53 protein-coding genes and 1 pseudogene (1 of these 54 running past the window's edge) are annotated in these 56,388 nt (G+C 58.0%); 33 read left to right on the plus strand and 21 right to left on the minus strand.

Features of this window, described 5'->3' with window-relative positions; genetic code table 11:
• Window positions 1-36: 36 nt before the first annotated feature.
• The 3 genes from AC3WK5_RS13255 (at window position 37) to AC3WK5_RS13265 (ending at window position 3,828) form a co-directional block, all read left to right on the plus strand.
• Window positions 37-477: a c-type cytochrome gene (locus tag AC3WK5_RS13255; RefSeq protein WP_054596854.1), complete on the plus strand. Its 441-nt coding sequence runs from the start codon at window positions 37-39 to the stop codon at window positions 475-477.
• Between the two features lie 3 nt (window positions 478-480).
• Window positions 481-1,908 (plus strand): cbb3-type cytochrome c oxidase subunit I, encoded by a 1,428-nt coding sequence (locus tag AC3WK5_RS13260; RefSeq protein ID WP_054596855.1) that lies wholly within the window; start codon window positions 481-483, stop codon window positions 1,906-1,908.
• A 78-nt stretch (window positions 1,909-1,986) separates the two neighbouring features.
• Window positions 1,987-3,828: a nitric oxide reductase activation protein NorD gene (locus AC3WK5_RS13265; RefSeq protein WP_103315266.1), complete on the plus strand. Its 1,842-nt coding sequence runs from the start codon at window positions 1,987-1,989 to the stop codon at window positions 3,826-3,828.
• Window positions 3,829-3,851: 23 nt separating this feature from the next.
• On the opposite strand, the gene AC3WK5_RS13270 is transcribed toward AC3WK5_RS13265, so the two are convergent.
• Both AC3WK5_RS13270 and AC3WK5_RS13275 read right to left on the minus strand, forming a co-directional pair.
• A complete protein-coding gene (locus AC3WK5_RS13270; RefSeq protein ID WP_081013795.1) occupies window positions 3,852-4,052 on the minus strand; it encodes a protein DnrP in 201 nt (66 codons plus the stop codon).
• Window positions 4,049-4,732, minus strand: coding sequence for a Crp/Fnr family transcriptional regulator (locus AC3WK5_RS13275; protein ID WP_054596857.1), 684 nt, complete (start codon window positions 4,730-4,732; stop codon window positions 4,049-4,051). Before AC3WK5_RS13275 ends, AC3WK5_RS13270 begins: the two co-directional genes overlap by 4 nt.
• A 622-nt stretch (window positions 4,733-5,354) precedes the next feature.
• On the opposite strand from AC3WK5_RS13275, the gene AC3WK5_RS13280 reads away from it, so the two are divergent.
• Together AC3WK5_RS13280 and AC3WK5_RS13285 are read left to right on the plus strand one after the other, a co-directional pair.
• Window positions 5,355-6,545: an NnrS family protein gene (locus tag AC3WK5_RS13280; RefSeq protein WP_103315268.1), complete on the plus strand. Its 1,191-nt coding sequence runs from the start codon at window positions 5,355-5,357 to the stop codon at window positions 6,543-6,545.
• Window positions 6,546-6,573: 28 nt separating this feature from the next.
• Window positions 6,574-7,011: a hypothetical protein gene (locus AC3WK5_RS13285; RefSeq protein ID WP_103315269.1), complete on the plus strand. Its 438-nt coding sequence runs from the start codon at window positions 6,574-6,576 to the stop codon at window positions 7,009-7,011.
• A 75-nt stretch (window positions 7,012-7,086) separates the two neighbouring features.
• Here AC3WK5_RS13285 and ytfE read toward each other — a convergent pair whose 3' ends face one another.
• A complete protein-coding gene (gene ytfE, locus AC3WK5_RS13290; protein ID WP_103315270.1) occupies window positions 7,087-7,761 on the minus strand; it encodes an iron-sulfur cluster repair protein YtfE in 675 nt (224 codons plus the stop codon).
• 154 nt (window positions 7,762-7,915) lie between these two features.
• On the opposite strand from ytfE, the gene norR reads away from it, so the two are divergent.
• The 7 genes from norR to ubiT all read left to right on the plus strand — a co-directional run bounded on the left by norR (window position 7,916) and on the right by ubiT (window position 14,640).
• Complete coding sequence (norR, locus tag AC3WK5_RS13295; RefSeq protein ID WP_103315271.1) at window positions 7,916-9,445, plus strand: nitric oxide reductase transcriptional regulator NorR; 1,530 nt, start codon at window positions 7,916-7,918, stop codon at window positions 9,443-9,445.
• An 88-nt stretch (window positions 9,446-9,533) separates the two neighbouring features.
• Window positions 9,534-10,181, plus strand: coding sequence for a pyridoxamine 5'-phosphate oxidase (gene pdxH / locus AC3WK5_RS13300; protein WP_103315301.1), 648 nt, complete (start codon window positions 9,534-9,536; stop codon window positions 10,179-10,181).
• 100 nt (window positions 10,182-10,281) lie between these two features.
• Complete coding sequence (gene moaB / locus AC3WK5_RS13305) at window positions 10,282-10,836, plus strand: molybdenum cofactor biosynthesis protein B (RefSeq protein WP_103315272.1); 555 nt, start codon at window positions 10,282-10,284, stop codon at window positions 10,834-10,836.
• Window positions 10,833-12,068, plus strand: coding sequence for a molybdopterin molybdotransferase MoeA (locus AC3WK5_RS13310; protein WP_103315273.1), 1,236 nt, complete (start codon window positions 10,833-10,835; stop codon window positions 12,066-12,068). Before moaB ends, AC3WK5_RS13310 begins: the two co-directional genes overlap by 4 nt.
• Before the next feature lie 214 nt (window positions 12,069-12,282).
• Window positions 12,283-13,278 carry a ubiquinone anaerobic biosynthesis protein UbiU gene (ubiU, locus tag AC3WK5_RS13315; RefSeq protein WP_054596865.1) on the plus strand — a complete coding sequence of 332 codons (996 nt, stop codon included), beginning with the start codon at window positions 12,283-12,285 and terminating at the stop codon, window positions 13,276-13,278.
• A 10-nt stretch (window positions 13,279-13,288) separates the two neighbouring features.
• Entirely contained in the window at window positions 13,289-14,179 is an 891-nt protein-coding gene (locus AC3WK5_RS13320; RefSeq protein WP_103315274.1) for a U32 family peptidase, read from the plus strand.
• Entirely contained in the window at window positions 14,173-14,640 is a 468-nt protein-coding gene (ubiT, locus tag AC3WK5_RS13325; protein ID WP_103315275.1) for a ubiquinone anaerobic biosynthesis accessory factor UbiT, read from the plus strand. The genes AC3WK5_RS13320 and ubiT overlap by 7 nt, the downstream gene beginning before the upstream one ends.
• A 737-nt stretch (window positions 14,641-15,377) precedes the next feature.
• On the opposite strand, the gene AC3WK5_RS13330 is transcribed toward ubiT, so the two are convergent.
• From AC3WK5_RS13330 to AC3WK5_RS13345, 4 genes are all read right to left on the minus strand, one after another.
• The gene (locus AC3WK5_RS13330) at window positions 15,378-15,782 is read right to left on the minus strand and encodes a putative zinc-binding protein (protein ID WP_103315276.1); all 405 of its coding nucleotides are present in this window, start codon (window positions 15,780-15,782) and stop codon (window positions 15,378-15,380) included.
• A gap of 75 nt (window positions 15,783-15,857) precedes the next feature.
• Window positions 15,858-16,535, minus strand: coding sequence for a Crp/Fnr family transcriptional regulator (locus tag AC3WK5_RS13335; RefSeq protein ID WP_103315277.1), 678 nt, complete (start codon window positions 16,533-16,535; stop codon window positions 15,858-15,860).
• An 86-nt stretch (window positions 16,536-16,621) separates the two neighbouring features.
• Window positions 16,622-17,269: a two-component system response regulator NarL gene (gene narL / locus AC3WK5_RS13340; protein ID WP_103315278.1), complete on the minus strand. Its 648-nt coding sequence runs from the start codon at window positions 17,267-17,269 to the stop codon at window positions 16,622-16,624.
• Window positions 17,266-19,068 (minus strand): HAMP domain-containing protein, encoded by a 1,803-nt coding sequence (locus tag AC3WK5_RS13345; protein ID WP_103315279.1) that lies wholly within the window; start codon window positions 19,066-19,068, stop codon window positions 17,266-17,268. Before AC3WK5_RS13345 ends, narL begins: the two co-directional genes overlap by 4 nt.
• Window positions 19,069-19,372: 304 nt before the next feature.
• Between AC3WK5_RS13345 and AC3WK5_RS13350 the strand changes: the two genes are divergently transcribed.
• The 11 genes from AC3WK5_RS13350 (at window position 19,373) to AC3WK5_RS13400 (ending at window position 34,046) form a co-directional block, all read left to right on the plus strand.
• A complete protein-coding gene (locus AC3WK5_RS13350) occupies window positions 19,373-20,677 on the plus strand; it encodes an MFS transporter (protein WP_103315280.1) in 1,305 nt (434 codons plus the stop codon).
• Entirely contained in the window at window positions 20,655-22,052 is a 1,398-nt protein-coding gene (locus AC3WK5_RS13355; RefSeq protein ID WP_103315281.1) for a NarK family nitrate/nitrite MFS transporter, read from the plus strand. Before AC3WK5_RS13350 ends, AC3WK5_RS13355 begins: the two co-directional genes overlap by 23 nt.
• 66 nt (window positions 22,053-22,118) lie before the next feature.
• Window positions 22,119-25,892, plus strand: a complete 3,774-nt coding sequence (locus AC3WK5_RS13360; RefSeq protein ID WP_103315282.1) for a nitrate reductase subunit alpha — start codon at window positions 22,119-22,121, stop codon at window positions 25,890-25,892.
• Window position 25,893: 1 nt separating this feature from the next.
• Entirely contained in the window at window positions 25,894-27,432 is a 1,539-nt protein-coding gene (narH, locus tag AC3WK5_RS13365; protein ID WP_103315283.1) for a nitrate reductase subunit beta, read from the plus strand.
• A gap of 2 nt (window positions 27,433-27,434) precedes the next feature.
• Window positions 27,435-28,190, plus strand: a complete 756-nt coding sequence (gene narJ / locus AC3WK5_RS13370; RefSeq protein WP_054596876.1) for a nitrate reductase molybdenum cofactor assembly chaperone — start codon at window positions 27,435-27,437, stop codon at window positions 28,188-28,190.
• Window positions 28,183-28,863: a respiratory nitrate reductase subunit gamma gene (narI, locus tag AC3WK5_RS13375; protein WP_103315284.1), complete on the plus strand. Its 681-nt coding sequence runs from the start codon at window positions 28,183-28,185 to the stop codon at window positions 28,861-28,863. The genes narJ and narI overlap by 8 nt, the downstream gene beginning before the upstream one ends.
• A gap of 10 nt (window positions 28,864-28,873) precedes the next feature.
• Window positions 28,874-29,833, plus strand: coding sequence for a peptidylprolyl isomerase (locus AC3WK5_RS13380; protein WP_103315285.1), 960 nt, complete (start codon window positions 28,874-28,876; stop codon window positions 29,831-29,833).
• 25 nt (window positions 29,834-29,858) lie between these two features.
• The gene (gene moaA, locus AC3WK5_RS13385; protein ID WP_103315286.1) at window positions 29,859-30,851 is read left to right on the plus strand and encodes a GTP 3',8-cyclase MoaA; all 993 of its coding nucleotides are present in this window, start codon (window positions 29,859-29,861) and stop codon (window positions 30,849-30,851) included.
• Window positions 30,852-31,138: 287 nt separating this feature from the next.
• Window positions 31,139-33,154, plus strand: coding sequence for a ribonucleoside triphosphate reductase (locus tag AC3WK5_RS13390; RefSeq protein ID WP_054596880.1), 2,016 nt, complete (start codon window positions 31,139-31,141; stop codon window positions 33,152-33,154).
• A gap of 32 nt (window positions 33,155-33,186) precedes the next feature.
• On the plus strand, window positions 33,187-33,354 hold the full coding sequence (gene nrdD, locus AC3WK5_RS13395) for an anaerobic ribonucleoside-triphosphate reductase (protein WP_054596881.1): 168 nt from the start codon (window positions 33,187-33,189) through the stop codon (window positions 33,352-33,354).
• Entirely contained in the window at window positions 33,351-34,046 is a 696-nt protein-coding gene (locus AC3WK5_RS13400) for an anaerobic ribonucleoside-triphosphate reductase activating protein (protein ID WP_103315287.1), read from the plus strand. The genes nrdD and AC3WK5_RS13400 overlap by 4 nt, the downstream gene beginning before the upstream one ends.
• 16 nt (window positions 34,047-34,062) lie before the next feature.
• On the opposite strand, the gene AC3WK5_RS13405 is transcribed toward AC3WK5_RS13400, so the two are convergent.
• The 4 genes from AC3WK5_RS13405 to AC3WK5_RS13420 are packed head-to-tail and all read right to left on the minus strand — an operon-like array spanning window position 34,063 to window position 37,164.
• A complete protein-coding gene (locus AC3WK5_RS13405; RefSeq protein ID WP_103315288.1) occupies window positions 34,063-35,442 on the minus strand; it encodes a 4Fe-4S binding protein in 1,380 nt (459 codons plus the stop codon).
• Complete coding sequence (locus AC3WK5_RS13410; RefSeq protein WP_103315289.1) at window positions 35,430-36,284, minus strand: FTR1 family iron permease; 855 nt, start codon at window positions 36,282-36,284, stop codon at window positions 35,430-35,432. Before AC3WK5_RS13410 ends, AC3WK5_RS13405 begins: the two co-directional genes overlap by 13 nt.
• Window positions 36,285-36,306: 22 nt before the next feature.
• Window positions 36,307-36,639, minus strand: coding sequence for a cupredoxin domain-containing protein (locus AC3WK5_RS13415; protein ID WP_103315290.1), 333 nt, complete (start codon window positions 36,637-36,639; stop codon window positions 36,307-36,309).
• Window positions 36,640-37,164, minus strand: a complete 525-nt coding sequence (locus tag AC3WK5_RS13420) for an iron transporter (protein WP_103315291.1) — start codon at window positions 37,162-37,164, stop codon at window positions 36,640-36,642.
• Between the two features lie 262 nt (window positions 37,165-37,426).
• Between AC3WK5_RS13420 and AC3WK5_RS13425 the strand changes: the two genes are divergently transcribed.
• On the plus strand, window positions 37,427-37,639 hold the full coding sequence (locus AC3WK5_RS13425) for a DUF3079 domain-containing protein (RefSeq protein ID WP_054596887.1): 213 nt from the start codon (window positions 37,427-37,429) through the stop codon (window positions 37,637-37,639).
• 156 nt (window positions 37,640-37,795) lie between these two features.
• Here AC3WK5_RS13425 and AC3WK5_RS13430 read toward each other — a convergent pair whose 3' ends face one another.
• Both AC3WK5_RS13430 and glyA read right to left on the minus strand, forming a co-directional pair.
• Complete coding sequence (locus AC3WK5_RS13430) at window positions 37,796-38,077, minus strand: hypothetical protein (protein ID WP_103315292.1); 282 nt, start codon at window positions 38,075-38,077, stop codon at window positions 37,796-37,798.
• 44 nt (window positions 38,078-38,121) lie between these two features.
• Entirely contained in the window at window positions 38,122-39,477 is a 1,356-nt protein-coding gene (gene glyA / locus AC3WK5_RS13435) for a serine hydroxymethyltransferase (protein WP_103315293.1), read from the minus strand.
• 1,565 nt (window positions 39,478-41,042) lie between these two features.
• Between glyA and AC3WK5_RS13440 the strand changes: the two genes are divergently transcribed.
• Complete coding sequence (locus AC3WK5_RS13440) at window positions 41,043-41,642, plus strand: helix-turn-helix transcriptional regulator (RefSeq protein WP_103315295.1); 600 nt, start codon at window positions 41,043-41,045, stop codon at window positions 41,640-41,642.
• Window positions 41,632-42,510 (plus strand): queuosine precursor transporter, encoded by an 879-nt coding sequence (locus tag AC3WK5_RS13445; protein ID WP_103322126.1) that lies wholly within the window; start codon window positions 41,632-41,634, stop codon window positions 42,508-42,510. Before AC3WK5_RS13440 ends, AC3WK5_RS13445 begins: the two co-directional genes overlap by 11 nt.
• A 210-nt stretch (window positions 42,511-42,720) precedes the next feature.
• On the opposite strand, the gene queC is transcribed toward AC3WK5_RS13445, so the two are convergent.
• The 3 genes and pseudogenes from queC to AC3WK5_RS13460 all read right to left on the minus strand — a co-directional run.
• Window positions 42,721-43,419 carry a 7-cyano-7-deazaguanine synthase QueC gene (queC, locus tag AC3WK5_RS13450; RefSeq protein ID WP_054596888.1) on the minus strand — a complete coding sequence of 233 codons (699 nt, stop codon included), beginning with the start codon at window positions 43,417-43,419 and terminating at the stop codon, window positions 42,721-42,723.
• A gap of 429 nt (window positions 43,420-43,848) precedes the next feature.
• Entirely contained in the window at window positions 43,849-45,231 is a 1,383-nt protein-coding gene (locus AC3WK5_RS13455) for an LLM class flavin-dependent oxidoreductase (RefSeq protein ID WP_103320128.1), read from the minus strand.
• Window positions 45,232-45,271: 40 nt separating this feature from the next.
• Window positions 45,272-45,421, minus strand: a pseudogene (locus tag AC3WK5_RS13460) (amino acid ABC transporter permease); the annotation flags it as partial.
• Between the two features lie 226 nt (window positions 45,422-45,647).
• On the opposite strand from AC3WK5_RS13460, the gene AC3WK5_RS13465 reads away from it, so the two are divergent.
• From AC3WK5_RS13465 to AC3WK5_RS13480, 4 genes are read left to right on the plus strand one after another with little or no spacing between them, the layout of a single operon-like run.
• Entirely contained in the window at window positions 45,648-46,685 is a 1,038-nt protein-coding gene (locus tag AC3WK5_RS13465) for an isopenicillin N synthase family dioxygenase (protein ID WP_103320130.1), read from the plus strand.
• A gap of 28 nt (window positions 46,686-46,713) precedes the next feature.
• Complete coding sequence (locus AC3WK5_RS13470) at window positions 46,714-47,529, plus strand: MetQ/NlpA family ABC transporter substrate-binding protein (RefSeq protein ID WP_103320132.1); 816 nt, start codon at window positions 46,714-46,716, stop codon at window positions 47,527-47,529.
• Entirely contained in the window at window positions 47,526-48,506 is a 981-nt protein-coding gene (locus AC3WK5_RS13475) for a methionine ABC transporter ATP-binding protein (RefSeq protein WP_103320133.1), read from the plus strand. Before AC3WK5_RS13470 ends, AC3WK5_RS13475 begins: the two co-directional genes overlap by 4 nt.
• Window positions 48,503-49,174 (plus strand): methionine ABC transporter permease, encoded by a 672-nt coding sequence (locus AC3WK5_RS13480; RefSeq protein ID WP_103320135.1) that lies wholly within the window; start codon window positions 48,503-48,505, stop codon window positions 49,172-49,174. The genes AC3WK5_RS13475 and AC3WK5_RS13480 overlap by 4 nt, the downstream gene beginning before the upstream one ends.
• 37 nt (window positions 49,175-49,211) lie before the next feature.
• Here AC3WK5_RS13480 and AC3WK5_RS13485 read toward each other — a convergent pair whose 3' ends face one another.
• The 4 genes from AC3WK5_RS13485 to AC3WK5_RS13500 form a co-directional block, all read right to left on the minus strand.
• Window positions 49,212-49,673: a DUF411 domain-containing protein gene (locus tag AC3WK5_RS13485; RefSeq protein ID WP_103320136.1), complete on the minus strand. Its 462-nt coding sequence runs from the start codon at window positions 49,671-49,673 to the stop codon at window positions 49,212-49,214.
• Window positions 49,674-49,775: 102 nt separating this feature from the next.
• A complete protein-coding gene (locus tag AC3WK5_RS13490) occupies window positions 49,776-50,711 on the minus strand; it encodes a copper resistance protein B (protein WP_103320138.1) in 936 nt (311 codons plus the stop codon).
• A gap of 12 nt (window positions 50,712-50,723) precedes the next feature.
• A complete protein-coding gene (locus AC3WK5_RS13495) occupies window positions 50,724-52,574 on the minus strand; it encodes a copper resistance system multicopper oxidase (RefSeq protein WP_103320139.1) in 1,851 nt (616 codons plus the stop codon).
• Window positions 52,575-52,793: 219 nt separating this feature from the next.
• The gene (locus tag AC3WK5_RS13500; protein WP_054596897.1) at window positions 52,794-53,000 is read right to left on the minus strand and encodes a co-regulatory protein PtrA N-terminal domain-containing protein; all 207 of its coding nucleotides are present in this window, start codon (window positions 52,998-53,000) and stop codon (window positions 52,794-52,796) included.
• 466 nt (window positions 53,001-53,466) lie between these two features.
• On the opposite strand from AC3WK5_RS13500, the gene copC reads away from it, so the two are divergent.
• Together copC and copD are read left to right on the plus strand one after the other, a co-directional pair.
• Entirely contained in the window at window positions 53,467-53,850 is a 384-nt protein-coding gene (gene copC, locus AC3WK5_RS13505; protein ID WP_054596898.1) for a copper homeostasis periplasmic binding protein CopC, read from the plus strand.
• 3 nt (window positions 53,851-53,853) lie between these two features.
• Window positions 53,854-54,795 carry a copper homeostasis membrane protein CopD gene (gene copD / locus AC3WK5_RS13510; protein WP_103320141.1) on the plus strand — a complete coding sequence of 314 codons (942 nt, stop codon included), beginning with the start codon at window positions 53,854-53,856 and terminating at the stop codon, window positions 54,793-54,795.
• A gap of 357 nt (window positions 54,796-55,152) precedes the next feature.
• On the opposite strand, the gene AC3WK5_RS13515 is transcribed toward copD, so the two are convergent.
• A complete protein-coding gene (locus tag AC3WK5_RS13515; RefSeq protein WP_103320143.1) occupies window positions 55,153-55,875 on the minus strand; it encodes a pirin family protein in 723 nt (240 codons plus the stop codon).
• Window positions 55,876-56,090: 215 nt separating this feature from the next.
• Here AC3WK5_RS13515 and AC3WK5_RS13520 point away from each other — a divergent pair, with 215 nt between their 5' ends.
• A protein-coding gene (locus AC3WK5_RS13520) for a GlxA family transcriptional regulator (RefSeq protein WP_103320145.1) crosses the window boundary here: on the plus strand, window positions 56,091-56,388 show its start. It continues 653 nt past the right edge of the window; 298 of the gene's 951 nt are visible here — the first part of the coding sequence; the start codon lies at window positions 56,091-56,093; its stop codon lies off the right edge, out of view.

The raw sequence follows: 56,388 nt of genomic DNA on the forward strand, positions 1-56,388 counted from the left end.
CCTATCATGGACGGGCCAAGCAACGAGGAAGCGACCATGTCAGAGACCTTCACAAAAGGCATGGCCAGGAACATCTATTTCGGGGGAAGCATCTTTTTCTTCCTGATATTCCTGGCTTTGACCTATCACACGGAACAAACCTTTCCAAAGCGCAGCAATGAAGCGCAATTAACTGAATCAGTGATACGCGGCAAAACGGTCTGGGAGCAAAACAACTGCATCGGCTGCCACACATTACTGGGCGAAGGCGCCTACTTTGCGCCTGAGTTGGGCAATGTGTTCCAGCGTCGGGGCGGGGAGGACGGCTTCAAACCCTTCCTGCATGCCTGGATGAAAATGCAGCCGTTGGGCATACCGGGCCGGCGAGCGATGCCTCAGTTCAAGTTGAGTGAGCAGGAGGTGGACGACATCGCCGAGTTCCTCAAATGGAGCTCGAAAATCAATACCAATGGCTGGCCGCCAAACAAGGAGGGCTGAGAGATGAGCATGGCTAATCCGCATCTGAAATTTGCCTCGCAAGCTGTGGCCAAACCCTACTTCGTGTTCGCCTTGATGCTGTTTCTTGGTCAGGTGCTGTTCGGTTTGATCATGGGCCTGCAATACGTGATCGGGGATTTTCTGTTCCCGATCATTCCCTTCAACGTGGCGCGAATGGTCCACACAAACCTGCTGATCGTCTGGTTGCTGTTCGGCTTTATGGGCGCTGCCTACTACTTGATTCCGGAAGAGGCCGATCGCGAACTGCACAGTCCAAGGCTGGCGCTCATTCTGTTCTGGGTATTCGCCGCTGCTGGTGTGCTGACTATCCTCGGTTACTTGCTGGTGCCTTATGCCGGCCTGGCCAGGTTGACCCACAACGAGTTGCTGCCGACGATGGGGCGCGAGTTTCTGGAGCAACCAACCATCACCAAGATGGGCATTGTGCTGGTGTGCCTGGGCTTTCTCTACAACATCGGCATGACCCTGCTCAAAGGTCGCAAGACCACCGTCAGCATGGTCATGATGACCGGGCTGATCGGGCTGGCGGTGTTCTTCCTGTTTTCCTTCTATAACCCCGGCAACCTGGCCCGCGACAAGTTCTATTGGTGGTGGGTGGTGCATCTTTGGGTGGAAGGCGTGTGGGAACTGATCATGGGGGCGATGCTGGCCTTCGTGCTGATCAAGATCACTGGTGTAGACCGGGAAGTCGTGGAGAAATGGCTGTATGTGATTATCGCCATGGCGCTGATTACCGGGATCATCGGCACGGGTCACCACTTCTTCTGGATTGGCGCACCTGAGGTCTGGTTGTGGGTCGGTTCAATCTTCTCCGCGATGGAGCCGCTACCCTTCCTGGCGATGGTGATATTCGCCTTCAGCACAGTGAAGAACCGGCGTCGGCAACACCCGAACCGCGCCGCGACGCTGTGGGCCAAGGGCACCACGGTGACGGCCTTCTTCGGTGCGGGCGTCTGGGGCTTTCTACACACCCTGGCCCCGGTCAACTTCTACACCCACGGTTCGCAACTGACGGCAGCTCATGCTCACCTGGCCTTCTACGGGGCTTACGCGATGATCGTCATGACCTTGATCAGCTACGCCATGCCACGCTTGCGCGGGTTGGGTGAGGCCGGCGACGAGCGCTCGCAGACTCTGGAGATCTGGGGCTTCTGGATGATGACCCTGTCGATGGTGATGATCACGTTGTTGCTCACCGCTGCCGGTGTTGTACAGATCTACCTGCAACGCTGGCAGGCTGACGGAATTGCCTTGCCGTTCATGGCCACGGTCGAACATTTGCAGGTGCTGTTCTGGACGCGTCTGGGGGCCGGGGTTGGTTTCCTCGCCGGGCTGCTCTGCTATTTGTTCAGTTTCAAGCAGCGGGGGCGTGCCGCCTTGCGCGCTCCGGCGGCCGTGGTGCCTTCATGAGCCGGGTTAACGGCTAGAAAAGGTCGGCCCGGCTGATACAGCGGGCCGTTTTTTTGGTGTCCAACAAGGGCAAACAGCATGGCCTTTACCGTCGAACTGGAAGAGTGGGTAGGCAGTGCCTGGCACCGCTTCATCACCCGGCGCGCCAGCCCGGATTTCCCCGAAGCACGGGTTGAACTGATCAACCAGCAACGCCCACTGGCGCTGTTGTTCCGCGCCATGGGCGGTGCCAATGGCATCGGGCTTGAAGCGGCCAGCGACCGCGATCTGCTGCTGCGGCGTAACGTGCTGCAGCAAATCGCCGGCACCTGCAAACAAGTGCCCTTGGCGTGGTGTGACGAAAATACCCTGCGGCTGCCGTCGAGCCTCGCGGTGTTCCCTGAAGTCGCCCTGAATGAGGAGCTCTATCGTTGGCTCGCGTTGCTGGCAGCGCAGGCTGGTCGGATGCGGCATTGGGGGCGGGACAACCAGCGCTGGACGCAATTGCTGTTGCGGCGCTATCCAGCACTACGCGCGCGCTACCAGCGATTGGTCGAGGCCCACCTGCAATTGCGCCCGGACCCGGCCTCATTGAGCCGTAGTGAAGCGGCACTGGAGCGCGTCTTATGCCAGGCGTTGCGCGAGCCGGGCAGTGTCGAGGATTTTCCGCGTAGCGAACGGGCCGCATGGCCGCTGCCGTTGTGGTTGTACCCGCCGCAACATCTCGCCAGCCCGCTGGCGGCCGATCTGGGTGATGAATCCGAAGAATCGTTGACGACTCCACCCGGCGAGCAGAAAGGTGGGCGCAAACGCGCCAAACGCATTGATGACAGCCCCCGTGACGGTGGATTGTTGGTGGTGCGTCTGGAGAACCTGTTCAGTTGGACCGAACACGTGGACCTGGATCGCTGGTCGGATGACAGCGAAGACCAGGACGCCGCCAGGGTCGCTGATGATCTGGACGAATTGACCCTGTCGCGCACCCGGCTGCGCAAGGGCGGCGGGCTGAAGCTGCACCTGGATTTGCCACCGGCCGATGTCGACGATATTCCCTTGGGCGAGGGCATCAAGTTGCCAGAGTGGGACTATCGAAAACAGCAGATGCAGGGCGACTTCGTCAATCTGCAAATGATGGTGCCCCGTGACTGTGATGCGCAGCCGCTGCCGCCTCGGTTGAAGGTTTCGGCGCAGCGCCTGCGACGCCAGTTCGAGCACTTGCGCAATGACCGTCAGTGGTTACGCCAGCAACTTCAGGGCTCGGAACTGGACATGCAGGCCTGGCTGGATTTTCACGTTGAACGCGAGCATGGCCAGTGTGCCGAGCGCGGTCTGTTCATGGAGCAACGCCAGACGCGCCGCGACCTGGCGTGCCTGTTACTGGCCGATATGTCGATGTCCACCGACGCACACCTGAACGATGAGCATCGTGTGATTGATGTCATCCGCGACACGCTGTTGCTGTTTGGCGAAACCCTGTCGGGGCTGGGGGATGATTTCGCCCTGTACGGGTTTTCCTCACTGCGTCGTCAGCAAGTGCGCATGCAGGAACTCAAGTCCTTCACCCAGCGCTATGACGACAACACCCGCGGTCGTATTCAAGGGCTCAAGCCTGGGTATTACACGCGCATGGGGGCTGCGATTCGCCAGGCCACGCGCCTGCTGGGCAGCAGCAAACGGCGCAGTAAACTGTTGCTGCTGCTGACAGATGGCAAACCGAATGATCTGGATTTGTACGAGGGCCGCTACGGTGTTGAAGACACCCGCGAGGCGGTGCTGGAGGCACGGCGTCAAGGACTGACGCCGTTCTGTATCACCATTGATCGTGAGGCCGGGGATTACCTGCCGTACATGTTTGGCGCCAATGGCTACACCGTGATCCGTCAGCCTGAGCAATTGCCGCTGCGTTTGCCGCAGTTGTATCGCCAACTGACTCAGCCTTGAGCCCGGGTCTGACTCAAGCGGCATCAACTGATGCCGCGCGGCAACCCGAAAAACATTGCTATGCAAAAGATTGTCAGGCCGATACAGAACCACCTGAACCGGCGCAGTCGACGTTCCTGAGCACGTTCGGCCATCGCCGGCAGGGGCATGCCGCACTGGAGGCATTCGGATTGTTTTGGCGGGTTAGGGTGTTGGCAATACAGGCAGACGGGCAAGGTGCTCACTCAAACTGCTCCAGGCGCAGACGATCAAGAATGGCGATCTGGCGGCCGTCCTGAGTGATGATGTTTTCATCGATCAGGCGCCGGATGATCCGCGAAAAGGTTTCCGGCTGGATCGACAGATGCCCGGCAATCAGTTGCTTGGCCATCGGCAGCTCGAAATGGCTGTTTACGGTTTGCTGGCGCACCAGTTGCGTCAGCAGGTAACGCACGACCCGGTGGGTGGCGTTTTTCAGGGACAAGGTTTCGATTTCATTGACCCGTTGATGCAAGCGAACGCAGAGCTTGCCGAGCAACGCAAAGGTCAACCGACTGTTGCTCTGGAGCAGGCGCATGTAGGTGCTGTTGGATAACCGGTAGAGCTGGGTGGGGCAGACCGCCTCGGCCGAGGCTACATAATTGGGTGTGTCCATCAACATCATCGCCTCGGCGAAGGTTTGTCGATCCCCGATGACTTCAAACACTTTCTCCTGCCCATCGGGTGTCAACCGGTAGATTTTCACCGCCCCGGCAATTATGAAATAGAACGAATCTGCCGGCTCACCCTGACGGAACAACGGCTCGCCTTTGTCGATGCTCAGCAAGTGGCTGGTACTCATCAACTCATCCAGCTGTTCTTCATTCAACGGCTCGAACAGGTGATGACTGCGCAGAATCTGGTGATGGACACGATGAAGCACCATGGAAATTCATCCTGAAGATTGAGGAAGGAGCGGTTATCCCGTCAAACGAGGCCCAGGGAGAGACTGCTGGCCAGGGCCAGGACTGAGGTCAACACCACAAACCAGGCCAGTGGCTGGATGATTTTTTTCATGACGACTCCGGGCAATCGAGAGGGATCGAAGGTTTCTTTGATTTCTAGACGCATGAGCAAGACGCGGGCCATGCCCGGAGGCCCTTGTTTACCTGGGTTCTCAGGTGTGAGGGTAAAAAAGACTATGCCATCTAGGGTTTAAATAACCCTTAAATGGTCATTTGTACCCTGGAGCCGATCACCTTTGTGGCGAGGGGGCTTGCCCCCGTTCGGCTGCGCAGCAGTCGTAAAACCGGCTGATGCGTTCTATCTGACGCGCCGCAGATGCCGGTTCTGGGAGCGCTTCGCACTCCAACGGGGGCAAGCCCCCTCGCCACAGGAGCCACCATTCTCCCGGTCCAAACAGGTTCGAATGAGTATCGGGGCACGCCCCTTGCACACTTGATCTGCGACAAAGGCAATGGATCGGTAATACCCGATGATGGCCCCGGGATTTACCTCGGCGCCTGCGGGTTGGTGCCAGGTCCGCAACAAGGCAGAGGAGTGGCTTTATGCAAGTGCTTGAGCGCCGTAAAGCGTTGGCGATCCCACCGCTGTTACGGCTGGCCTTTCGGCCATTTTTCCTCGCGGGCTGCCTGTTGGCGGTGCTGGTCATACCGCTTTGGCTGGCCGCCTTCAGTGGTGGGATTTCCGGCTGGCAGCCGGCAGGCGGTTGGCTGGGCTGGCATCGGCATGAACTGTTGTTCGGGTTTGCGCTGGCGATTATCGCGGGCTTTCTGCTGACGGCCGTGCAGACCTGGACCGGTCGCCCCGGCCTCAGCGGCAAACCGTTGGCTGCGCTGGCGCTGCTGTGGTTACTGGCGCGCGTGGCCTGGCTGGCCAACGCACCGTGGCCGTTGCTCGCGGTGCTGGAGCTGGCGTTCCCGTTGGCGGTGGCGGTCCTCATGGGCTTCACCTTGTGGAAGGTGCGGCAGAAACGTAACTACCCGATTGTGCTGGTTTTGCTGTTGTTGGCCGTGGCCGATGGGTTGTCCCTGTATGGCTTGGTCGAGGGGCATGAAGGCTGGCAGCGCCAGGGCGTGCTGACCGGCATCTGGCTGGTGGCGGCGATGATGGGGTTGATCGGCGGGCGGGTGATTCCGTTCTTCACCCAGCGTGGCCTTGGTCGGGTGGAAGGTGTTGCCGCCTGGCCCTGGCTGGATCGACTGCTGTTGGTCGGTTCGCCGTTGGTGGCGTTGTTGTATGCCGCAGGACCCGCGCTCGTTCCCAATGTCTGGGTGGGTCTGCTGTTCGCGGTGCTGGCGGCAGGGCATCTGGTGCGTCTGGTGCGCTGGCATGACCGGGCACTCTGGCGCGTGCCGTTGCTGTGGTCGTTGCACCTGGCCTATGGCTGGCTGGCGGTGGCGTGTCTCGGGATGGCGTTCTGGCATTTTGGCGTGCCGGTTAACCCGAGCCTGGCGGTGCATTGCCTGACTATTGGGGCCATGGGCGGCCTGGTGCTGGCGATGATCGCGCGGGTCAGCCTCGGGCACACCGGCCGTGCACTGGTGCCGCCGTCGGGCATGACCCTGGCGTTCATCTTGCTCAACCTGGCATGTCTGAGCCGAGTGGTGTTGATCCTGTTTTTCCCATTGCCGGCGTTGTGGCTGGCCGGTCTGTGCTGGACGCTGGCGTTTGCGTTGTTCGCCTGGCGTTATGGGCCGATGTTGCTGCGCACCCGAGTTGACGGTCACCCGGGATGAGCCAACGAACTGAAGGAGGCGGACGCTGATGTATCCCTATCTGCTGGTCACACACCTGTTGGCGGCGATTGCCTTTATCGGCACGCTGTTTTTCGAGGTGGTGATCTGGCATCACGCCCGCCAGCATTTGATGGAGGCCGCGCAATTGACCGCGGACCAGACGATTGCAGTGCGCTCGCGCAAGGTGCTGCACGGCGTGGTGTTGCTGTTATATGGCGCCGGCATCGGTCTGGCATGGCAGTACCGGGGGGCATTGAGTCAGCCGCTGGCCAGCAGTTTTGGTACGTTGCTGAGCCTGAAAATCCTGTTGGCCCTGAGCATCATTGGTCATTACTTGCTGCTGGCCTATTGGCTGACCCATGCGCGCCTGACCGCGACCCGCGCAAGCTGGATTCGCCGCAGCATCCTCGGGCACATGCTGTTGATCGTGATCCTGGCCAAGGCCATGTTCTATTGGCATGGCTGATCGCAAGACGTCCTTCATAAACAAAACCCGCGTCAACCGGTGGGATGGCGCGGGTTGGGTGTGGCCGGCAAGCGATCAATGGCGGGGGTTCAGGGCGTTAATGAACAACACGTTGTTTTCCAGGTGGATGTGCTGCATCAAGTCGTCTTTGAACTCCAGCAGTCCGCGATAGAGCGCACGCCAGGTGTTGCAGGCATCGGCGGGCGGGCTTATGTGATTGGTCAGGGCGAGCATCTTTTCCAGCGCTTCGCCATGTTGATCATGTTCGAAGCGCAGCACCTGGATCGGCGGAGCCGCTTGAGCACCGATGCCCTTTTGCAGCATCGGGAAGAGCACTTGTTCTTCCTTGAGCATGTGGCCTTCGAGTTCTTGTTGCATGTCGGTCAGGAGATCGGCCAAGCCATTGGGGCAGCTGCTGCGCGCGCCGTGGACGTGCTCGACCCGGCGGGCCAGACGGATCAGTTCCGGCAGTTGCTCGCGGTGGCGGGCGTGATAGCGCGTGAGGAGGTGGGCGATCAACAGTTCCGACGGCTCGTTGCGCCAGTCGTGCTGGGTTTCACCGGCGTCTTGCAGAGTGTGCAGGGCATCGGCAATCAGCATCGGGTCGAGGTTTTTGCCCTGGGCTGCTTCACGCAGGCTTTTATGGCCGCCACAGCAGAAGTCCAGTTTGAAGGTATGAAATATCCGGGTGGCACCGGGTATATCGCAGGCCAGTTGGCCGAGGCTTTGTTCCAGTAGGGTCTGGCTCATCGGGGTTCCTTATTTGGGTTTCAACGGTTCCCCAGGCTCATTGCATCCGGCATGCCATATTTAAACGACTGATTCATATGGATTAATTTTTAGTTGTGGTGATAGATACCCTGACGCTTCAGGGTGAATCCAACCATAGAGGGTAATTACTACCATGCTGCGAGAAAGCCTGGCAGCCGACCTGATTGTCGAGTTGCCCAATGCCGTACGCTTGCAACGACTGGTGCAGACCCTGCGCGAATACTTCAACAGTGGCGCGGTGGGATTACTGCGTCTGGACGACGACAGTCTCAGGCCTGTCGCGACGGTGGGGCTGGTGCATGAGGCGTTGGGGCGCCGGTTTGTCATTGCTCAGCATCCTCGACTGGCAGCGATCATGGCGTCGCGCGAACCGACCTGGTTCGAGCCGGACAGTCGACTGCCGGACCCCTATGACGGCCTGCTCGACAACCATGTCGGCGAGCCGTTGCCGGTGCATGACTGCATGGGTGTGAGCCTGTATGTGGAGGGTCGCATCTGGGGCGCGATCACCCTCGATGCGCTGCATGCCGGAACCTTCGACTGCCGTGCGCGGGAGGAGCTCAAGCGTTGCACGTTGCAGATCGAAGCCGCCGTGCGCGTCACCCGGCTTGAACAGGAAAACCGCAGCTTGCGCTTGTCCCGCAGCGATCTTCAAGACCTGCGGATGCCTGCGGATGAAGGTGAAATCCTCGGGCAGAGTGAGGTGTTGCACCAGTTGCTCAATGAGCTGGATGTACTGGCCGATTCCGATTTGCCGGTGTTGCTGTTGGGCGAAACGGGTGTCGGCAAGGAGCTGTTCGCCCGGCGGCTGCACCGTCTTTCGCGTCGCAGCCACAAGCCGCTGGTACAGGTCAACTGTGCCGCCTTGCCGGAGTCTTTGGCAGAGAGTGAGTTGTTCGGCCATGTCAAAGGCGCATTTTCCGGCGCCACCAGCGACCGCGCGGGTCGTTTCGATGCGGCCAATGGCGGCACGCTGTTTCTCGATGAAGTGGGTGAATTGCCGCTAAGCGTTCAAGCGAAGTTGCTGCGAACGTTGCAAAACGGCGAGATCCAGCGACTGGGGGCGGACAAGCCGTTGCATGTCGATGTGCGAATCATCGCCGCGACCAACCGGCATCTGCCAGACAGTATCCGCGATGGCCTGTTTCGCGCGGACCTGTATCACCGGCTCTCGGTGTACCCGGTGCCGATTCCGTCACTGCGCGAACGCGGTCACGATGTGTTGATGCTGGCCGGGCACTTCCTGGAACTCAATCGGGCGCGGCTCGGCCTGCGTGGTTTGCGCTTGTCGCCTGCGGCCGAGCGGGCCTTGCTGGCGTATACCTGGCCGGGCAATGTGCGCGAGCTGGAGCATGTGATCAGTCGCGCCGCGTTGAAGCAGCTCAGCCGTGGCACCAGTCGCGCGCTGATCATGACGCTGGAGCCGCAAGTCCTCGATCTCGACAGTACGATGGTCGCAGCAGGGGCGAGCGTCGAACCGCCGCGGGAAGTGACGTCTGATGTGCCATTCCAGGCCCTGAGCGACGCCGTCGACGATTGTCAGCGGCAAAAAATTCTCCATGCCCTGAGCCTTTCCGGGGAAAACTGGGCCAGCGCCGCGCGGTTGCTGGAAGTCGATCCCAGCAATCTGCACAAACTGGCCCGGCGTCTTCGCCTTAAGTAAGTCTGGGCGGCGCAGCATGTTGATGACGGTCAAGGTGGCTTGGCGCAGTGGCTCGCACACTGCGAAAAACCATCCGGAGATCACCGTCATGCCCCTTTCCCTGGCTCAGATGCGCCGTAACTACACCCTTAATGGCCTGCAGGATGAGGCTGCGCTGGACGATCCCCTGGCCATGTTTCGACAGTGGTTGCAACAGGCACGCGACACCGAGTGCGCGCCTGTCGAGGCCAACAGCATGATGTTGGCGACGGTCGACAGTGACGGGCGACCACATTGCCGGGTTCTGCTGCTCAAAGGCTTGAGCGACGACGGCTTTACGTTTTTTGGCAATTACCAGAGCGACAAAGGCCTGCAACTGGCCGCTAACCCGAATGCCGCCATGACGTTTTTCTGGCCGGGGCTGGAGCGTCAGGTTCGTATTGAAGGCCGAGTGTCCAGGCTCGATCCGCAACTCTCGGACGCGTACTTCGATTCCCGCTCCATGGCCAGTCGGCTGGGTGCCTGGGCTTCACCGCAGAGCCGGCCGCTGGTCAGTCGGGCAGCGCTGGAATCGCTGTTGGCCGACACCATCAAACGTTTCGTTGGCCAGACCGTGCCGCGACCCGAGCATTGGGGCGGCTACTGCCTGCACCCGGAACGCCTGGAGTTCTGGCAGGGGCGTGCCGACCGCTTGCATGACCGTCTCGATTACCGCCTGCAGGACAGGGTGTGGTATCGCAGCCGCCTGGCGCCTTGAGCCTCTATTTGCCCGGTCGAGGTACCTCCTTGGAGGAATAGGCCAGGCCGCGATTGCGGTTCAGGCTTGGCCAAACCCTCATCTACGGGAAGGCTTGGATATGGCCCATCTGGCGCAACGCACGTTTGAACCCCTGAACATTGCCGTGTTGACCATCAGCGATACGCGCACCTTCGAGACCGACACCTCGGGACAGACCCTGACTGATTTGCTGCAAACGGCCGGGCATGTGCTGGTCGATCGTGATCTGGTCAAGGATGATATTTATCAGATCCGCGCAAAGGTATCCCTCTGGATCGCCGACCCCAAGGTGCAGGTTGTACTGATGACCGGCGGCACCGGCTTCACCGCTCGCGACAATACGCCGCAAGCCGTCTTGCCCTTGCTGGACAAACATGTGGAAGGCTTTGGCGAACTGTTTCGTCAGGTCTCCCTGGCGGAAATCGGCATGTCCAGTTTGCAGTCACGGGCATTGGCCGGGATGAGCAACGGTGTGCTGGTGTGTTGCGTTCCGGGTTCGCCGGGGGCCTGCCGAACAGCCTGGAACATGATCCTGTTGGAACAACTGGACAGTCGTACCGGCCCGTGCAACTTCGCCCCGCATTTGAAGCCGCAAACACAGCGGGTCATCGACGCCTGCGAGACACGCTCATGACCGGTCGGGTGTGCGATCTCGGCAACCTGATACCCGTCGACGAGGCCATCGATCGTCTGTTGGATCAGGCACCGCCACCACCCCAGGCGCAAATGATCGGTCTGGATCAAGCCTTGGGGCGAGTTCTGGCAACCGACCTTCACTCCCTGGTGAACCTGCCGGCCTGGGACAACAGTGCCATGGACGGTTATGCCCTCAGGGCGGCCGACCTGCCATCGGAAGGTGGTTATCTGCCGATTGGCGGGCGAATTGCGGCGGGGGATCAGGCCTGCTTGCCCTTGATCGCACAGCAGGCGGTGCAGATCTTTACCGGTGCGCCATTGCCTGCGGGGGCCGATACGGTGGTGCCACAGGAGCGCTGCCGTATCGAGGGCGAGCGTGTCTGGTTCCCGCCCGTGATTGCGGGGGATCACGTGCGTAAGAAAGGCGAAGAGGTTCGTCGAGGCGAGCTGTTACTCAAGGCCGGCAAGCGCCTGCGCGCACAAGAACTGGGGTTGCTGGCCGGCGCAGGCATAGCGCGGGTCGAGGTCTATCGACCATTGCAAGTGTGCTTGCTCAGCAGCGGAAATGAACTGCGTGAGCCAGGCGATGCATTGGTGCGGGGGCAGATTTACAACAGCAATCGCTATTGCCTGGCTGCGCTGTTGCGCGGTTGGGGCGTTGAGGTTCACGACTATGGCGTCATGGCCGATGAGTTGGCGGCCAGTCGGCATGCCTTGAGCCTGGCTTCTTCGGAATGCGACATGCTGCTGAGTTCCGGCGGCGTGTCGGTAGGCGAGGAGGACCACCTCAAACAGGCAATCGAGGAACTGGGCAGCGTGGATTTCTGGCGGCTGGCCATTCAGCCGGGTAAACCACTGGCTTATGGCGAAGTCGCCGGCAAACCCTGGATCGGCATGCCGGGCAATCCTTCGGCGGCGCTGATTACCGCGTTGGTGGTGGTGCGTCCGTTCCTGCTCAGGGCCCAGGGCGTGACTGACGTGCTGCCGGTGCCATTAGCCGTCCCGGCCGGATTCGACTGGTTGCAACGCAACAAGCGCCGGCAGTACCTGCGGGCAAGGCTGACGCCTGGTGCTGACGGCCAGTTGAGCGTGGAGCTGCACCCTCAGCAAAGCTCGGCGATGTTGACTGCTGCCTGCTGGGCCGACGGGCTGGCGGTGATCGAGTGCGAGCAGCAAGTGCTCAAGCACGACAACGTGATGTTCCTGTCCTTCGCCGACCTGATGCATTGATGGCAATTGATTGCCGTCAAGGCCGTGCCTGCCGGTCTGGCTAGACTGTGTGGCGAGGGAGCTTGCTCCCGCTGGGTCGCGAAGCGGCCCTGTTATTCAGGCCTGCTGTGCAGTCCAGCGTCGGAACGCCGTCCCGAACAAGCTCGCTCGCCACAAGCGCATTCCAACCATGACTGATCAGGCCCCGGACTGCGTTTTTTCATGAGGATTACCCATGCAACTGGTCTGCCCGGCAGGGAACCTGCCTGCGCTAAAAGCGGCGGTGCGCCAAGGCGCCGATGCCGTCTATGTCGGCTTTCGCGATGACACCAACGCCCGGCATTTCGCGGGCCTCAACATGGACGACAAGCAGTTCGACGCTGCGGTCGCCCACATCCGTCAGCATCAACGCAAACTCTACGTCGCGGTCAACACTTACCCGCAACCCAAGGGCTGGGAGCGCTGGCAGCGGGCAGTCGATCGAGCCGCCGATTTCGGCGTGGATGCGCTGATCGCCGCTGACCCCGGGGTGCTCGACTATGCCAGCCAGCGACATCCACAACTGGCGTTGCACCTGTCGGTCCAGGGCTCGGCAACCCATGCCGCGGCGCTGGAGTTTTATGCCCAGCGCTACGGCATTCGACGCGCCGTGTTGCCGCGGGTGTTGTCGTTGGCGCAAGTACGCCAGGTTGCCGCCAGCAGCCCGGTACCCATCGAGGTGTTTGGCTTCGGCAGCTTGTGCATCATGGCCGAAGGGCGTTGCCACCTGTCCTCCTACATTACCGGCGAGTCGCCGAACCTGTGCGGTGTCTGTTCGCCGGCCAAGGCGGTGCGCTGGAGCGAGGACGCTCAAGGCTTGAGCGCACGACTCAGCGAAGTGCTGATTGACCGCTATACCCCTGACGAACCGGCCGGTTACCCGACCTTGTGCAAGGGTCGCTTCCTGGTCGACGGCAAACGCTTTCATGCGCTGGAGGAACCCACCAGCCTCGACACCCTCGACTTGCTCCCGGAGCTGACGGCCATCGGTGTCGAAGCGGTAAAAATCGAGGGCCGACAACGCAGTCCGGCCTATGTCGAACAAGTCACTCGCGTCTGGCGGGCGGCACTGGATGCCCATCGTGGTTCACCGGGCAGTTTTCGGGTCAAGGAGGAATGGCGTCAGGTACTGGCCGGCTTGTCCGAAGGCAGCCAGACCACCCTGGGTGCTTATCATCGATCATGGCAATGAGGGACGGAACATGAAGCTCAGTCTTGGGCCAGTCCTGTTCTATTGGGACAAAGCGCAACTCAGCAACTTTTACGCCGAGATGTCGGCCTTGCCTCTGGATGTGATTTATCTGGGGGAAACCGTGTGTTCGAAACGTCGGGCTTTTTCACTGGATCAATGGCTCGGGTTGGGGCGCGAGTTACAGGCTTGCAGCCAGGCGCAGTTGGTGATCTCCAGCCTGACACTGATCGAAGCCGCGTCCGAACTCTCCAGCCTGCGCCGACTCTGCGACAACGGCCAATTGCTGGTGGAGGCCAACGACATGGGCGCGGTGCAGTTCCTGGCCGAGCGCAAATTGCCGTTCGTGGGCGGTCCGGCGCTCAATTTGTACAACGGGCACGCGCTGACGCAATTGCTGGACTGCGGAATGACCCGTTGGGTGCCGCCAGTAGAATGTTCGGCAGCGTTGATTGGCGATGTGATCGAGCAGGTCCGCGGACTTGGCCGCACAGTACCGGAAGTGGAAATCTTCGCCTATGGGCATTTGCCGTTGGCCTATTCCGCACGGTGTTTTACGGCCCGTGCGGAAAACCGGCCCAAGGACGACTGCCAGTTTTGCTGTATCAACTACCCCGATGGTCTCGCGCTGACCAGCCAGGAAGGGCAGCCGTTGTTCACCCTCAATGGCATTCAAACGATGTCGGCGCAGGTGACTAATCTACTGGCCGATTATTCCGGGCTGGTGGCCTGCGGCGCCGATCTGCTGCGTCTGAGCCCGCGTGCTCAGGGCATGGCCGAGGTGATCGGCGCCTATCAACGGGTTCGTCTGGGCGAGACACCGCCGCTGTTCGTCGAAGGCTGCAATGGTTACTGGCATGGCCAGGCCGGCATGTTGCGCGTCGAGGAGGTTGGCCTGTGTTGAACCGAAAAAAGTGGCTGTTGAAAGGCGCCGACCGCTTACTGCCGCTGGTGCGTCGGGTGCCTTTTGCCGTGCAGCGCCTGGCGTTGCAACAGGCACTGAATCGCTGCCTCGTCGAGCCATTGCGCGAGGGTGAGTTCGACGTGCTGCGTGGGCGTTGGCTGTGCCTGCGGATTCCGGATCTGGGCTTGTCCTGGTATCTGACCCTGGGCCGCGAGGGCTTGCAAATTGCCAGGCAGGCCACGGCTCACGTGACCATCAGTGGCAATTGGCGAGAGTTTCTGCTCCTGGCCAGTCGTCAGGAAGATCCGGACACGCTGTTTTTTCGCAGGCGTTTGGTGATTGAAGGGGATACGGAGTTGGGGCTGGCGTTGAAGAATCTGATCGACAGTCTTGATCCCGATGTTTTGCCTGTTTGGTTGTGGCGCAATCTGGAGCGGGCGGGGAAGGGGTTGGCGGCCTGATAGCCGACCTGTATTTTTGGTCGGAGTACATATCCATTTCTGCGGTAACGGCGGCTTAGGGTTCCGCCCTTACGGCGGGTTACTTTGAAAAGCGCAAAGTAACCAAACGCTTTCGCCCCTGACGTACGGTGGCTCGCCTAGGCTCGCCATGCCCTCACTCCGGTCCTGCTCCGTGGGCCCGCCGCCATCGGCCATCCATGGCCGGGGGCGGCTACCGCGGCATCCTTGCCGCGGTGCCCACTGCGCAGAACCTCCACTCGGCCTTCCGACGGGGCAGATCAAGATCAAAAGCCAAAGCCAAAGCAAGATCAACAGCTAGAGCCAAAGTGGCATTGAATCTGTGGGAGCGAGCTTGCTCCCACAGGGAAATGAGTACGTTTGAAGAGACAGGCCGGCCGGTAGGCCGCCTCGCCTTTGCGGTGCACGCCCCCTCGAGAGGCCGAGTGGAGGTTCTGCGCAGTGGGCAACCCGGCATGGATGCCGGGTTAGCCGCCCCCGGCCATGGATGGCCGATGGCGGCGGGCCCACGGAGCAGGACCGGAGCGAGGGCATGCCGAGCCTGGGCGAGGCACCGAACGAAAGGGGCAAGAGCGCTTTGGTTACTTTCGCGCTTTTCGAAAGTGACCCGCCGTAAGGGCGGAACCCTAAGCCGCCGTTACCGCAGAAATGGATATGTACTCAATCAACAAACCACAGACCGCCTTCGCGAGCAGGCTCATTCCCACATTAGATTTTCGTCAGCCCTCAAGCCAACGTTTGCTGCCGGTTTCATGCTGGCGAGTATCACTGGCAATCAACTGCCTGATCCCCTCAAACAACTCATCACTCTGCGCCTGCGTGCAGTCTTCGCCATGGCGTTTGCGCAGCCCATAGTGGCTCAGGATCAGGTGCACATCAGCATGCAGGCCATGTTGCTTGAGGCAGTTTTCGACGCATTGCAGCGGGCAGCCGTCCAGCGCGAAAATCCGGCGCCCCGAGCGCGCCTTGTTGAGCAACGCTGGCACATGCCCTCCGATACCGACGATGCAGGACATTTCAGCCAAGCCGCTGCGATCCAGCCGCACGGCCAGGGTGTTGGCCAGTTGGGCGACGTTGGAGCAGCCTGAGCAGGAGTAAACCAAAGGCAAAGTTGAGGGGGGCATTGACACTCTCCATTGATGGGCTCTTCCAGTGTGCAAGGCGCATGACGTTACTCAATTGATTGCGGTCAATTCTGCCTACTGGAACGCCGCCAGCGCCTCTTCGTTGGCGAGGATGCGGATATTGCGTCGTTCCATTGCAATCAGGCCGCACTCGACCAACCGATGCAAAATCCGTGAAAAGGTTTCCGGCTGAATCCCCAGTTTCGATGCCACCAGGCGTTTGGATACTTGCAAGACGATCTGGCCAGTGACGGGATGGCGTTCCTGGAGCAGGAAATGGATGACCCGACGGCTCGCGCTCGCCAGCGTCAACGTGTCTATGTCCCGCAGACGCAGGTGCAAGTGAACGCTCATGCTGGCCAGAATCGCCAGGCAAACCTTCGGCTGGTCCTCCAGGGCGTTGCGGTAATGGTTGCCCTCGATACTGACCAGCACACTGTCTTTCAGCGCGGTGGCGCTCACTGGATAGAGTCGGGCCTGGCTGAACAGCAAGGCTTCGGCAAAAGTCTGGCCGGGCTGGATGATCTCCACGAGGTTTTCCTGACCTTCGCCGGTGAGCCGGTACAACTTGATCTGACCGCTGACCAGCAGGAAAAAACGCTTGGCCGGATCCCCCTGGTGCATGAGTGTGCAGTGACAACTCAGGCGCTTGAGCATGGCCTGGCTGCAGACTTCCTCGAAGACTTTCTCCGGCAATTGGCTGAACAGGTGATGACGGCGCAACGTTAAAACGATAGAAGGGTGGGTCAGCATGGCGTACCTCCGCTGACGGTCATAGTAGAGGGCGCGGCCCGGATGACCTATGCCTCTGCAGGCCTACCTCCAAAGAGGAATACCCGTCAGCCGGCGTTGCGCAGATGCTCCATGGCCCACACCGCCGCCTCGACCCGTGAACGCAAGCCGAGTTTATGCAGCAGGTTCTTGACGTGAACCTTGACCGTCCCTTCGGTGATGCCGAGCTTGTGCCCGATGACTTTGTTGCTGAAACCGCTGGCGATGATTTTCAGCACCTGCCGCTCACGTTCGGTCAGTTCCACCACCGCCTGACGCGCAGGAGCACGCAGCGCCTGGGCCATGACTTGGGTCAGCCCCGGGCTGACCACCAACGCGCCGTTCAGCGCATCACGGATGTACTGAATCAACAGTTCGGGCTCCATGTCCTTGAGCAGATAGCCGTCGGCATCCAGGCGCAGTGCATCGCGAATATCGTCTTCAGCATCCGAGACAGTGAACAGCAGCACCTTGCCGGTGTAATGCATCGCGCGTAATCGGCGCAGGGTTTGAATGCCATTCATCTGCGGCATGTTGTTATCGAGCAAAACCAGATCCGGCTGCAGCGGCTCAATGAGGCTGAGTGCTTCTTCGCCGTTGCCGGCTTCGCCGACGATCTTGAAATCATCTTCGAGTTCGAGCATCTGGCGGATGCCGTGACGCATCATCGGATGGTCGTCTACCAGCAGGATGGTGTGTTGTTGGGACGGGTTCATGTGACGCTACCTTCTGTTTGCTGCCCGAGAAACTCCGGCTGGAATTCCAGTTGGACACGGGTGCCTTGCGGCTCCCTGGAAAATATCTGCAATTGGCCGTGCAAGCTGCGAGCTCGTTCGTCCATGATGTTCAGGCCGTGGTGTTCGCGCTGGTCGACGTTGCCGCTGAAGCCGCGCCCGTCGTCTTCGACGATGAGCCTGACGGTTTCGCCGTCCTGGCGCAGTTGTAACCAGGCGTTTTGCGCGTGGGCGTGGCGCAGGCAGTTGGAGAGTGCCTCGCGGGTGATCTGCAGAATGTGGATTTGCTCGCTGGCCGAGAGCGGAAAGGCCAGCGCATCGACGTGCAGGTGCACCTGAAATTCTCCGCGACGGGAGAACTCCTCGGCGGCGTCCTTGAGCTCTTGCACCAGTCCCGCATCGTGAATCTGCAAGCGAAAGGTGGTCAGCAGTTCGCGTAACTGGCGGTAGGCATTGTTCAGCCCCTCGCGCAATTCGGCGGTGACGGTTTCCAGGGTTTCGACTGGTTCGCCACGGCGCATCAGGGTCTGCATGCGGCTGACTTGCAGTTTCATGTAGGACAGGGCCTGGGCCAGTGAATCGTGCAGTTCGCGGGCGATGATCGTGCGCTCTTCGAGCAACAGCAGGCGATGATCCTGTTCCCGTTGGCGTTTGAGCGAAAGCGAGGTCCCAATCAGGTTGGCCAGGGCCTGGATCAACTGGGTTTCCCAGGCCTGCGCCGGATGCCCGTCGACAAAATGCGCCTTGAGCTCCCCCAGTTCGCTGCCCTGGTTGCTGATGCTGAAAGTCTGCGGGTTGGTTTTTTGGTGCTTCTGGCACGTGGCGCAATCGCTGCTGGCGCAGACATCCCGACTGTTTGCCCCATGCAGGGCGAGTAATTGCTGGGCGGGTGCCTGCAAGTGTCCTTGTAGACACAGCGACAGGCGCAAGCCGGGCAGGCGTTGCTGGAAGCGCCGGATCAACTCGTCCAGGCCTTCGGCGTTGGCCAGGCGTGTGGCCAGGTTTCGACTGCTTTGGTACAGCAGCTCCAGGGCTGCATTGGCTTGTTGCAAGTTCAGGGTTTTTTGCTGGACCTGGCTCTCCAGGGTGCGATGCGATTCTTCGATCGTTTCCGCCATGGCATTGAAACTCGTGGCCAACTGGCCCAGTTCGTCCTGGGACTGATGGTTGACCCGCACCTTGAAATCGCCACGACGAAAGCGCTGGGTGGCGTCCACCAATTCTTTCAAGGGCGTGACAACGCCGTACTGCAGTTCATATAGCCCAACCAGCAGGACGATCATGGTAGTGAACAAGGCCAGGCCCTGGATCGCCTGTTGCCAGCCTTGCTTTTGTTCGCTTTGGCGCTGCAACAGGCTGACGAACTGGTTCAGTTGTTCAACGAAAGGCTGGGTCATAGCCTGAAAAGTGGCCGCATCGCCACGTTCGAGCGCCGGGCGCAAATCTTCGTTCCAGTATTGCTGGATTTGCCCATAGCTGATTTGCAGAGCGGTGGGCGGGCCATCTTCCAGTACCGCTTTGAGTGACTGGCTGTTGAGGCGAGTTTGCAGGCTGTCGGTGATGTTGGCGATTTCTTCGCCGGTTGCGCCAGCGGCCAGTTTCCAGCTCAGGTGGTAAGTCTCCATGCGCACCGAGCCTGCGGTGTTGATCGCTGCGGCATCGCCCTGACTGAACCAGGCGATCAATCCGGCGCTCAATGAACTGGCAAGGGCGAGTATGGCGATGAGGATCACCGCCAACCCGGCGCGAGCGGGCAGGGAGCTGCGCAACCAGCGCATCATCGGCACTGATCCTGGGGAAAGACACGGAAACTGAGCATACGGCGTCCCGGAGTGCGGTTTTGCAGCCAGTCCCGGGTGCGCTACCTCTAAAGAGTTGCCGACGTCTCCCTGTCGGCAATGGCGTTACTGGAAAACCTTAAGAAGCTGATAAATAAAGGGTTTCAAGGTTTTCTTGAACTACCTCCTTGGAGGTAGGCCGGGCAAGGATAGCCCCTTGCCCTCATGGGCTTCGTTGACGTGGATCAAGTTTTTGCGGGGTTGGCCTCTCTAGTCTGCCGCCATGGCTAACTGACTGGAGAGCATTGTGATCCAACCGCGTGTACGACAAGGCTTGGTGCTGGGCATGAGTACGCTGGCCTTCACCGTCTGTTTTATGGTCTGGATGATGTTTGCTGTGCTCGGGGTACCGATCAAGGAACTGCTCCAGCTCAACGAAACCCAGTTCGGCCTCTTGGCCGCAACCCCGGTGCTGACCGGCTCGCTGGTGCGTTTACCGCTGGGCCTGCTGACTGACCGCTTTGGTGGTCGCAGCGTGTTCTTCTTGCTGATGCTGTCCTGCGTCGCACCGCTGTACCTGATCAGTCACGCCACCGCCTACTGGCAATTCCTGGTACTGGGCTTGTTCGTCGGTCTGGCCGGTGGCTCGTTTTCAGTGGGCATTGCCTACGTCGCCAAATGGTTCGACAAGGAGAACCAGGGCTTCGCCATGGGCATCTTTGGTGCCGGTAACGCCGGGTCGGCGGTGACCAAGTTCCTGGCCCCGGCGCTGATCGCCGCCGGCAGCTGGCAGTTGGTGCCGAAAGTCTTCAGCGCAATCCTGTTTATCACCGCGCTGCTGTTCTGGTTCCTGACCTCAGAAAACAAGGGCCATCGCAGTGCCACGGGCGCCAGTTTGCGTGAGCAACTGCGCTCGCTGAAGGACCCTGCGGTGTGGCGCTACTGCCAGTACTACTCGATCGTCTTCGGCGGCTACGTCGCCCTGGCCTTGTGGATGACCAAGTACTACGTGCAGGAATACGGTTTCAGCCTGCAAAGCGCAGCGCTACTGGCGGCCTGTTTTTCCCTGCCCGGCGGGGTCCTGCGTGCCGTCGGCGGCTGGATGTCGGATCGCTGGGGCGCGCAAAGCGTGACCTGGTGGGTGTTGTGGGTCAGCTGGATCTGCCTGTTCCTGCTCTCGTACCCACAGACCCAACTGCAAGTGCAGACCCTCAATGGTCCGATGGATTTTCACATTGGCCTGAATCCCGCGCTGTTTACCGTGCTGCTATTCGTCATGGGCATCGCCTTCGCGTTCGGCAAAGCCTCGGTATTCAAATACATCGCCAATGACTACCCGAAAAACATGGGGGCCGTGTCCGGCATCGTTGGCCTGGCGGGCGGCCTGGGCGGTTTCGTGTTGCCGATTCTGTTCGGCGCCCTGGTGGACCTCACCGGAGTGCGCTCTTCCTGCTTCATGTTGATGTACGGCGTGGTCTGGGTCTCCCTCACCTGGATGTACTTCAGCGAAATACGCAAGACCCCGGTGTTCGGTAAAGAGCTGCCGGTGACCACTTCCCCGTTTTCCAGCATTGCCCAAGGAGAAGAACATGTCCGTTCTGCAAAAGCCTGACAAAGGCCCGGTGATTCATGACTGGCGCCCCGAGGACCCCGCATTCTGGGGGCGTAGCGGCAAACAGACTGCCACCCGCAACCTGTGGATTTCCATTCCTGCACTGCTGCTGGCCTTTGCGGTGTGGATGGTCTGGAGCACGGTAATTGTGCGTTTGAATGCCATCGGCTTCAGCTTCACCACCGACCAGTTGTTTTGGCTGGCGGCGTTGCCGGGATTGTCTGGTGCGACCTTGCGCGTCTTCTACTCGTTCATGGTGCCGATTTTCGGTGGCCGGCGCTGGACCGCCCTGAGTACCGCATCGCTGTTGTTGCCCTCGATCTGGATGGGTTTCGCCGTGCAGAACCCAAGCACCTCTTACAGCGTGTTCGTATTGATTGCCTTGCTCTGCGGTTTTGGTGGCGGCAACTTTGCCTCGAGCATGTCCAACATCAGCTTCTTCTATCCCAAGTCTCAGCAGGGTACAGCCCTTGGCCTCAACGCCGGGTTGGGTAACCTGGGCGTTTCGGTGATGCAATTCTGTGTACCGCTGGTGATCACCTTCGGTGTGTTCGGCTTCATGGGCGGCAACCCGCAAACCCTGGCCGACGGTGGTCAATTGTGGTTGCAGAATGCCGGGTTGATCTGGGTGCCGTTCATTGTGTTGGTGACGCTGCTGGCCTGGTTCGGCATGAATGATCTGTCCAGTGCCCGCGCTTCGTTCAGCGACCAGGCCGTTATCTTCAAACGCAAGCACAACTGGCTGATGTGCTGGTTGTACCTGGCGACTTTCGGTTCGTTCATCGGTTTTTCCGCGGCGTTTCCGCTGCTGATCAAGACCGCCTTTCCTGATGTCATCGCCTTGAAATTCGCCTTCCTCGGCCCATTGGTCGGCGCACTGGTACGCCCATTGGGTGGCTGGCTGGCGGACAAGCTCGGTGGCGCGAAAGTGACCTTGTGGAACTTCATGCTGATGATCGTGATGGTCTTCGGCGTATTGCACTTCCTCCCCCAGAACGGTTCGGGCGGCAACTTCTACGGCTTCCTTGGCATGTTCATGCTGCTGTTCATCACCACCGGTGTCGGCAATGGCTCCACCTTCCGGATGATCCCGGTGATCTTTCGCACCCAGCATGAAAAAGCCTCTGCCGGAAAACCACCCGCCGTGCGCGAACAAGCGCTCAAGGATGCCGGCAAAGAGTCGGCCGCCGTCCTCGGTTTCAGTTCGGCCATCGGCGCCTTCGGTGCGTTCTTCATTCCCAAATCCTTCGGCACTTCGATGGCCCAGACCGGCGGCCCTGAGATGGCTTTCTACATGTTCGTCGGCTTTTACCTGAGCTGCATTGTCGTGACCTGGTGGTGGTACGCGCGCAAAGGCGCCGCAACCCCCTGCTAAGACGATCCGAATCCAACCTGCGTGGGCGGGGCACAGAACCCCGCAGCAAGCCTGAGAGGACACACCGTGAGTCATTTACTGGATCAACTGCGGTTTTTCAATCGCAAGCAAAACGAGTTTTCCGACGGTCACGGCGAGACCCGCAAAGAGTCTCGCGACTGGGAGAACGTCTACCGTTCGCGCTGGCAGTACGACAAGATCGTGCGTTCTACCCACGGGGTGAACTGCACCGGGTCTTGTTCGTGGAAAATCTACGTCAAGAACGGCTTGATCACTTGGGAAACCCAGCAGACCGACTACCCGCGTACCCGCAACGATCTGCCTAACCATGAACCCCGTGGTTGCCCGCGTGGCGCCAGTTACAGCTGGTACATCTACAGCGCCAACCGGCTCAAGTACCCGAAAATCCGCAAGCCGTTGCTCAAGCTCTGGCGTGATGCGCGGCAGACCCTGGCGCCAGTGGAAGCGTGGGCCAGCATCGTCGAGGACAAGGTCAAGGCCGACTCCTATAAAAGCAAGCGTGGCATGGGCGGCTTCATTCGTTCCAACTGGGAGGAAGTCAACGAGATCATTGCCGCGTCCAACGTCTACACCATCAAACAATATGGCCCCGATCGCATCGTCGGGTTCTCGCCGATTCCGGCCATGTCGATGGTCAGCTATGCGGCCGGTTCGCGTTACCTGTCGCTGATCGGCGGCGCTTGCCTGAGTTTCTACGACTGGTACTGCGACTTGCCACCGGCTTCGCCGATGGTCTGGGGCGAGCAGACCGACGTGCCGGAATCGGCCGACTGGTACAACTCCAACTACATCATCGCCTGGGGCTCCAACGTCCCGCAGACGCGCACCCCGGACGCGCACTTCTTCACCGAAGTCCGTTACAAGGGCACCAAGACTGTCGCCATCACCCCCGACTATTCGGAAGTGGCCAAGCTCACCGACCTGTGGCTGAACCCTAAACAAGGCACTGATGCAGCGCTGGCCCAGGCGTTCAATCATGTGATCTTCAAAGAATTCCACCTGGACAAACCGAGCGCTTATTTCACTGACTACGCCAAGCGCTTCACCGATTTGCCGGTGCTGGTGCTGCTCAAGCAAATGCCCGACAAGGCACCGGGTGCCGGTTATCAGCCGGACCGTTTCTTGCGCGCCAGTGACCTGACCGACAACCTTGGTCAGGAAAACAATCCGCAATGGAAAACCATCGCCCTGGATGTCAACGGTGAACTGGTATCCCCTCAAGGTTCCATCGGCTATCGCTGGGGCGAGAAGGGCAAGTGGAACATCCTCCCTCGTGAAGGCGGCGAAGGCCGTGAGATCGATCTCAAGCTGAGCCTGATTGGCGATGACGTCGCCGAAGTGGCGTTCCCGTATTTTGCCGGCGAATCCCACGAGCACTTCCAGCACGTTGCTGGCGATGCCGTGCAGTACCGCCGTGTGCCAGTGCATAACGTGGTGCTGGCAGACGGTAGCATCGCTAAAGTTGCCACGGTGTTTGACCTGTCGGCAGCCAACCTGGCTATCGACCGCGGTCTCGGTGGCGCTAACGTCGCCAAGGATTACAACGACGCTTCGGTGCCGGGAACCCCAGCCTGGCAGGAGCAGATCACTGGCGTCAGCCGTGAGAAAGCGATCCAGATCGCCCGTGAGTTCGCCGACAACGCCGACAAGACCAAGGGCCGCTCGATGATCATCGTCGGCGCGGCAATGAACCACTGGTACCACATGGACATGAACTACCGCGGGCTGATCAACATGCTCATGCTCTGCGGGTGTGTCGGTCAGACCGGTGGCGGTTGGGCGCACTACGTCGGCCAGGAAAAGCTCCGTCCGCAATGCGGCTGGCTGCCCCTGGCGTTCGGCCTGGACTGGAATCGCCCACCCCGTCAAATGAACGGCACCAGTTTCTTCTACGCCCACAGCTCGCAATGGCGCCACGAGAAAATGAGCATGCACGACGTGCTCTCGCCGCTGGCCGATAAATCGCAATTTCCCGAGCATGCGCTGGACTACAACATCCGCGCCGAACGTGCCGGCTGGTTGCCCAGCGCACCGCAACTCAATACCAACCCGCTGCACATTTGCCGCGATGCCGCCGCAGCCGGCATGGACCCGAAAGACTACGTGGTCAAGTCGCTGCAAGACGGTTCGCTGCGTTTCTCCTGCGAGCAGCCGGACAGCCCGGTGAACTTCCCGCGCAACATGTTTATCTGGCGTTCGAACTTGCTGGGCTCCTCGGGCAAGGGCCACGAGTACATGCTCAAGTACCTGCTCGGCACCAAAAACGGAGTGATGAACGAAGACATCGGCCAGGTCGGCGATTGCAAACCCGAAGAAGCCGAATGGGTGGACGAGGGTGCCATCGGCAAGCTTGACCTGGTCACCACGCTGGACTTCCGCATGTCCTCGACTTGCGTCTACTCCGACATCGTCTTGCCGACCGCGACCTGGTACGAAAAAGACGACATGAACACCTCGGACATGCACCCGTTCATTCACCCGTTGTCGGCGGCTATCGATCCGGCCTGGGAATCACGTTCCGACTGGGAGATCTACAAAGGCATCGCCAAGGCGTTTTCCAGCATGTCGGAAGGGCACCTGGGCGTTGAAAAAGACCTGGTGACCATCCCGCTGATGCACGACAGCGTCGGCGAACTGGCCCAGCCGTTTGGCGGCACCGACTGGAAAAGCGCCGGCGTGGCACCGATTCCGGGAAAGAACGCGCCGAACCTGCATGTGGTCGAGCGTGACTACCCGAACATCTACAAACAGTTCTCCTCGCTGGGGCCATTGCTGGAAAAGCACGGCAACGGCGGCAAGGGCATCAGCTGGAACACCGATGACGAAGTGAAGTTCCTCGGTGAACTCAATCACCACGAAGGGGCTGCCGGGATCAGCCATGGTCGGCCGAAAATCGACACGGCGATCGATGCCGCGGAAGTGATTCTGTCTCTGGCACCGGAAACCAACGGCCATGTCGCCGTCAAGGCCTGGGCCGCGTTGTCGGAATTCACCGGCATCGATCACAGTCACCTGGCGTTGTCCAAGGCCCACGAGGCGATTCGTTTCCGCGACATTCAGGCACAGCCGCGCAAGATCATCTCCAGCCCGACCTGGTCGGGGCTCGAAGACGATCATGTCAGCTACAACGCCGGCTACACCAATGTTCACGAGGCGATCCCATGGCGCACCATCACCGGCCGTCAGCAGTTCTATCAGGATCACCCGTGGATGCAGGCATTCGGCGAGCAACTGATGAGTTATCGGCCGCCGGTCAACACCCGGACCATTGAAGGGGTGAAAGGCAAGCGCAGTAACGGCGAGACCGAAATCGTCCTGAACTGGATCACTCCGCACCAGAAATGGGGCATTCACAGTACCTACAGCGACAATCTGCTGATGCTGACCCTCAGCCGTGGCGGGCCGATTGTCTGGCTCTCGGAGGTCGACGCGAAACGCGCCGGCATCGAGGACAACGACTGGATCGAGTGCTTCAACGCCAACGGCGCACTGACCGCCCGGGCGGTGGTCAGCCAGCGGGTCAAGGAAGGCATGGTGATGATGTACCACGCCCAGGAACGGATCGTGAACGTGCCAGGTTCAGAAACCACCAAGACCCGTGGCGGCCACCACAATTCAGTCACCCGGGTGGTGCTCAAGCCGACCCACATGATCGGCGGCTATGCCCAGCAGGCCTACGGTTTCAACTATTACGGCACGGTCGGCTGCAACCGCGATGAATTCGTCGTGGTGCGCAAGATGGCCAAAGTCGACTGGCTCGATGGTTCAAGTGGCGATGACCTGCCACGTCCCCTGCCGACCGATATCGAGGAGAACTGAGATGAAGATTCGCTCACAAATCGGCATGGTTCTGAACCTGGACAAATGCATCGGTTGCCACACCTGTTCGATCACCTGCAAAAACGTCTGGACCAGCCGCGAAGGCATGGAATACGCCTGGTTCAACAACGTCGAATCGAAACCGGGGATTGGCTATCCGAAAGAATGGGAAAACCAGGACAAGTGGAAGGGCGGCTGGATTCGCAACGCCAACGGCACGATCAACCCGCGCATTGGCGGGAAATTCCGGGTGTTGGCGAACATTTTCGCCAACCCTGACCTGCCGAGCCTCGATGACTACTACGAACCGTTCGACTTCGATTACCAGCACCTGCACACCGCGCCGCTGGGCGAGCACCAGCCAACAGCGCGCCCGCGTTCGCTGATCTCCGGCAAGCGCATGGAGAAAATCGAGTGGGGCCCGAACTGGGAGGAGATTCTCGGTACCGAGTTCGCCAAGCGCCGCAAGGACAAGAACTTCGACAAGATTCAGGCGGACATTTACGGCGAATACGAAAACACCTTCATGATGTATCTGCCGCGCCTGTGCGAGCACTGCCTCAACCCGACCTGCGCGGCCTCGTGCCCGAGCGGGGCGATCTACAAGCGCGAAGAGGATGGCATCGTCCTGATCGACCAGGAAAAATGCCGTGGCTGGCGGATGTGCATCAGCGGTTGCCCGTACAAGAAGATCTATTTCAACTGGAAAAGCGGCAAGTCCGAGAAATGCATCTTCTGCTACCCGCGTATCGAAGCCGGGATGCCGACCGTTTGCGCCGAAACCTGTGTCGGCCGTATCCGCTACCTCGGCGTGCTGCTGTATGACGCTGATCGCATCAGCGAAGTGGCGAGCACCGCCAATGAGCAGGATCTGTACGAGAAACAACTGGAGATCTTCCTCGATCCGAATGACCCGGCGGTGATCCGTCAGGCCTTGGCCGATGGTGTGCCGCAGTCGGTGATCGACTCTGCGCAACGTTCGCCGGTCTACAAAATGGCCGTGGACTGGAAGCTGGCGCTGCCGCTGCACCCGGAGTACCGCACCTTGCCGATGGTCTGGTACGTACCGCCGCTGTCGCCGATCCAGAATGCGGCGACCGCCGGCACCGTGGGCATGAACGGGGTGATCCCGGATGTCGACAGCCTGCGCATTCCGTTGCGTTACCTGGCCAACCTGCTGACCGCGGGCGATGAAAAGCCGGTCAAGCGTGCGCTTAAACGCTTGCTGGCGATGCGCGCCTATAAACGTTCCGAGCAAGTCGATGGCGTCCAGGACCTGCAAGTGCTGAAGGATGTCGGCTTGAGCGTGGTCCAGGTCGAAGAGATGTATCGCTACCTGGCGATTGCCAACTACGAAGACCGCTTTGTGGTGCCCAGCGCCCACCGTGAAGACGCGATGAGCGATGCCTTCGCCGAGCGCTCCGGTTGCGGTTTCAGTTTCGGCAGCGGCTGTAGCGGCAGCTCCGACACCAACATGTTCGGCGCCAAGAAAGCCAACCGCCGCGACATCCTCAAAACCGTTCAGTTGTGGGAGGAATGAGCATGCAAATTCTCAAAGTGATTTCGCTGCTGCTCGACTACCCGACCGAGGCATTGATTGGCGGTCGCGACGAACTGGAGCAGGCGATCATCGAGTCCCGGGAAATCAGCCCCAAGCAGCGCGGTGCGTTATTCGAGTTGCTGGAGCTGATCTGCACCAATGACCTGATGGACGGACAGGAGCACTACGGTGCGCTGTTCGGCCGGGGGCGTTCGCTGTCGCTGCTGCTGTTCGAGCATGTGCACGGTGAGTCCCGTGACCGAGGTCAGGCGATGGTCGACATGATGGCGCAATACGAAGCCGCCGGGTTTGCCATTGGCGTCAAAGAACTTCCGGACTATATCCCGCTGTATCTGGAGTTCCTTTCTACTCGCGAAGACATCGAGGCCCGTGAGGGCCTGGCAGATGTGTCGCACCTGTTGGCCTTGCTCGCGGCGCGTCTGGATGAGCGTGAAAGTGCGTACGCCAGTTGCTTCCGCGCGCTGCTGCAAATTGCCGGGGCCGAGCCGCATCAGGCGGTGGCCGACCTGCGGGCGCAGGTGGCTGCGGAGCCGCGTGACGACTCCCTCGAAGCTCTCGACAAGATCTGGGAAGAGGAGGCCGTGGACTTTCTCCAGGCCGAACAGCAGGACCGTTGCAGTTCGCTGCCAAGCGCACCGGGCAAGGTCCGGGAAGAAAGCGCAGTGCCATTGCACTGGGTGGATTTTCAGCATGAAGGGTTGGCCGCCGTGCCGGCCAAGGAGGTAGGCAATGTCTAAATGGAACCTGTTGTTGTTCGGGATCTATCCCTATATCGCCCTGGCTATTTGCCTGATTGGCAGTTGGGCCCGCTTCGATCTGTCGCAGTACACCTGGAAGGCAGGCTCCAGTCAGATGCTCAACCAGCGCGGCATGCGCGTGGCGAGCAATTTTTTCCACATCGGGGTGTTGTTCATACTGGCCGGGCACTTCGTCGGCCTGCTGACCCCGGCGTCGGTTTATCACCATGTGATCAGCACTGAGAACAAGCAGCTGCTGGCAATGGTCTCCGGCGGGCTTTTCGGCCTGTTGTGCCTGGTTGGCCTACTGATGCTGGTCAATCGGCGGCTGAGCGATCCACGGGTACGCGCCACTTCCAGCACTTCGGACATTCTGGTGTTGCTGGTGCTGCTGGCGCAGTTGCTGCTCGGTCTGCTGACGATTGTGGCGTCCACCGAACACATGGACGGCTCGGTGATGGTGATGCTCGCCGATTGGGCGCAGAACACCGTGCTGTTGCGGCCGATGGAAGCGGCGGCGTCCATCGCGCCGGTCGGCTTGATCTACAAGCTGCATGTGTTTCTCGGTTTGACCCTGTTCGTGCTGTTCCCCTTCACCCGTCTCGTACACATGATCAGTGCTCCGGTCTGGTACTTGGGGCGTCGTTATCAAATCGTTCGTCAGAAGTTCTGAGGAGACAATCATGTCAGGTGGATGTGGATGTGGTGGCGGTAACGGGGGCAGCGGTGGCTGCGGTTCTTCCAAACAAGCGCAGCCCGATGTTGTGGATATCGCGCCGACCGGGGCGGTGCAGTTTGACGCACTCCCGGTTGCGCCGACGGCCCACGACGCCCCGGCGCAGTTGATCGCCAGCAGTGAGCAGGAGTGGCCGATCATCAGCGTCAACGCGGTGTCGATCACCCCGGAGGCGATGGCTCAGGAACTGCAATATCACCCGGCGCAAAGCCGCGAGGAGGCGGTCTACCTGGCCGCCAGGGCGCTGGTGATCCGCGAGTTGTTGCAGCAACGCATTGCCGAACTCGGCGTGTCGCTGGAAGTCGGCTCCGGTGAGAATGAAGAAGAAGCGGCCACGCGCTTGTTGCTTGAGCGTGAGGTTCAGGTGCCTCAGTGCGATGAGGAAACCAGCCTTCGTTACTACGAAAACAATCGCGGGCGCTTTCACAGCGCGCCGTTGCTGGCGGTGCGGCACATCCTGCTCGAATGCGCGCCGGACGACGCCGAGGCCCGTGCGCTTGCGCATGTTCAGGCGGAAATCCTGCTGCAACGTCTGGAAGGTTTCCCAGGCAGTTTCGCCGAACTGGCGGTGAAATACTCGGCCTGCCCGTCGAAAGCGCAAGGGGGTTCTCTGGGGCAGATCAGCAAGGGCCAGACCGTACCTGAACTGGAACGTCAGCTGTTCACCCTGGCGCCGGGGCTGGCGAGTAAACCGCTGGAAAGTCGTTACGGTTGGCATGTGGTCAGTATCGATCAGCGGGTCGAAGGCATGCCGTTGCCCTATGAAGTGGTGTCGACGGCGATCCGCACGCAGTTGCAGCAAGGCGTCTGGCAAAAAGCCCTGGTGCAATACCTGCAAACCCTGATCGGTGCGGCGGATATTCGCGGCATCCACTTGCAGGGCGCCGACTCACCGCTAGTGCAGTGAGCCTTGGGGTAAACGGGGAGATGTGATGAACGCTGTCATGCAGGATGGTTTTGGACGGCAGATCGACTATCTGCGGATGTCGGTGACGGACCGTTGTGATTTTCGCTGTGTGTATTGCATGGCGAAAAACATGACGTTTCTGCCGCGTCAGCAGGTCCTGACGCTGGAGGAACTGCAGCGTCTGGCGGCGCTGTTCGTCGGCCAAGGTGTTCGCAAAATCCGCCTCACCGGCGGCGAACCGCTGATCCGTCCCGGTATTGTCGGGCTGTGCCGCAACATCGCCGCCTTACCCGGTTTGCGCGAACTGGTGATGACCAGCAACGGCTCGCAACTGGGCCGTTTGGCCCGGCCGTTGGCGGAGGCAGGGGTCAAGCGGATGAACATCAGTCTCGATAGCCTGGACGGGCAGAAGTTTCGCGCGATCACCCGCAACGGCGATCTCGATCAGGTGCTGGGCGGCATTGAAGCCGCGCGGGGCGCGGGGTTTGAGCGGATCAAGCTGAACTGTGTGGTGATGAAGGGGCGCAACTTCGATGAAGTCCCGGCGTTGGTGCAATACGCCATCGATCAACACATCGATATCAGTTTTATCGAAGAAATGCCCTTGGGCGATGTTGGCCGCGCGCGTGGCGAGTCGTTTTGCTCCAGCGACGAAGTGCGGGCGTTGATCGCCAGTCGTCATCGGTTGCTCGACAGCACCGAAAGCAGTGGCGGGCCAGCACGCTACGTTCGCCTGGAACGCCATGCCGATACCCGGATCGGTTTCATTTCACCCAACAGCCACAACTTCTGTGGCAGCTGCAACCGGGTGCGGATGACCGTTGAGGGGAAGCTGTTGCTCTGTCTGGGGCAGGACGATGCCCTGGATTTACGCGGATTACTGCGGCGTTACCCGCTGGATGACCAACCCCTGGTCAACGCGGTGCAGAAGGCCTTGCGCGGCAAGCCGCTGCGCCACGACTTCGGCCCCGAAGGGGAGGTGCAGATTGTACGGTTCATGAACATGAGCGGCGGTTGAACTGATTTGCGCGGTTCGCAAGAACACAGATGATCCAATGTGGGAGCGGGCTTGCTCGCGAAAGCGGTCTATCAGTCAACAATGATGTTGAATGTGACGGCCTCTTCGCGAGCAAGCCCGCTCCCACATTGGGTCCTCGCTTGCCACTGAATCTATGTCGTCTCGGGTGTTTTTTCACCGGAAAATCTTGACGTTGGTCAATTGCAGAACAGCGCTTTGTCCGTAGTCTTCACTGCATGTTGTGTTTGTTTGTCTACAAACATCTATATGTAGTATCTGGAGGCCAAATGCAGAGCACGCTGATCTCAGTTGGATGTAACCGCTTGCACAAGCGCGATGGCAGTCTGGTTGCCTTCGATGCCGACAAGATCCGTCAGGCATTGATCGCTGCCGGCAAGGCAACCGGGGAGTACACCGACGTTGAAGCCGAAGGCTTGCTCGAAGCGGTACTCGCCCGATTGGAAAGGCAGCCAAGGCTGCATGTCGAGCAGATCCAGGATCGTGTTGAGCGGGTGCTGATGGACGCCGGTTTTTTCCTCGCCATGCGTGCTTACATCGTTTATCGCGAACAGCACGGGCGTTTGCGTCGCGATCGCCGGACCCTGGTCGAAGTGGCGACGTCGATGAACGAGTACCTGGACCGTGAAGACTGGCGGGTCCAGGCCAACGCCAATCAGGGCTACTCACTGGGCGGGCTGGTGTTGAACGTGTCGGGCAAGGTCACCGCCAACTACTGGCTGGACGAGGTGTACAGCGAGGCGATCGGCCACGCTCATCGAGAGGCGGATTTGCATGTACATGACCTGGACATGCTGGCCGGTTACTGCGCTGGCTGGTCGCTGCGCACCTTGTTGCATGAGGGTCTTAATGGTGTGCCCGGACGTGTTGAAGCCGGGCCACCGAAGCACTTGAGCAGTGCTTTGGGGCAAATGGTGAATTTCCTCGGCACCCTGCAAAACGAATGGGCCGGCGCCCAGGCCTTCAGCTCGTTCGATACCTACCTGGCGCCGTATGTGCGCAAGGACCAACTGAGCTATCCGCAGGTCCGCCAGGCGATCCAGGAGTTCATCTACAACCTCAATGTGCCGTCACGCTGGGGCACCCAGACACCTTTCACCAACCTGACCTTCGACTGGGTGTGCCCGCAGGATCTGCGCGAGCAGATACCCGTCATCGGCGGGGAGGAAATGCCGTTTGCCTACGGCGACCTGCAAGTCGAAATGGATGTGCTCAACCGCGCCTACATCGAGGTGATGCAGGCTGGCGATGCGAAAGGGCGAGTGTTCACCTTTCCGATTCCGACCTACAACATCACCCATGACTTTCCATGGGACAGTGAAAACGCCGACCGTCTGTTCGAGATGACGGCGCGTTACGGTTTGCCTTACTTCCAGAACTTCCTCAATTCGGATCTGCAGCCCAATCAGGTGCGTTCGATGTGCTGCCGGTTGCAGCTGGATGTACGCGAGTTGCTCAAGCGCGGCGGTGGCTTGTTTGGCTCGGCGGAACAGACCGGATCGCTCGGCGTAGTGACCATTAACTGTGCGCGTCTGGGCTATGTGTTCAAGGGTGATACCAGCGGTTTGCTGAAACGGCTGGACACGCTGATGGAGCTGGCGATGGAGAGCCTGGAGGTCAAGCGCAAGGTCATTCAGCACCACATGGATGCCGGTTTGTACCCTTACACCAAGCGCTACCTGGGGACCTTGCGCAACCATTTCTCCACCATCGGCCTCAATGGCCTGCATGAAATGCTGCGCAATTTCACCGGCGACGAGGAGGGCATGCACACCGAGCATGGCCGGCGATTTGCCCTGAATCTGCTGGACCATGTGCGCGCCACATTGCTGCGCTTCCAGGAAGAAACCGGTCATCTCTACAACCTGGAAGCGACACCGGCGGAAGGCACCACCTACCGCTTCGCCAAGGAAGACCTCAAGCGCTACCCCGACATTCTCCAGGCGGGCAGTACGCAGGCGCCGTATTACACAAACTCTTCGCAACTGCCCGTGGGCTACACCGAAGACCCCTTCGAAGCCCTGGAACTTCAAGACGAGCTGCAATGCAAATACACCGGCGGCACGGTCTTGCATCTGTACATGGCCGAGCGGATTTCCTCGACCCAGGCCTGCAAGCAGCTGGTGCGCAAGGCCCTTGGACGTTTCCGCCTGCCGTACCTGACCGTGACCCCGACGTTCTCCATCTGCCCGGTGCACGGCTACCTCGATGGCGAGCATGAGTTCTGCCCCAAGTGCGACGAAGTTCTGCTGCTGCAAGAGCAGAAAATCGGCACTGTTCATTGATTTCTATCCCCTCAACCGCAAGGAGCTTCACCATGACTGCATCGCAACCACTGCCTCAGGCTCAACGTCAACGCTGCGAAGTCTGGACCCGCGTGATGGGCTATCACCGTCCCGTGTCAGCGTTCAATCCGGGTAAACAGTCGGAGCACCGCGAGCGGGTGCACTTTACTGAAAGCGCGGCGCTGGTCGGGCGCCAATGAGTCGAACGCTTCGGGTTGGGGGCATGGTGCCCCTGACCACTATCGACTATCCGGGACAGCTCGCCTGCGTGTTGTTTTGCCAGGGTTGCGCCTGGCGTTGTCGTTATTGTCATAACCCGCAGCTGATTCCCCCTCGTGGCAGTGAGGAAGTGGATTGGCGGCGGGTGTTGGCGTTTCTGCAACGTCGTCAGGACCTGCTCGATGCCGTGGTGTTCAGTGGCGGTGAGCCGACGCTGCAGGACGGCTTGCTCGGTGCCATGGATGAAGTGCGGGAAATGGGATTTCGCATTGGCATGCACAGCGCTGGCATCAAGCCTGCCGCCTTCGCCAAGGCACTGACCGGTGCTGATTGGGTCGGCTTCGATGTCAAGGCATTGCCCGAGGATTGCCAGGCCATCACCCGGGTCGAGGGCAGTGGAGCGGCCAACTGGCGCAGCCTTGAGTATCTGTTGGCCAGTGGTGTGGACTACGAATGTCGCACCACCGTGCATTGGCATCTGTTCGAGCCAGCACGTCTGCTGATCCTGGCCAAACGCTTGAATGCACTTGGCGTCAAACGCTTCGCCGTGCAACTGGTTCGCACCGAGCGGATGTTCGATCCGCTGTTGCCGAGCGTTTCGGCACAAGCCTTGCTGCCAGAGTTGTGGGGGGCCATGCGCGAGTTGTTCCCAGTCTTCGTGCTACGGGGGTAACGGGGCTGGGGGGAACTCAAGCCCAGCCCCAGAACTGCAACCACCAGCCATACCCGATCAGGCCGTTGGCGAGTAACAGGCAAACGCCCCCCGACCCGCGCCGAACCAGGGAAATATTTTCGTGTTTCAGCCGTTTCCAACCCAGTAGCAGGCTCCACCCCATGGCGGCCAATAACAGACAGGCCCTGGCGGGTTGTACCCACTCCAGCAGCAGACCTTCATAACGCAGTAATTTGACGGTGGTGGCCGACAGCCCGAGAAACAGTCCGGCACCACCCAGAGGCGTGAGTGTCAGCGCCAGAGGCCAATACAGTGCGCGATCTCGCGCCAGTCGAGCCGTCAGTCGCAGGAGTAGCATCAACGCTGTGCCGAGCACGATCGAACTCAAACTCAAGTAAACGACAATGCTGAAACCGTCGAGCCAACTGAAGCTGTCGTTGAGTTGCGGGTAATGGGTGAGCAACCACCAGGGGGCATTGTCCTGCAGGGCCCAGAGCTGGTTGTGTTCGACCAGCCACTGGGCCAGGTGTTGTTTGAGGGCGATAAACCACGGGCTGACCGTCCACTGAAACGCGCCCATAGCCAAGCCGATCACGCCGAACAGCAGCAAGCGTGTATCCCAAGGGGACAGCGTCTGCGCGGTTGCGTGAAGAATCTCCTGATTGCTGGAGCGGGCGATCAGTTGAACGGCACCGCGTTGCCCGCTGCAGCGTCCGCAGGCGTGGCAATCACTGGCGCCTTGCAGGCGGCGGATATCGAGCAGGGGAGCGCAGTTGGGCGGCGGCAGGCGTGGTGCGGCATTCTCTATCCAGCGTTGTTCATCGACCTGAAAATGCATAGGGGCCAGCCGGGCGAGCAGGGCGAAGACGCCGCTGACCGGGCACAGGTAACGGCACCAGACCCGTTTGCCCCGGGCGAACAACAACCCAACGATGACCGCAGCGACGGTCGAGCCACCCAGAATCAACAGCGCGGCCTGGGCGTAGTCATAAACGCTGATCAACTGGCCGTAGAGGGTTGTCAGGCAGAACGCCAATGTGGGCCAGCCGCCCCAGCGCACCCAACGCGGCACACCCAGGCCTTTTCCGTAATGGCTGGCCCACTCGCTGAGCGAACCTTCCGGGCACAGAACGCCACACCAAAGTCGACCGAAGAACACCATCGACAGCAACACGAACGGCCACCAGATCCCCCAGAATAGAAACTGCGCGAGCAAGGTCAGGTGGTCGAGTATCCGCGCCTGGCTGTCCGGCAGCGGCAATAGCGCCGGGGTCACTAACAGCACTGCGTAAAACAGTACGACAGCCCACTGCACGGCCCGAATGACGGGCGCATGGCGACGCATCCCGTCACCCAGGCGCTGGAGCCATTGATTGTGTCGGCTCAGGTCGGGCATGGCAGGTTGTCCGCAGTCTGTTGCCGTAGCCAGCCGCCGACGACCAGCCAGTAACCGACCCACACCAACAAGGTCAGGCCACTGGGGGTTGCCCGATAACCAGCAAAACCGGCCAGGAAGCCCCCCAATCCATGGCTGTCGCTCAACAGTGTGCTGCTGTCCCATAGCGCCTCGCCAACGATGCTGTACACCTGCTCCGGAAAATCGAGGACGAGCAGTTGGCCGCCGATTCGCTCGGTGCCGCTGACCAGCAACGCCGCGCCGAGCATGAGCAGGATGACTTCGCTGATCGCAAAGAATCGCTGCCATGAAATGAACCGGCGACTGCTGTGCAGCAGGGCAAGGGTGAGTGCCGACAGCACCAGCCCCATGACGCCGCCGACCGCAAACAAACCGAGTTGCGGGCCTCGCAAGCGGGCGCCAGCACCATAGAGAAATACAACGGTTTCGCTGCCTTCGCGGCTGACGGCGAGCATGGCCAGCAACAACAGCCCCAAGCCACCTCGCCGGGCCAGATGGCTATCGGCATGTCGTTGCAAGTCAAATTTCAGCGTGCGCCCGTTGCGATGCATCCAGCCAACCATTTGCACCATCAACAGGCTGGCAATCAACGCCAGTGCTGCCTGGAACCATTCACTGGCTGAACCGTTCATGGCCTCGCCGGCAAACAGAATCAGCACCGCCAGCAGGCCCGAGAGCATCAATCCCAGCATCACACCGGCCCACAGATATTTGACCAGGCGATTGCCTGGACCTTGTTGGCAGGTCCAGGCCTGGAGAATGCCGATCACCAGCAGCGCCTCGACGCTTTCGCGCCAGACGATGAACATTGATTGATTCATGGAAACTCCGTGCGGGTGCGGGTTATTTCGCGAGAATGCCGCCCTCGGGCAGTTGTGGGTTGAACTCGTCGAAAAAGGGGTAGTGGCCGGATCTGAGGGGGTGAATGACAACAAAGGTAGTCACGCCTGGTGACAGCACTTTTTCAACCCGCAGCGGTGTGCTCTCGAACTCGGCCGGCCCCTGACCGCTATTCCTCAGGACGATCTTGAAACGCTGTCCGGCCGGAACCTCGAGTAAGGCAGGGGAGAAGTGGCCATCGCGCAGGATCAGTTCGTAGCTCGGCAAATCGGCATGGACGGTCAACGGCGCAATGGCTCCGGCCACCATCAGCCAGGCAAGAGGCAGGCTCTTCATTCAATAGCCACCTTTTTTACCGATGCCGGCGTAGATGAACTCGTAGTGCAGTTCGCAGCGTTCGAACCAGGGCGCTACACCGGTTTCCTTATCGGTATGACGCCCGAGGGAATCGTGACCGGTGGGTGGTAGCACGGTGAAGGTCAGCCGATATTTGCCCGGTCCCAGCAGCTTCACATTGTCGCCATAGTGCGGGCCGTCATTGGCGACCATGGCATGGAAGTCGCCCTTGATTTCGTCCGGGTTACCCGCTCTGCTCAAGTTGAACGAGACATTGAGGTAAGGCACGAAACTACCTTCCTGAAAGCCCTGTCGATTGTCCGCGGTGGCCCGAATGTCGGCTTCCAGGTGAACATCGGAATCGACAGTCGCCCGCATCATGCCCGCCGGGGCCATCTCGATGGGTTGCAGATACACCGCCCCGACTTCCAGTCCCTGACACAGCTGGGGTTCCCCGATCGGGTACTCCTTCGCGTGAGCCAGCGGTACGAGCAAGAGCAGGGCGAGTGATAGGTGAGTACGCATGAAGTCTTCCTGGGCACTAACGAGTAGGAACCCGAGTCTAGGAAGCTTTTCTGCAAACAATAATGATTATTATCAAGTTTCGAGCACTTAAACCGATCGCTTGTCACGCTCGCGAAAGCGCTGGGCGCGCTCGACGCTGTGGGTCATCTGTGCCGCCGCATGAACGGGCAGTCGCTCGATGTTGATTCTTGATATCGATCAAGGATGGTTTTGCACAAAGGCTGTAGCTTGCAAAAACGTCTCTCAATGATTGGAGATCGACATGGCCAAGAACTTCCCCGTCAACCCCAAGCACCCCGAGCGGATCTGTTGGGGATGCGACCGGTATTGTCCAGCCAAGTCCCTGGCGTGCGGCAATGGCTCCGACCGTACGATGCATCCGGCCGAGCTGTTCGGGGAAGATTGGCATCTGCCTGGCGACTGGGGTATCGAGTCCCTCATCGTCACAGACAAGACAGAGAATGAAGGTATCTAGCGCAAGCCCGCAATGGTCGTGCGTTACCGCAGTCTTCCTCGCATGGAGAACCTTCAAGGCAGTCACACTGAAGTTGGGACACCAAACCTCGCTTTCTCAGACTGATCGCATCTTTGGACAATACCGGCCGTGATCGTTAAGCAGTTGCAAGTACGGTTAAGAAAGGAATGGATCTCTGAAAAGAGATCCATTTTTTGGGTCCAAAGAAAAGTTTTTGTTTGGCTGTTCCCGCAATACTTCTTGAAAGCACCCAAATCCAGCCCCGATCTTCTTGGTCACCGGATGCAGGCGGGTGATCTGCGAGCTATCGATATAGCCGAAGAAAATCACCCGCGCTGAGTGTTCCTGCCCGATCCGCAACGAACGCGGTGCTGCCTGTTGCCGCGTGTAACCGTGAGTGCTTTGGCGACGATGGATAGTCTTGTCGTCAGCCCCCATCGAGCCACCATGGTGCTTGCGCTGGTGGCGGTCGATGGGCTCTCTCAGCGCTCCATGTAGTCATCTATGGGATACATTGCGCACAACGCTTCGGCCTGTAGACGGAATTGCTCCTGCAGCGCGGGTTCCAGTGTGTACTCTTGCTCGTTGAGCGGCATCACCTTGTCCAGGATCCGGCAAACCAAATCGACGACTTGGCGGCATCCCTGGGGGTCGATGTGGCGTTGCGCCATGGAGCCGGTGCCGATACGCAACCCTCTGGTGGCGGATGACGATCGGGTCTCGCCCGGCACGCGATTTTTATCAACTATGATCCCGCAGCGCTCTAGCGCCGACTCCGCGATGGAACCAGTGATGGCCCCACGCAACCGAATCAGAATCGTGTGGTTTTCGCTGCGACCTCCCACGACCTCGTAGTCATGGGCCTGAAATGCTCTGGCCATCTCATCAGCCGTGGCCCGAATCCGTTCCATGTAGGCGTCAAACTCCGGGGACATTGCGTAGCCCAGCGCGGCGGCCTTTGCAGCGATCATGTTGACGGCTGGCGCGCCCTGCATCCGGGGAAAAACGGCTTGATCGAGGACACGACTAAAGGTTGATTTCAGGCCTGGAACCTTTTTGTTGGCGTCTCGGCCTGAAAGAATCAGGCCTCCGCGGGGACCCGCAAGCTGCTTGTGTGTGCAAGTCGTAGTGACGTGGGCAGCATTGATCGGGCTCGGATGTCGCCCCGTGGCAACAAGTCCGGCGATATGCGAAATGTCAGCGAGCAGGATGGCCCCGGCTTCATCGGCAATCTTGCGGAACAGTTCGAAATCTACGACCCGCGAGTAGGCAGTTGCACCGCAGATGATGATGCGCGGGCGATGGGCGAGAGCCAGTTTGCGCACCTTGTCGTAATCGATGAGTCCCTCTGATGTCGTTCCGTATCTGATCGCCTTGTAGTAAGTGCCAGTGAATGTGACGGAGTTGCCGTGTGCAAGATGTCCTCCGTGATCGAGGGCCATTCCAAGTAGAGTATCCCCAGGCTCAAGCAGGGCAGAGAGGACGTGGTAATTGGCGTTCGATGCCGAGTGTGATTGCACGCCTGCGTATTGGGCGCCGAACAGTTCCCGAGCTCTTCGGATTGCCAGAGACTCGACCAAATCGACGTTCTCGCAGCCTGTGTGATAGCGCCTGCCTGGTGTGCCCTCCGCCGTGACGTTGACGAGCGCCGAGGCTGATGCCACCAAGGTTCGAGGCTTGACCGCACAGGAAGAAGAGACCAGTGACAGTGTTCGGTGTTGACGCGTGACTTCAGCGTCCAAGATCCTCGCCAGCTCGGCGTCTTCTGCTCGCAGATCCGCCAAGCCTCGTCGCAGTAGGTCAGCTTGGTTCTTAAGCTGTTCAGTATTGACTGCCATTATTCGGTATCCCTTCCTTGTTTGTTGAGTGCTGCGAACGACAGCACGAAGCAATGCAGGTCCTATTGCTGCCCCAGCGTAATGTCCTTAAACAATGAGTTGATCGGCATCTATCTTTTCAATCGCTGTGGCGAGGGTGTTAACCCGCGCTGAAAAAAACTGCTACGTCCTCTATTTCGAGCTACCCGAAGCCCACCCCGAAGACACGCATGTCCCGATTTGTGCGAAATAGATCGCGGTAATAGGGCAAAGCCGAACCTGACCGCAGGCTGTATGAGGTGCGCTATCGAGGCGATTTTCAGCTCAATTTGCGACTGACCTGAGCGACCGGTTCGCAGTAATAACGTTTACCTCAGCGCCTCGATCACATCGTCCTGGACAGTGGGGGACTGACCACCACAGAGGAAAAAGCGCTGAATGCCTGGATTCGTCGCAATCGTTGTCGTGTGGAGTTTGTTTGGGTCGAATCGAAAGAAGTGTTAACCGAAGAGGAACTGCTTTTGGAGTTCTCTGCAGGAGGGACGATGAGGCCTTTCCCAAAGTTCGAGGTGAGGTGGAAAAGGAAGCTCAATCTCGATTTTTGCGCTTTTTCACATAAGCTATTGAAATGCATTGATTTTTTTATCATAAAAACCAGGTTTTCATCCTTGAAGCTTCCCTTTCGTCCATGATCCATCCAACCCTACCCGTGAGGGCTGTGTTTTTTGGCGTCCGTTCTCTCAAAAAACCAGAATCTGTATATGCAACCAGTAGTCCCTTAGAGGTTACCTCTCCTCGTGTGAGGATGTGAGAACAGGATTGCTCCAAGAAGCATAGGTTTTTTAGCAAGAAACTCCACTTAATTAATCAAAAAATTAAACATTCTTCAAATTAAATGATTCTTTTTTGCTGTCCATGGGATCTCGCGAGCAGTAAATAAAAAAAAGAGGCGATACCAGTCATCCAGACTGAGCCGTCTTGATACCTGGATGATCGACTCCACAACAGGAGGCGCTTCAGGCCCCGGGAAAAAAGGGGGCTTGAAGAGTCGTCAGATCATGCGTTGGGTCGAAGCCGCAGGACCTTGACGACTAAGGCTCACACACTCTGCGAAACCAACGGGATACTCCTTTGCCGCTAATTGTCAGGGGCCAGGCCAGCGATATCTCGTATGTGCACCCCTTGCTTGAACAGGTCAAAATCGACGGTCGGGAAGGGCTGCCTTCCAAGCGTTGCCGGTGGCCATTCGCTGACAAGGACTACGACTCCGAGCATCTGGGTCTTTATTGTTATAGCTAACGCATGCAACACTTCAGCCCGCTGCGAACCATGAAGCGCAAACCCGAATCGGACTTCCCCAACGATTTGATCGCCTCAAGTACCGGCACCGCAACATTAACGGACGGAGGTAGGCTGGCTAAAGGAGAAGTACAGGGTTGGTACCGGTGACGAAAAAAACGCGAAGAGTTTTACTGCAATGATCTCGCAGGCCTGATCATCTTCGTCGAGCAGTGGAATGACCATTCAGGGCATGATATCCACAGAAGTGCGATTTGTTACAGCTATAAGGAAGTGGTGGGCACTTGATGCACAGAAGAGAAAAAATAGAGTGTTTGAAAAGTAATATTAAGTACTTGATAAAAAGTCGCGGAGAGACGCAGTTGTCTTTGTGCAATTCCAGCGGCCTGACCAGAACGACTATCTATAATATTCTGGAAGGGCGGGTGGCAAATGTGCAGCAGTCCACCATTCGCAAGATTTCTGATTTCTTCGGCGTGTCTTATGAGGAAATAGAAACTATTGATTTTGAAGAGAAGGAGGTAATAGAGAGCAGTGTCTCTCTGCAAGGAAATATGAATCCAGCTGCAGTCCCTATCATTAAAGAGAGCTTGGTTATTCAAAGCCTGGATAGAAGAATTGGTGAATTGGCCACCCTCTACCCTTTGACTTACTATTTTGGCACATCCTATAATTTAATAGGCGTACTTCTGGAGAGCGAAATTATTGGCCTGAATGAGCCAGGAGATCTATTGATAATAAAGAAAGGCTCATCGAGTGACGATAAAGAAAAGCTGGTGTACGACAAAATAACCAAAAAACTATTCATAACAAGCGAGGCCTGTTTTAGTTCGGATCGTATTTGTGTTGTGGGGGATATAATAGAGGAGCGGTTTAATGGCGCGTGATGGCGAAGTCGAAAACAGCAAATACAAGTTGCTAGGGTTTGAGAACAGCAAAAATCTTGCTGTGATTATGATCATCGCTACCGGTAAGGTTATCAGGGTAAAGTTAAGCGAAGTATTAAGTAGTGAAATAATGGACAATTTAAATAAAATGGAAATCAAGAACTTGTATAAGAAATTTTATTCTCAAGGGGGGGCGGTAACCGCTTACGAAATGAATGATCGCCATGAAAGCTCATGGATGATTTATATTGTTCTAAATCTACTGCTGTTTACATTTTATATTTTTACCAGTATTGCAGCGACCAAGCCTATTTATTTAGAAAGCCTTGATATCATTGTTACTCCGGGCACTTTTCTTTATCCGTTGACGTTTTTAATCGTTGACTTGCTGAATGAGGCTTACGGTCTTAGGCTTGCGAGGAAAGCCATATTATTTGCTTTTGCAAGTAATGCTCTTATTATTGTTTTGCTGAACGCTTCGACCTATCTCCCAGGGCTGCCTGGCTGGAAGCTTGATATGCCTTATAATCAGGTTATTACTCATGTGTCTTCTGTGCTGGTAGCGTCCTCTGTTTCTTTTCTTTTTTCTGAAAATATAAACTCGTATTTGTTGTGCAAAATAAAAGAGCTGACAAATTCCAGGTTTCTATTTTTGCGTGTGTTTTTAAGTACTTTTTTTGCGGTGATAATAGACAGCTTCCTTTTTTGCTACATTGCATTTTATGGAAGCATGGAAAATAGTGATATATTGAATATGATTTATGTTCAGATAGCTATAAAGGTGTGTTTTGCTTTCTTTAATGTTTTGCCTGCCTACGGTGCAAGGTCGTTGTTTAAAAAATATATAACTGCAAGCCCTGTTAAGTAAATAGGGTGTGGGTTGCTTTTAAAGAGCCTGCTGTTCCAATAGCAAGGGTGTATTGATAGTTTCTTTGCACGACGCTGATGGATTCAACGCTCACTTAGTATGTGGCTGTCGTAATGAACCCCCTGTGCGAGCGCGTCTAAGCGCGCCAATCATTAGGGGTGTGCCTATTATACTTAAGTGAGCGTTTGTTGAATGTGTTTTATCGAGTTTCTATTTTAATTTCAGTTTGTCTTTTAAGCTGTTCATGATGTCTGTTTTATTCTCCAGATAATCATTCAGTCCTTTTGCGCGAAGATTGCAAGCGTCGCAGTTGGCGCAGCCACTTCCTTTTATACCGTTGTAGCAGGAGAGTGTGTCGTGGCGAATCAAGTCTAATTGGTTGTGGTAGTCGGCCAAGGCCCACGTTTCCGCCTTGTTCAGCCACATAAGCGGAGTTTCAAGTTGCAATGTATATTCCATGCCTAATTCAATGGCTTTGTTCAATGCCTTGACAAACTCATTTCGACAGTCAGGATAGCCAGAGAAGTCTGTTTCGCAAACCCCTGTGATTACAGTTTTAGCTTGAACTTGATAGGCGTAAATAGAAGCCAAGGTTAAAAACAGAATATTTCTTCCGGGTACGAAAGTGTTTGGCAGACTTTCTCCGGAGCTATTCATGGTTGGAACCGGGATGTTGTCGCGTGTCAGGCTGCTGATGGCCAACTCATTTAGCAAGGAGGTGTCCAGTACTTTGTGCACTGTCACGCCAAGCTTTTTTGAAAGGTGTTGTGCGACTTCAATTTCTGCACGATGGCGCTGACCATAATCAAACGTAATACAGTGTATTTCATCATAGAGAGGCAGTGCATGGATTAAACAGGTTGTTGAATCTTGTCCGCCACTAAAAACGATAACTGCTTTGTTACTCATGGTTCTGCTCCCTGCATTAATGTAGTAGGTATAACGTTTGAAACAAAAGCTCGAGATCCAACCGCCGGCATAATCCAGATGCTCATACCAAAGGCTTTCATCCCAGGAGACTCCAGGCCCAAGGCCGGGCAGGCAAAACCATACCAGCAATGGCTGGGCGTGACAGCAGGAAAATCCTGAAGATTGGTGAGGTTGCCACCCTGCGGAAAGCAAATGTAAACGTTCCATGAAACCCATATTCCAGGCCAGGATTTGATGCCCGATGCTTCGCTCCCGACGCCTTTGCGGAGTCAATACCTCATGATGCGTCCCGACGCCCACGGCCGGATCTGGTTCTCCGCCGAGCGCATTTCAGGCCAGCCCCGGTCCGCGACGTAATCGTCGCTCGCTCGACGACTGCTGAATAACTCATAAGCAGTCGCCCAGCGGCTATAGGTCCTTGTCGAAGCGGAATGAGGCTCCGTAAGCCGAATCGGGTAAGTGGTTGCTGCCATCCTCCCTCAGCCTGGACCTGAAGGTTCCACTTTGCGGCTGGGTTCTGTAGAGGCCGCGCTTCTGCAATTCGGGAATGATCAACTCTACGAAATCTTCAAGTGTGCCGGGACTGATCAATGGATTGATCATGTAGCCGCTGGTACCGGAAATGCGCGCGTGTTCTTCGATCCGGTCGGCTACCTGTTGCGGGGTGCCCACCAGGATCAGGTCGCTGCCGCGGGTGACGTTGGCAAAACGTTGCTTCACGTCCCCGGCAGTCAACGGTTTACCACTGCCATCAGGGTGCATGACATAGGACGTCAGCCCTTCGGTATGGGTCGACAGTGCATCGCTGTCGGCGTAGCGGCTGATGTCGATGCCGGTGTCACCCGCATAACTGACCAGTTGCGCCTGCAGATGGTAGTTGCTTTGCAACGCATCATATTTACGCTGGGCTTCAATCTCGGTTTTGGCGGTGACGATACGCAGCACGGTCAGGGACTTTACATCCTCACGCTGGCGGCCGCGTGCCTGGGCCTTGGCCCATATGTCTTCCAGGCCCTGGCGGATTTCCTGAGGGTTGGATTTAGCGATGAAAATCAGCTCGGCGTGCTTCGCCGCGAACTCACGGCCGCGACCCGACCAGCCGGCCTGGATCAGCAGCGGCGTGCGTTGCGGTGACGGCGAGGTCAGGTGCGGACCGGCTACCCGATAATGCTCGCCAGCGTGATTGATCGGCCGTACCCGATCACCTCGGGCATACAAATGACGAGCCTTGTCGGCAACCACGGCGTCGTCGGCCCAACTGCCTTCCCAGAGCTTGTACACCACATCGAGGAACTCTTCGGCGCGCTCATAGCGGTCATCGTGTTTGATCATCTGTTCAAGGCCGAAATTACGCGCGGCGCTGGACAGATAAGAGGTCACGATGTTCCAGCCCACGCGGCCATTGGTCAGGTGGTCCAGGGTGCTGAAACGCCGGGCATGGGTGAAGGGGTGTTCATAGCTGGTGGTGACCGTGACGCCGAACGCGAGGTTGTCCGTTACCGCGGCCAAGGCGGGAATGATCATCAGCGGGTCGTTGGCCGGCGCTTCCACAGCCCATTTCATCGCGGCATCGGCATTGCCACCAAAGACGTCGTAGAAACCCAGCACGTCGCCGAAGAACAACATATCGAGGTTAGCCTGGTCGGCAATGCGCGCCAGGTTCGACCAATAGCCCAGGGAGTTGATTGCCAGGCGCTCGTCGGCCGGGTGCGTCCAGAGGCTCGGAGCACCGCCGCAACCCACGCTGGCTTGTTCGTAGAGTGCAAACAACAGAGGTTTTGCATCGGACATCATCGCTCCAGAGAAAGTAAAAGTAGTTGAAGGGGCGGATTCACCTTTGGTGCTTGAACCCTTTGTCGACATGTCGCTCAAGGCGCACCTGGATCAGTTCCGGGCCGATGGAGAACAGCCAAGAGATGACGCCTGCGGTGGTGAGCATTTCGATATGGCGACAAGAAGATCGGCCATGCGAGTGCGCCAGAAGCGTATAGATTGAAACGTACTATAAAATCTATGTGTACTTCTTTTGTGGAATAACAAGCTCGTATCGAGCTATATCAAGTGGCTGACCTCAAACGCTCAATTTGCTGTCAAGAATCGAACCTAAGCTAATGCAAAAAAGATATTTATTAGCGGTTTTTAAGATCGTTTAGCTTCAACAGGACGCCAGGCTGAGCGCGCTCAGTCAATTCACATGGGAGTGAACCATGCCGCACACACGGGACATCACCACCTTACCGACCCTGGATCTTTCATTGCTCGACGGCAGCCCGGTGCAGCGTCAGGCGTTTCTTGACGATTTGCGCCACGCCGCACGGGATGTCGGATTCCTTTACCTGACCGGCCACGGCATCGACAGCATCTTGTTGAAGCAGGTGCAGGAGCATGCCCGGCAGTTCTTTGCCCTGCCAGACCACGAGAAGGCGGCAGTTGGCATGATCAACTCGCCACATTTTCGCGGTTATAACCGTGCGGCTTCGGAGGTCACTCGCGGCAAGCCTGACCTGCGCGAGCAGTTTGATCTGGGTGCCGAGAGGGAGGCTTTGCCGCTGGACCTGAACAGCCCGCTCTGGGCACGTCTGCAAGGCCCCAATCAATGGCCGGCCTCACTGCCGACACTCAAACCCTTGCTGCTGGATTGGCAGCAAGCCATGACCCGCATGTCGTTGCGCTTGCTGCGTGCCTTCGCCCAGTCGCTGTCGCTGCCGCAGGAGGCTTTCGATCAGTTGTACGGCGACAAGCCCAATGAACACATCAAATTGATGCGTTATCCGGGGCGGGCGCCAGACGAAAGTAATCAAGGCGTCGGGGCTCACAAGGATTCGGGATTCCTGAGCTTCCTGCTGCAAGATCACCAGGCCGGCCTGCAAGTCGAGATCGAGGAGGGGCGCTGGATCGACGCGCTGCCTCGGGACAACACCCTGGTGGTGAACATCGGCGAATTACTGGAACTGGCCACCAACGGTTATCTGCGCGCCACGGTGCATCGGGTGCTGTCGCCACCCAAGGGCCGGGAGCGCTTGTCGATTGCGTTTTTCCTTGGTGCGCAACTGGATGCGGTGGTGCCGCTTTACCCCTTGCCCACGGCGTTACTGCGTGAAGCGCGAGGCCCGGCCAGTGATCCTGACAATCCCTTGTTTCGTGACGTGGGCTGGAACTACCTCAAAGGCCGCCTGCGCTCCCATCCCGACGTTGCCCAGCGTTACTACGCCGATGCACTGATCCCCAAGGCCCTGAGTGCCTGACCCCATCATTTGATCAAGGACTATGAGCATGTTCAAACAAACAGGATTGACCCTGGCAGTGCTGGGTGGGCTGGTTGCTTCTTTCAGCGCCCTGGCCCTGGAGCCGTTGCGAGTGGCAGCGGACCCCGTACCGCATGCGCAAATTCTGGCGTACGTGCAGAAGATCGATCCCCAGCTGAACCTCAAGGTCATCGAGATCCCCAATGGCGTGAACTCTAATGAGTTGCTGGTGCATGGCGACGTAGATGCCAACTACTTCCAGCACTTGCCGTACCTGAAGTCTCAGGAGCAGGCCCTTGGCGAAAAACTCGAGGTGGCTGCGACGGTGCACATCGAGCCACTGGGGATCTATTCCCATCGGCACAAAAGCTTCGCCCAGGTGCCACAAAAAGGCACGGTAGCCGTCCCCAACAATGTCACCAACCTCAGTCGCGCCCTGTACCTGCTTCAGGATAACGGCCTGATCAAACTCAAGGCAGGCTTCAACGACCCGGCCACCGATCAGGCGACACCCAAGGACATCGCCGAGAACCCGAAACAGCTGAAGATCCTCGAAATCGAGTCGCCGCAGATTCCCCGCGCCCTGGATGACGTGGACCTTGCGGTGATAAATGGCAACTACGCGCTGGAAGCCGGTTTGGTGCCGGCCAAGGATGCGCTGGGGCTGGAAAAGGCCGAGCACAACCCGTACGCCAATATCCTGGTGACCACGCCCACGTTGCGGGACGACCCACGGATCAAGCAACTGGCCAAAGACCTGACTTCGCCTCGGGTGGCCAAGTTCATCACAGACAACTTCTCGGGATCGGTGATCCCGGTTACGGTGGCGGACAGCAAGCGATGATCATCGTCGAGCAGTTGAGCAAAACCTACGCGTCAGGGCAGGCTCCTGCACTGGATCAGGTGTCCTTGAGTATTCCCGATGGAGCGATCTACGGGATTCTGGGGCGTAGCGGTGCGGGTAAATCGACGCTGCTGCGTTGCCTCAATCTGCTCGAACGCCCCAGTTCCGGGCGCATTCTGCTGGATGGCAAGGACCTCACAGCCTTGTCCGACATCGAACTGCGCCGGCAACGCCAGCGCATCGGCATGATCTTTCAAGGCTTCAACCTGCTGCACTCACGCAACGTCTTCGACAACATCGCCGTGCCGCTTGAGATAGCGCGTGTCACTAAAACGCAGCGTCATTCTCGAGTAAGAGAGCTACTGGATCTGGTAGGCCTGAGCGATAAGGCTCAGGCGTTTCCCTCTCAACTCTCCGGCGGGCAGAAACAGCGGGTGGGCATTGCTCGGGCATTGGCGGCGCGACCGGCTTATCTGCTGTCGGACGAAGCCACCAGCGCCCTCGATCCTGAAACCACCCACTCGATTCTTGAGCTACTGCGCGATATCAATCGCCAGTTGGGACTGACCATCGTGCTGATCACCCATGAGCTGGACGTGGTCAAGTCCATTTGTGATCACGCGGCTTCACTGGCCCATGGACGGTTGGTCGAGGCGGGGCCGATTGCACAGTTGTTGGCCAATCCGGATTCGAGCCTTGGCCGTTCGCTGCTACCCGGTTACAGCACGCCTTTGGGCAACGATCCCCGAACGTTGGAGCTGAGCTTTTTCGACAACCTTTTGGCCACCCCGGTGCTCAACGAATTAGTGCAGCAGCAGGGCGTCGAGGTGAACTTGCTGGCCAGTGGCGTCGAGTCCATCGGCGGGCGGCGGGTCGGGCGTTTGCGCGTGGCTTTCAGTCATCCCGGCGATAAGCTGAAATTGACTCGGGTGCTGGCCTTTCTCACGCAGCGCGGTGTCAGGGTGGAGCGCTCATGAACCGTAGCATCGACTGGAACGAGATCCTCCAACTGGTGCTCAACGCGACGGGCGAAACCCTGTACATGGTCTTGCTGGCGGGACTCTTTACCCTGCTGATCGGCTTGCCTCTGGGCGTGTTGCTGTTCATCAGCCGCAGCGGTGGTCTGTACCCGATGCCCAAGCTCAACAAAGGCCTGGGTGGCCTGGTCAACCTTGGTCGCTCGTTACCCTTCGTGGTGATGCTGATTGCCTTGATCCCGCTGACCCGGTTGATAGTCGGCACGACACTGGGCAGCACCGCCGCGGTGGTGCCGATCACCATCGGCGCCTTTCCGTTCTTTGCCCGTATCGTCGAGAACGCCCTGGACGAAGTCGACAAGGGCCGGATCGAAGCCATCCTTGCCATGGGGGGAGATATTCGCCATGTGATCTTCAAGGTGCTGCTGCCCGAAGCGCTGCCCGCGTTATTGGCGGGCATCACCTTGACCCTGGTGATGCTGATCGGGTTTTCTTCCATGGCTGGCGTCATTGGTGGCGGCGGGCTGGGGGATCTGGCGATCCGCTACGGCTATCAACGCTTCAACAACCAGGTGATGGTTGCCACCGTGGTCGTGCTGGTGATCCTGGTCCAAGGCGTGCAGAGCCTCGGCGACCGCTTGGTGCGCTCTCTGGCTCATCGACGTTGAACTCGACATCCTCAAGCCCGATGTGCACCCATTCAGATCAGGTTCCCGGGTATTGCGCAATGATCTGATCGGTGCCCGCTTTAGTCAGGCCGACAATCTGATAAGCGTCGTGCTTGCCATCGACTTCCATCCCTGGCGAGCCTGCCGGCATACCGGGTGCAGCGATCCCGAGCAGGTCATCGCGTTTGCTCAGCGCAATAATTTGCTCAGCGGGTACATGGCCCTCAACAAACTTCCCGTTGAACATTGCGGTGTGGCAAGACGAGAGTCGTGGAGCAACACCAAGGTCCTGTTTAACCGCGCTCATGTTGGTTTCCAGATGATCAATGACGGTGAAACCGTTGGCCTCAAGGTGCTGAATCCACTGCTTGCAGCACCCGCAGTTTGCGTCTCGATGAACATCGATGGTCAGGGTCTGAGCTGCGTGAGCCGTTGAACCAATGAACAGTGCTGCGAATGTCGCGATGCGTAATGCTCGCAGGTGGAAGTTACTTTGCATGGCTATTTTCCTTGGCCTCGGCAGCGGTGTGAACCTTCGGCGAAGCAACAGAATTACTGCATGGGCGTGCGTGATGGTGAGGGTGTTGCTCAGGCAAATGCCTCAGAACCACATCCGAATACCGGCTACAAATCGAGCCTCATTGGTCTTTTGTCCTTCGTCTTCGGCCAGGTCGGCGGTTTTACCGTAGGAGCGATTCCAGGTCACCCCGATATAAGGGGCAAACTCACGGACAATTTCATAGCGCAAACGCAAGCCCACTTCGGTATTCGCCAAGCCTGAGCCAATGCCGCGCTGAGGGTCGTTTTTCCCGTAGAGATTCGCCTCGGCGGTCGGCTGCAAGATCAGGCGATTGGTGAGCAGAATGTCGTAGTCACCCTCGAACCGAGCGGCAGTCTGGCCGTTCTCGCCGATGTAAGCAGTCGCTTCGGTTTCGAAGTTGTAAAGGGCCATCCCCTGAATACCAAGAGCCCCCCATGTCTGCGGTGATCCGGGTTTGAAGTCCTGGCGTACGCCGGTGACGACATCCCACCATGGACCGATCGAGTGCCCCCAAAGCGCCTGGAGTTCGGCGCTCTCGGTTACGCCGTTGGTCCGTTCACCTTCCGAACGCAACCACAGGCGATCGACGTCTCCACCAATCCATCCTTTTGCATCCCAGCTCAGTGCACTGCCGTTGTCGGCATCCTGGTATTCGAACTTATCAAGCAGGACGAAGGAGTTGAGTTTCTTGTCGTGGACGCCATGACCAGCCACCGGTGGAAAGGCGGCTGCACGATCAGCGTCGGTCAGTACGGGAATGGGGGTACGACTCGTGGTGGTCGCTCCTGAGTCCATACTCTCCATACCGTCCATTTGGCTCAGGTCCATGTTCATCTTGCTGTGATCCATGGTTCCCATCGAACCGTGAGCCATCTCTTCAGCGGCGTTGGCCACGGTAAAGAAAGCAGGACTGACGGCGACCGCCAGTGCAATCAGGGCTGGGCGTAAAAGCTTACTGGTCATGGTCTCAAGCTGCCTTTCTGGATTTTTGCGCATAACCCGTCTCCTTTACTCATCAACCCGTACTTCACGGAACATGCCCATTTCCATATGGAACAGCAGGTGGCAGTGATAAGCCCAGCGACCCAGGGCATCGGCGGTGACTCGGTAGCTGCGTCTGGTTCCGGGGGGCATGTCGATCGTGTGTTTGCGCACCATGAATTTGCCGTTCTCATCCTCAAGGTCACTCCACATGCCGTGGAGGTGGATGGGGTGAGTCATCATGGTGTCGTTTACCAGTGTGATGCGAAGACGCTCGCCATACTTGAGGCGCAACGGTTCGGCATCGGAGAACTTGATGCCGTTGAACGACCACGAGAATTTCTCCATGTGACCGGTCAGATGCAGCTCAATGGTGCGATTGGGTTCGCGGCCGTCAGGATCCTGGAAGGTACTTTTCAGGTCGGAATAGGTGAGCACACGACGGCCGTTGTTGCGTAAGCCAATGCCAGGATCGTTGAGCTTCGGCGTTGGGCTCATGGCTTGCATGTCAACCAAGGGGTTGTTGGTTTCGGAGGCCGGGTGAGTCTGCATTTCTCCACCCATGCCAGCCATTCCCGACATATCACCATGGTCCATCCCGGCCATTTTGCTGTGATCCATGCCGGCCATGCTGGACATGTCGCCGTTATCCATACCGGTCATGCCGCCCTGGTCCATACCGGTCATATTGCCGTGGTCCATTGCGGTCATGCCAGACATGTCGCCGCCCATGCTGCCGTGATCCATGCCGGCCATACCGCCCATTCCCATGTCATCCATGGTCAAAAGAGGGCGCGGATCGATCGTCGGAACAGGCGCCTTCAACCCTTCGCGTACCGCCAGGGTTCCGCGTGCATAACCGGTTCGATCCATGGATTGGGCGAAAATGGTGTAAGCCTCCTGGCTGGAAGGCTCCACGATCACGTCATAGGTTTCAGCAGTGGCGATGCGAAATTCATCGACGCTGACCGGGTTGACGTGTTGGCCGTCGGCAGCCACAACAGTCATTTTCAAACCCGGGATACGGACGTCGAAATAGCTCATGGCCGAGCCGTTGATAAAGCGCAGGCGCAGCTTCTCACCCGGTTTGAAAATGCCGGTCCAGTTGCCATTGGGGGCCTGGCCATTCATGAGATAGGTGTATGTGTCCCCACTGACGTCTGCAAGATCGGTGGGGTTCATTTTCATCTCGGCCCACATCTTCCGATCGGCCACCGCCGCGGACCAGCCTTGCTTGCTGACATCGTCGATGAAGTCGCCAACAGTCCGTTTGCGGTGGTTGTAGTAGTCAGATTGCTTCTTGAGCTTGGCCATGACACGACCAGGATCTTCATCGGTCCAGTCGGTCAGCATCACCACATAATCGCGGTGGTATTGAAAAGGCTCGGGCTCTTTCGAGTCGATCACGATTGGACCGTAAACGCCTACCTGTTCCTGAAAACCCGAGTGGCTGTGGTACCAGTACGTACCGTTCTGATGAACCTTGAATGTGTACTCGTACATGCCATCGGGGGCGATGCCATGGAAGCTCAAACCAGGTACACCGTCCATGTTGGCCGGCAGGATGATCCCGTGCCAATGGATAGAAGTATCCTGGTCCAGGCGGTTTTTCACCCGCAATGTGACCGTTTCTCCTTCGCGCCAGCGCAGCAGAGGCCCGGGCAACGTGCCGTTGATGGTCATGGCTGTGCGCGGCGAACCGGTGATGTTTACCGGTGTTTCACCAATAAACAGATCAAATTCGTTGCCGCTCAGTACGCTCGGCAGGCCCGGGCTGGTGACTGCCCATACAGGCGTACGCCACAGGCCAAGGCCGCCAAGAATTCCACCCGCGGCCAGGCCTTTGACGAACGTCCGCCTAGAGGTTTTGGAGTGCATGCCGTTTATGTCCAATCAATCAAAAGGGGAGCTGTGCGAAACAACCAGTGAGTTGCTCATACAGGTTGAAGGCACTCTCTCGGGAGTTCGTATTAGTCCCGGATAAGTTTCGCCCGCCGTTGCCAGAGACGAATTGATACGGCAAGCGAGCCCGGAAATTGCCACATTTGAACCACCGCAGTGATTACATTTCTGTCAGCTTGGAATGCTCCAAGCTCTTCAGCAATTCTTGTGGTCCATCTCTTTGGTTTTGCTTTCGGCGACGGGAGGTTGGGTGCCTTGGGTTTGGGCTACTTGGTACGCTTGCATTGAGTTCTGTCTGGCAGCTTCCATGCGTTCGAATACGCGATCACTGCCGCCTTCGGCCATCGCCAGAGAAGAGACAGTCAAGGCCGCGATGATAAGCAAGGTTTTGACAGATTTCATTTGGGTATCCTTGGATGAGTGTTGTTTACCCCTTTGAGTCCACATCAGGATGATGATTCTTGGGGTTGAGCGTTAGGCTCGATACAACTTTAAAACTCGCCCCCTGTCAGAAGCCTTAAGTCAGCATTACCGTTTTGTCAGGTTGCAACTTCCTTCTTGAACATAGGTGTAAGCAGAATGCAGGTGCACCTCATGATGCCCAGCCTGGATGGCTGGGCAGTCCTTATTCAGGGCAAAGAGCCACTCCAAAGCTGACTGAAATGTAATCGCACGGCCTGCGTTCATGTGGCATCGTGTAGTCGCACTATAACGCTGGAGTCTTGGCCAAGTTCCCTGTGTTCAGTACGTACCAGGACGTGGAATACGCTGAGTATTCGTCTGTGGTTTTAACAAAAAACAAGAAGTAAAAACTGGATCTTCCCCCTACCAAACCTCGAACAACAGCTCATGCTGTGAGGAGTCTTGCATGTCATTCCTTAAAACCACCACCGTCGCGGCTGTACTGACCGCTGGTTTGCTTCTGAGTGCAGTTGCTCAAGCACATCCAAAACTTCTTTCCTCCACTCCAGCAGAAAGTTCGGATGCAGCGGCCCCTTCGAAAATTGAACTGCACTTTTCCGAGAACCTCACGACTCAGTTCTCCGGTGCAAAACTGATCATGACCGATATGCCTGGCATGCCGAACTCTCCAATGGGTGTTAAGGCCGGCGTCGCGGGTGGCAGTGATCCGAAAACGATGGTTATTACGCCCGCATCGCCATTGACCACGGGTACTTACAAAGTCGAATGGCGTGCCGTCTCTTCGGACACTCACCCGATGACCGGCAACTTTTCTTTCAAAGTGAAGTGATTCATGAGCGACTCAATAAATATCGTGGTTCGTTTTGCTCTTTATTTCGACCTGATGCTGTTATTCGGATTGGCCATTTTTGGCTTATACAGCCTCAGGGGAAAGGAAAGAGTATCGGGCACAACCTTGAATTTTGAGTCGCTTCTTTATGGTACTTCTGTGGCAGGTGTAGCCCTATCCCTGGCCGCCATGTTGTTGCTTGCGAAAGCAATGAGCGGTGTGTCGGGGTTTATGGAACTGCATCACCATATTTTTCAAATGGTCCTCATGGGGACTGACGTCGGGTTGACCTGGATGGTCCGAATAGCTGCTCTGGTAATGGCAATTATTGGCGTCGCATTGAATAAGCGCCTACCGACACTCAGCCTCTGGATCGTCACCGTATGTGGAGCCATTGCACTGGCCACCCTGGCGTGGACAGGACACGGTGCTATGGATGAAGGTAGCCGTCGCTATTGGCATTTCATCAGCGATATCTTCCACCTTTTAGCCGCAGGTGGCTGGCTGGGGGCTCTCGCGGCGTTCGCTCTACTGCTGCGTTTGAAGTCACTGAAGGGCGAGCAAGAGGCACGAATGCTTGCTCGGGTACTGACTGGATTTGAATCGGCTGGCGCGGTGATTGTAGTAATCCTGAGTATCACCGGCGTAGTGAATTACCTGTTTATCGTAGGTCCAACCCTCGATGAGGTGATGCTGAGCACTTATGGGATATTGCTGTTCCTGAAAGTCCTGCTGTTTTCCGGAATGATCGTACTGGCCACTCTCAATCGCTTTCATCTAAGCCCGCTGTTAGAGCGATCAGTTCGAAATGGCGAGTATTCGGTTGCGGTCAACGCTTTGCGGCGTAGCATGATCTTTGAGTTCTCAATGGCAGTCGTCATCGTGTGTCTTGTCGCTTGGTTAGGTACTTTGAGTCCAGGAGTGGAGATGAACGCTGCAAAGTGATTGATATCAATCAATGAAGGAGTTTAAAACTGGCAGAGGTTAAGGCCAGTATTAATACACGCTAAATTGACAGAAATATCGAGACGATCTTTTGCAAGGTAACGGCATGAGACACATGACTGTACCGGGCAAAAGGTCGTTTTTTATTGCCGCACATCTTTGTGTCAGACAAGCATTAGAACGACAGTGTTGGCCCCCGGGGATTCACTCATCGGAAACCATACAAATCTCCTCCCTCCCTATGAGACGTGGACTGTACGTGGTGCTCACCGCGCGGTGATCGTTGATAGTGTCGAAGTGTTTACGCATTCCAATGAGTGAGGCCAGGGGGGAGCAAAGCCCCCTGGCACGTTACGATCAAGGCATTTCTGGCAGTTCTTGTGGACGCAGATCGAACACCAGCACTTCAGCATCCACGCCGTTGCTCAAGGTCAACGCCTGTTCATCGCGAACCCGCACGCCATCACCTTCCTGCAATTGCAGGCCGTTGAGCTCGACCTTGCCACGCGCCACATGCACATAAGCGTAGCGATTCGCGGCGAGCGTGAGCGTGGCGGTTTCCTTGCCGTCGATCAGGCCGGCATAGACCCGGGCATCCTGACGCACCCGCAGCGAACCGTTGGCCCCATCGGAGGAGATGATCAGTTGCAGGCGCCCGCGTTTCTTCTGCGTGCTGAAGTGCTCTTGCTGATAACGCGGTTTGGCGCCGCTGACGTCCGGTACGATCCAGATTTGCAGGAAGTGCACCGGGCGGGTTGCCGAGTGGTTGTACTCGCTATGCGCCACGCCGCTGCCGGCGCTCATCAATTGCACGTCGCCAGGGCGGATCACCGAACCTGTGCCTAAAGTGTCCTTGTGTTCCAGGGCACCCTCGAGCACATAGGAGAAAATCTCCATGTCCCGGTGCGGGTGTTGGCCAAAGCCTTTACCAGCTGCCACGCGGTCATCGTTGATCACCAGCAGATCGGAAAAACCCTGCTCCCGCGGGTTGCGGTAGCTGGCAAAGGAAAAGGTATGGAACGACTTCAACCAACCGTGATTGGCCGCGCCGCGATCAGAGGCTTTGCGAGGGGTCAGCATGATGAAATCTCCTGTTTGGGACGAGAGTTCGTCCGAGTGAGGAGAAGGTTAATGTTTACCGGTGAGTGCAATAAGTAGATGAAAATTGAAATACTGTCTCGGTCAGGTTGACAGTTATGTGAGCGGGTTCATGTATTCTTGTTGTTACAAATGGCCATAATGTTCAGCGCTGACGCTACGTTTCCTATTTCTTTGATATCAGTGATTTCCAACCCATGAAAACCGTGGCAATGGTGCTGTTTCCAGACTTTCTCCTGCTTGATATGGCCGGGCCCATGGAGGTGTTTTCCATCGCCAACCGTTATCTGGAGCCGGGCGACCGTTATCAGCTGTCGATGATCGGCACCGAGCATGGCTTGCTGCGAGCTTCCAACGGTGTCAGCGTTCAGGCCGATGTGCATATCGATCAGGCGTGCGAGGGCTATGACCTGTTGCTGGTACCGGGCGGCCCGGGGGCCTACAACGAAAAACATCCGCCGCTGCTCACCTGGCTTCAGGGCGCCGTCAGCCGGG

The sequence above is a fragment of the Pseudomonas sp. FW306-02-D09B genome, from assembly GCF_058782685.1.

Excerpts from the sequence above, each read along its gene's own strand:
- AC3WK5_RS13425 (WP_054596887.1), top strand. The coding sequence starts at position 37,427 with ATGGCCAAGAACTTCCCCGTCAACCCCAAGCACCCCGAGCGGATCTGT.
- narL (WP_103315278.1), bottom strand. The coding sequence starts at position 17,269 with ATGAACCCGTCCCAACAACACACCATCCTGCTGGTAGACGACCATCCG.
- AC3WK5_RS13465 (WP_103320130.1), top strand. The coding sequence starts at position 45,648 with ATGCCGCACACACGGGACATCACCACCTTACCGACCCTGGATCTTTCA.
- AC3WK5_RS13500 (WP_054596897.1), bottom strand. The coding sequence starts at position 53,000 with ATGAAATCTGTCAAAACCTTGCTTATCATCGCGGCCTTGACTGTCTCT.
- AC3WK5_RS13410 (WP_103315289.1), bottom strand. The coding sequence starts at position 36,284 with ATGAATCAATCAATGTTCATCGTCTGGCGCGAAAGCGTCGAGGCGCTG.
- AC3WK5_RS13330 (WP_103315276.1), bottom strand. The coding sequence starts at position 15,782 with ATGCCCCCCTCAACTTTGCCTTTGGTTTACTCCTGCTCAGGCTGCTCC.
- AC3WK5_RS13400 (WP_103315287.1), top strand. The coding sequence starts at position 33,351 with ATGAGTCGAACGCTTCGGGTTGGGGGCATGGTGCCCCTGACCACTATC.
- AC3WK5_RS13415 (WP_103315290.1), bottom strand. The coding sequence starts at position 36,639 with ATGAAGAGCCTGCCTCTTGCCTGGCTGATGGTGGCCGGAGCCATTGCG.
- narH (WP_103315283.1), top strand. The coding sequence starts at position 25,894 with ATGAAGATTCGCTCACAAATCGGCATGGTTCTGAACCTGGACAAATGC.
- narJ (WP_054596876.1), top strand. The coding sequence starts at position 27,435 with ATGCAAATTCTCAAAGTGATTTCGCTGCTGCTCGACTACCCGACCGAG.
- copC (WP_054596898.1), top strand. The coding sequence starts at position 53,467 with ATGTCATTCCTTAAAACCACCACCGTCGCGGCTGTACTGACCGCTGGT.
- AC3WK5_RS13280 (WP_103315268.1), top strand. The coding sequence starts at position 5,355 with ATGCAAGTGCTTGAGCGCCGTAAAGCGTTGGCGATCCCACCGCTGTTA.
- glyA (WP_103315293.1), bottom strand. The coding sequence starts at position 39,477 with ATGGCAGTCAATACTGAACAGCTTAAGAACCAAGCTGACCTACTGCGA.
- AC3WK5_RS13430 (WP_103315292.1), bottom strand. The coding sequence starts at position 38,077 with ATGGGGGCTGACGACAAGACTATCCATCGTCGCCAAAGCACTCACGGT.
- AC3WK5_RS13480 (WP_103320135.1), top strand. The coding sequence starts at position 48,503 with ATGAACCGTAGCATCGACTGGAACGAGATCCTCCAACTGGTGCTCAAC.
- AC3WK5_RS13405 (WP_103315288.1), bottom strand. The coding sequence starts at position 35,442 with ATGCCCGACCTGAGCCGACACAATCAATGGCTCCAGCGCCTGGGTGAC.
- moaB (WP_103315272.1), top strand. The coding sequence starts at position 10,282 with ATGGCCCATCTGGCGCAACGCACGTTTGAACCCCTGAACATTGCCGTG.
- AC3WK5_RS13455 (WP_103320128.1), bottom strand. The coding sequence starts at position 45,231 with ATGTCCGATGCAAAACCTCTGTTGTTTGCACTCTACGAACAAGCCAGC.
- AC3WK5_RS13310 (WP_103315273.1), top strand. The coding sequence starts at position 10,833 with ATGACCGGTCGGGTGTGCGATCTCGGCAACCTGATACCCGTCGACGAG.
- AC3WK5_RS13515 (WP_103320143.1), bottom strand. The coding sequence starts at position 55,875 with ATGCTGACCCCTCGCAAAGCCTCTGATCGCGGCGCGGCCAATCACGGT.
- AC3WK5_RS13440 (WP_103315295.1), top strand. The coding sequence starts at position 41,043 with ATGCACAGAAGAGAAAAAATAGAGTGTTTGAAAAGTAATATTAAGTAC.
- AC3WK5_RS13420 (WP_103315291.1), bottom strand. The coding sequence starts at position 37,164 with ATGCGTACTCACCTATCACTCGCCCTGCTCTTGCTCGTACCGCTGGCT.
- pdxH (WP_103315301.1), top strand. The coding sequence starts at position 9,534 with ATGCCCCTTTCCCTGGCTCAGATGCGCCGTAACTACACCCTTAATGGC.
- AC3WK5_RS13265 (WP_103315266.1), top strand. The coding sequence starts at position 1,987 with ATGGCCTTTACCGTCGAACTGGAAGAGTGGGTAGGCAGTGCCTGGCAC.
- moaA (WP_103315286.1), top strand. The coding sequence starts at position 29,859 with ATGAACGCTGTCATGCAGGATGGTTTTGGACGGCAGATCGACTATCTG.
- AC3WK5_RS13355 (WP_103315281.1), top strand. The coding sequence starts at position 20,655 with ATGTCCGTTCTGCAAAAGCCTGACAAAGGCCCGGTGATTCATGACTGG.
- queC (WP_054596888.1), bottom strand. The coding sequence starts at position 43,419 with ATGAGTAACAAAGCAGTTATCGTTTTTAGTGGCGGACAAGATTCAACA.
- AC3WK5_RS13275 (WP_054596857.1), bottom strand. The coding sequence starts at position 4,732 with ATGGTGCTTCATCGTGTCCATCACCAGATTCTGCGCAGTCATCACCTG.
- AC3WK5_RS13380 (WP_103315285.1), top strand. The coding sequence starts at position 28,874 with ATGTCAGGTGGATGTGGATGTGGTGGCGGTAACGGGGGCAGCGGTGGC.
- AC3WK5_RS13445 (WP_103322126.1), top strand. The coding sequence starts at position 41,632 with ATGGCGCGTGATGGCGAAGTCGAAAACAGCAAATACAAGTTGCTAGGG.
- ubiU (WP_054596865.1), top strand. The coding sequence starts at position 12,283 with ATGCAACTGGTCTGCCCGGCAGGGAACCTGCCTGCGCTAAAAGCGGCG.
- AC3WK5_RS13490 (WP_103320138.1), bottom strand. The coding sequence starts at position 50,711 with ATGCGCAAAAATCCAGAAAGGCAGCTTGAGACCATGACCAGTAAGCTT.
- ytfE (WP_103315270.1), bottom strand. The coding sequence starts at position 7,761 with ATGAGCCAGACCCTACTGGAACAAAGCCTCGGCCAACTGGCCTGCGAT.
- AC3WK5_RS13255 (WP_054596854.1), top strand. The coding sequence starts at position 37 with ATGTCAGAGACCTTCACAAAAGGCATGGCCAGGAACATCTATTTCGGG.
- AC3WK5_RS13285 (WP_103315269.1), top strand. The coding sequence starts at position 6,574 with ATGTATCCCTATCTGCTGGTCACACACCTGTTGGCGGCGATTGCCTTT.
- AC3WK5_RS13485 (WP_103320136.1), bottom strand. The coding sequence starts at position 49,673 with ATGCAAAGTAACTTCCACCTGCGAGCATTACGCATCGCGACATTCGCA.
- AC3WK5_RS13495 (WP_103320139.1), bottom strand. The coding sequence starts at position 52,574 with ATGCACTCCAAAACCTCTAGGCGGACGTTCGTCAAAGGCCTGGCCGCG.
- AC3WK5_RS13260 (WP_054596855.1), top strand. The coding sequence starts at position 481 with ATGAGCATGGCTAATCCGCATCTGAAATTTGCCTCGCAAGCTGTGGCC.
- AC3WK5_RS13390 (WP_054596880.1), top strand. The coding sequence starts at position 31,139 with ATGCAGAGCACGCTGATCTCAGTTGGATGTAACCGCTTGCACAAGCGC.
- copD (WP_103320141.1), top strand. The coding sequence starts at position 53,854 with ATGAGCGACTCAATAAATATCGTGGTTCGTTTTGCTCTTTATTTCGAC.
- AC3WK5_RS13475 (WP_103320133.1), top strand. The coding sequence starts at position 47,526 with ATGATCATCGTCGAGCAGTTGAGCAAAACCTACGCGTCAGGGCAGGCT.
- AC3WK5_RS13345 (WP_103315279.1), bottom strand. The coding sequence starts at position 19,068 with ATGATGCGCTGGTTGCGCAGCTCCCTGCCCGCTCGCGCCGGGTTGGCG.
- nrdD (WP_054596881.1), top strand. The coding sequence starts at position 33,187 with ATGACTGCATCGCAACCACTGCCTCAGGCTCAACGTCAACGCTGCGAA.
- narI (WP_103315284.1), top strand. The coding sequence starts at position 28,183 with ATGTCTAAATGGAACCTGTTGTTGTTCGGGATCTATCCCTATATCGCC.
- AC3WK5_RS13335 (WP_103315277.1), bottom strand. The coding sequence starts at position 16,535 with ATGCTGACCCACCCTTCTATCGTTTTAACGTTGCGCCGTCATCACCTG.
- AC3WK5_RS13320 (WP_103315274.1), top strand. The coding sequence starts at position 13,289 with ATGAAGCTCAGTCTTGGGCCAGTCCTGTTCTATTGGGACAAAGCGCAA.
- AC3WK5_RS13470 (WP_103320132.1), top strand. The coding sequence starts at position 46,714 with ATGTTCAAACAAACAGGATTGACCCTGGCAGTGCTGGGTGGGCTGGTT.
- norR (WP_103315271.1), top strand. The coding sequence starts at position 7,916 with ATGCTGCGAGAAAGCCTGGCAGCCGACCTGATTGTCGAGTTGCCCAAT.